The sequence below is a fragment of the Ilumatobacter sp. genome (genome assembly GCF_041688325.1).
Taxonomy (GTDB): Bacteria; Actinomycetota; Acidimicrobiia; order Acidimicrobiales; family Ilumatobacteraceae; genus Ilumatobacter_A.
Map to the genome: position 1 here is coordinate 1 of NZ_JBDNIJ010000098.1, position 51647 is coordinate 51647.

Consider the following 51647-nt stretch of genomic DNA (forward strand, 5'->3'; position numbering starts at 1 on the left):
CGAGGTGCCAGGACATTCAGGAGAAGCCTGGCTTCCGAGGGTTGAGCGCCCACACCCAGATGACTCCTTCGACGGGGGCGGCGCCCGACGTTCTCACCGTGGACTATACGGATGAGCATATGGGTTAGCATATGGTTATGGCTCGACGTGAAGTACTGGTACAGCTCGATGATGATCTCGTCGAACAACTCGATGCGTTGGCAACCGATCTCGGCACGAACCGTTCAGAACTCATGCGTCGAGGTGCTCAAGCGGTCCTCGACGCCGAGGGGCTCGCAACTGCGGATCGCCAGCTCCGTGTCGCGTACCTGCGCAGGCCCGCCGACCCAGCGCTCGTTCAATCAGCACGACGACTTGCTGCCGAGTCCGCTCCGGCGTGGTAGCTCGCAACGATATCTACTGGGCAGACCTTGGTCCTCCGGCGGGCCGGCGGCCGGTCTGTGTGCTGACCCGCGACGCTGCAATCGACGTGCTGGCTTCGGTGACTTGCGCACCCATCACGCGGACGGTTCGCGGCATCCGGTCTGAGGTCGAACTCGGACCCGAGCATGGGCTTCCCGAAGTGTGCGTCATCAGCTGCGACAACGTGATCACGGTCTCCATCGACGACCTGGACGACGAGCCCGTCGGTCATCTCGACGAGGTCGCCAGAGCTCGTCTCGACCAAGCACTGCGGTACTCGCTCGACATCATCTACTGACCGACCGTCGGTCGCGTCAGGCGGCGAGCCGAAGCTCGCCCTCGACCACCCGGAGGCGTACCACGTTCCACGTCGACCTTTTGATCATCGCCGCGTCGATGGCCGATTTGGCCTCCGCTGACAGAGCCGGCTGATTGCGAAGTCGGGCACGGATGATGTCGGTCCGGGTGCGTTGTCCGGTGGGGCGCATGGTGCTGCCGTCGGCGCGTGTTGTTTCGATGTGGTCGGTGGTGATTCGGGTTCGTTGGAGTTTTGTTCGGTGTTTGTGGCGGTTGTGGCTGGAGCATTCGAGCCCGGCGTTGGTGAGTGAGGTGTGGCCGGTTCCGTTGGCGAATTCGTCGAGGTGGTCGACTTGGCAGCGTTCGGCGGGGATATCGCAGCCGGGGTGGGAGCATCGGTGGCCGAGGAGTTTGGCCATGGCTCTGATGGGGCCGGTGAAGAGTCGGCGGGTGCGGCCGTAGCTGATGGGCATGCCGGTGTTGTCGGTGATGACGGATCGGACTCGGCCGTGGATGAGTGAGCGGACGAGTTCGTCGTTGCTGATGGGCGAGCCGGAGGCGGTTTCTTTGCGGCGTTGCGTTAGTGGTGGGGCGGTGAGGCCGGTGGGTGTTGGTGTCAGGCCGGCTGTGGCGAGTGCGAGTTCGGTGTCGTAGCGCGATGCGATGATGTTGACGATTGTCGGGATTGGCCCGACGGTGAGGCCTGCGTCGGTGGCGGCTTGTGCGGCACGGAAAATGTTTTGTAGGGCGTCGCGTCGGCGTTGTTTGTCGGTGCGTTCAAGGAGTGATGTTGGGGCGTTGGGTCCGTAGGTGGCGTCGCGGGTTGCGCAGTCGAGTTGGAATTCGTGGTCGACGAAGGCGTCGAATATGGCGACCATTTCGGCGGTGTTGAGTGCGGTGCCGCCGGTGGCGCGCATGAACAGTTCGCCGCCGGCGTCGATGACGGTGGCGTCGCGGTGCTCGATGTTGTTGGCTGCGCGTTGTTCGGCGCCGTTGGTGTCAGCAAGTGTTTCCCAGCGCAGCCCGACGATCCGGAAGTCTTCGTATTTCAGTTGTTCGGCGGCGTCGAGCAGCGTGGTGGCGGCGTCGGTGGTGGCCGTGAGTTGGTCGCCGACGCGTGGGTTGGCGCGGAGTCGGCCGAGTTCATTGGCTTGGGCGGTGCCGATGTGGCCGTTGAGGAGTGCGTTGCCGGCGCCGGCAACAGTGTCGAGGAGTGCTGCGACTTTGATGGTGCTGGCGGCTTGACTGTTTGACCAGTTGAGGTTGGCCCGCAGGAATGCTTTGACCGATCGGTGTCCATCGTCGTGGAACAGGCCGCGTCGTTCGACTTCACGTGTGATTGCGGCCTGCTCGGCTGCGAGCCGGCGGGCGTCGAGTTCGTTGGTTCGCAACCGTTCGATGAGTGCCGGATCGTCGGTGACGATCAGCTCTTCAACGAGGGAGGAGAACATGAAACAAGTATAGCGAACATATGTTCCATATACTCTTTCTGACCAGGTATTTCTTTCCTCTCAGGACGCTCAGTCTTGCGCTGCGCCGGGCGAGTCGACTCCGAGGGGGAGAGCCAAGTTTCTGGTGCTTCGTCGCAGTAGAAGCGCCTGCTCGTGACTTCGAAAGATTGACCGATGATGGACTCGTTTTCCCACACTCGGAGGAACAAAGACAGTCAGCAACTCTCGATCTCGACGACCGTGCCGTTCGCTCCAACCTCGAAGTACAGGGAGCGGTTCGAGGCGAGATGCGATACCTCGATCCATGCGCACCAACCGAGGTCGGCATGCTGCACGAGCTCTCTTGGCTTCGCTCCCAACACGTCGAACACCGGATCGCTTGAGCCGTCAAACCCCCAGAATGCCATGTCGTCGGGATCGATGACTGCGGTTGTCGCCATCGCGCGAATTCGGGATACCTCGTTATTGACGCTCCGGTGACCGATGACGCCGATAGCGAGCGATGCCAGTAGAGCGGCAGCGCCGAGACCGACGATGATTTGAAGTCTCTTGGATCTGCCCGCAGCGTCGTCTTCGATTTGCTCAAGGTCGCACTGCGATGGCCGCGTGCATGGTGAGCGACATGTTGAAGCGTTGGCGTCGCGCCGCTTCGTGAATCTTGCCGACAAAACGAGACACGTCACCGGCTTCGAGTTGGCCCTTTTCCACGAGGTCTTCGGCGAGACTCGTCATTGAGAAGCACCCGTCGGGTGCCGGTGACTCATCTGGGTTCCACCGAGTCCAGATCTGAGTGTCCGTCGTTTCCATCGTCACCTCACAGCCCGCAGCGGTTGCGAGTGCGGCGAGTCGTCGCCCGATATTGGACGGTCGATTTCGTTCGGCGCGCAGCCCATTGCGAACCATTTTCGTGATTTGCGGGTCGCCGACATCGAGGTGCAACGTCGGCTGGTCGGCCTCGTCGAGCGAACGTGGGTCACCCACCGAGAACCGAACGGCACACGGCACCTCGCTGCTTCGTTGACGTGCGACTTCCAACATGGCAGCGCTCGCGTCGACCCCGACCATTTCTCCCGCGGGACCCAGATCGAATCCGAGGGAGATCGCAGCATCGCCGCACCCGCAACCGACGTCCAGAACTCGTTCCCCATCGACGAGGCCGAGCCGCTGCTGTTCCCACGCCCGCAATCACCAGCGGCCGAGCGCGAAGGTTTCCGGCCAGCGGCTACGGCTGCGTGCCGCGGAGGTACTTGCCGACGATGCCGCGGCGGATTTCTTGGGTGCCGGCACCGATCTCGAGCAGCTTGGCGTCGCGGTAGAGGCGGTTGACTTCCATCTCCCACATGTAGCCGGCGCCGCCATGGATCTGCACTGCCTCGTCGGCGGCTTCGCGCATCATTTTGGTGGCATACAGAATCGCCGCGGCGGAGTGTGCATGGACGGCGCCGCGACCGGCTTCTGACTCGTCAGCTTCGGCACACATGGCGAGCACGCGATAGACGTATGCCTTGGCGATCTGGACGCCGACCCACATGTCGGCAAGCTTGAATTCGATTGCCTGGAAGTCGATAATCGGCTTGTCGAACTGCTTGCGGGTGAGGGCGTAGTCCAAGCTCAATTCGAGGCATCGCTCAGCCATGCCGACGGCGGCCGGTGCGAGGAAGATGCGCTCGACATCGAGCCCGCTCATCACAACGCCGACGCCGCCGTTCAGTTCGCCGACGATGTTCGCGGCAGGTACTCGGCAGTCGTTGAAGACCAACTCCGCGGTCGGGCTCCCGCGGTAGCCCATCTTGCTGAGCTTCTGGGCGACTGCGAATCCGGGGGTCTTGGTTTCCAGGACGAACGCGGTGATGCCGCGATGGCCGGCAGCGAGATTGGTCTTTGCGTAGACGAGGACGATGTCGGCGATGGGGCCGTTGGTGATGTATGTCTTCGAGCCGTTGAGGATGTACTCGTCGCCGTCCTTGACCGCTGTCGTAGCCATCGAGCCGAGGGCGTCGGAGCCGGCGCCGGGCTCGGTCAGGCCGAGCGCACCGATGATCGAGCCGTCGCACATGCCGGGTAGATAGCGCTGCTTAATGTCGTCGTTCGCGTTGCGCAGGATGTTGTTACCGCACAGGTTGTCGTGAGCGCCCCAGGTAAGCATCGCCGACGCGTTGTACTTACCCATCGCCTGGCAGATGAGACCCTGCTCAAACAGGCCGAGGCCCTGGCCCCCGTACTCCTCCGGCATGGTGATCCCGAGGTAGCCATGCTTGGCAAACAATTGAAAGAGATCGTCCGGGCACTCCTCGGTGTTGTCCATCTCTGATGCGAGCGGGAGGAGTTGCTCGCGGCTGAAGCGCTCGGCTTCGTCAAGAATCTGTTGTTGGACATCGTTCAGTTCGAAGGCGCCGGGGGTGAGGGTGGTCATGGTGATCTCCTGATCAGAAGGTGCCAGCTGCGGGGCCATCGGTGGCGCCGCCGGCAAAGGCTTGAGCGATGTTCATCCAGGCGGTCGCAACATCGCCGGTGACTGCAAGGTTGGTGTCGTCGACGTGGCGACGCTGGGTAGTGACGAGACAGAAGTCGACTGCCGCGCCGGTGATCGTGTTGGCTGCGTCGTCGGGGCCGAAGTCCCACGTGGCGCCGGACGGTGAGGTCAGCGACACGTGGACCGGAGCTGACGGCGCCTCGAGTCGGCGATTGATGTAGCTCCACTTGTGTGTGATGAAGCCGAGTTGAGCAATGTGGCGGATGCGGTCGGTGTGTGGACGTTCGGGTGCGTTGATGTCGTTCTGCTGCAATGTGTCGACGATGTCTTGGCCGTGTGCCCACGCCTCCATGAGGCGGGCCGTGAGGAAGGATTTTGATCCCATCGACGGGCCGTACCAGATCACGCGATCCTGCTCGCCGAGCGATGCCGAGGCTGCGGACAGCACGCCACGGTTGGTGCGCCACGCGTGGAGCAACTCGTCTGGAGACATTGCCCGGTAGTCGCCAAGGGTGGCGAGATCCATCGCGTCGTCAGCGGCGTCTGGGCTCATCGTCCCCATCAGCTCGCCGGTGAGTGAAGTGAACTGATCAGGGTCGCTGATGGCCAGCGCCGCGGTCCAGTCGAAGTAGGTGAGGTGGCCGATCTGGTCGGCGATCGACCAACGCGGGCTGGGGGTGGCGAGCGCCCAGGCTTCAGGCTCGAGGTCAGTGATGATCGAGTCGAGTGCGTCCTGTTCGGCGATGAGATCGGCGCGAACTGTTTCGACTGTGGGGGCTGCGTCATTCATGTGGTCAGGTTCTCAGTTCTTGTCGTTGCGAAGCGAGCGGAGCACGATGTCGGTCATCTCAGCGCTCGCCTCGTCGCGGGTCATGTGCATGTCGGAGAGGATGCCGGGTTGGCTGAAGTAGAGGCCGCTACCGGCGAGCATGCCGGCGGCGACAGCGGGGGAGACGTCGCGAAATTCGCCCGCTTCGATTCCCATTTTGATGAGTCCCTCGCTGACCGACATCACGTATCGGAAATGGCGATCGAGAAGGCGGCGGGCCGCAGGGTCGTCATCAAGGTCGTCGGCGAACGCTGCGGTCAGGCGTTGCAGTTCGAGGGCGCCATTGATGTACGAGCGGACCTGGTCGGCGATCGGGGCGTCATGATCAACCGAGTCGAGGGCACTGCGCCCCACTCGGTGCAGGAACCGGTCGAGCACCATGAGCACTAACGCGTCTTTCGAAGGTGCCAGTTCGTAGAGCGTTCGGCGTGAACAGCCGACAGCGCTTGCGAGCGCGGCCACCGTTGCGGCGGAGAAGCCGCGTTCCAGGAACTGTGTCTCGAGTTGATCGAGTATCTCGCGGTGCCGCGCTCCCAAGCGTTCTTCAGCCCGTCGCGGCAGCAACGGTTGCGGTGCGGTACCAAAAGCCATCATCTGGTACCGTAACATCTGTTGGGTCGCCTCGCGAACTGTCGAGTCTCCGGCAACAAGTGCGCAAAGCAGTCGATCAGAACAGGGGAACGCATGGCAATCGGCAGTGTGATCAAGAGCCGTCTGGACACGAAGTCAGACGACTACAAGGCGAACCTCGCAGAGATGCAAAAGCTCTGGGACGTGGTCGCTGCCGAGATGGCGAACGTGCCCGGCATCGGCGGCCAGCGCTACGTCGACCGCCATCGCAAGCGCGGCAAGATGCTCGTGCGTGAGCGCATCGAGAATCTGATCGATCCGAACACACCGTTCCTCGAACTCAGCCCGCTGGCTGCGTGGGGGACCGAAGACCCGATCGGTGTCGGCATCGCATCGGGCATTGGCACGATCGAAGGCGTCGAGTGTCTGATCACCGGTACCGACATGACTGTGCGCGGTGGTTCGGCCAACCCCACCACATGGAAAAAGAGTCAGCGCTTCACCGAGATTGCCAAGGAAAACCGTCTGCCGGTCATCAACCTGAACGAGTCCGCCGGCGCCGACCTGCCCCGCCAAGCCGACCTGTTCATTCAAGGTGGTGCGAGTTTCCGTGACCTCACACAGTTGTCGCAAATGGGCATTCCCACCATCACAATGGCGTTCGGCCCCAACACAGCTGGTGGCGCGTACACGCCGGGCACGAGCGACTACACGGTCTTCGTCAAAGACAGGGCAACCGCTTACCTTGGCGGCCCGCCGCTGGTGCAGATGGCGATCGGCGAAGTGGTTGACGAAGAGTCACTCGGTGGCGCTGATATGCACTCTCGCACATCGGGTCTCTCCGATTTTCTGGCGCAAGACGAAATGGATGCCCTTCGCATCACCCGCCAAATCGTGAAGCATCTGCAGTGGAAGAAGCTCGGTCCGGGTCCGACCGAATCCCCCGACGAACCGATCTACGACCCGGCCGAATTGTTGGGCTGCGCCTCGGCCGATGTACGCATCCCCTTCGAGATACGCGAGGTCTACGCCCGGCTCCTCGACGGCAGTCGCTTCGAAGAGTTCAAGCCGCTGTACGGCGACAAGCTCGTCTGCGGCTGGGCGTCGATTCATGGCTTCCCTGTCGGCGTGCTCGGCAACAACGGCATCCTCTTTTCGGAGGAGGCCAAGAAAGGAGCACAGTTCATCCAGCTGTGCAACAAGACCAACACGCCGCTCGTTTTCTTGCACAACATCACCGGTTTCATGGTCGGCTCGAAAGCCGAGCAGGGCGGCATCATCCGTAACGGAGCCAAGCTCATCAACGCCGTGTCGAACTCGACCGTGCCGCACTTCAACTTGATGGTCGGGGCCAGCTATGGCGCCGGCAACTACGGCATGGGCGGCAAGGCCTACAACCCCCGCTTCATCTTCACGTGGCCCAACCATCGCATTGCCGTGATGGGCCCGAAGCAGCTCGCTGGCGTGATGGACATTGTTGCTCGCAACAGCGCTGCTGGTCGCGGGGTCGACGTCGACGAGGAGGCGCTGCAAGCACAGACTGCAGCACTCGAAGCCCAGATCGAACACGAGTCGACGGCGCTCTATTCAACTGGCCGATTGTGGGACGACGGAATCATCCATCCGGCTGATTCGAGAACTGTTTTGGGCATGGCCCTGTCGGCGGCGCACAGCAACGAAGTTGTTGGGGCCACGAGCTACGGCGTGTGGAGGCACTGAGATGATTGCATCAAACGAATTGACCGGGTCGAGTGACCAGTGGGCTCCACCTGAGGGTTCTGAGCCAGTGCCGCGGCGGCCGATCAACAAATTACTCATTGCCAACCGCGGCGAGATCGCCGTCCGGATAGCGCGCACCGCGCACCGGCTCGGCATGGGGACCGTCGGGGTGTACTCAGAGCCTGATGCCAACGCGCTGCACGTCGACAGTGTTGACGTTGCCGTGGCACTCGGTGGCGAGACCGCGGCCGAGTCGTACTTGCGCGGCGATGCAATCATCGCTGCTGCGAAGGCAACCGGCGCCGATGCGATCCACCCGGGCTATGGCTTTCTCGCGGAGAACGCCGCCTTTGCCCAAGCCGTCGAAGACGCCGGCCTGATCTGGGTCGGGCCAACCCCCGAACAGATCACGCTGCTTGGTGACAAGGTGGCTGCCAAGCGCGCCGCGGTGGATGCAGGCGTGCCAACCACGCCGATCTGGGAAGTCGGCGGCGATGGCGCAGTGCCTGACGGCGTGCCCATGCCGGCACTCGTCAAGGCCGCAGCCGGGGGTGGCGGGCGTGGCATGCGCATCGTCACCGAGCCCGAGCTTCTGGCCGAATCGATTCTCTCTGCGAGTCGCGAAGCCAAGGCTGCGTTCGGCGACGGCGCAGTGTTCATCGAGCCGTACATCGAACGCGGTCGGCACATCGAAGTGCAGATCATGGGCGACCAGCATGGCCACGTCATCCATCTCGGTGAGCGCGAGTGTTCGATTCAGCGCCGCAACCAGAAGGTGATCGAAGAGTCGCCGTCATCTGGGATTTCTGCAGCGACGCGAGCCGCAGTCTGCGAAGGTGCCCTCGCCCTGGCCCGCGCTGTCCGGTACGTCGGTGCAGGCACTGTCGAGTTCCTCGTCGGCGAGTCTGACGACGGTCAGGTCATCAATTTCCTGGAGGTTAATACCAGGCTCCTGGTCGAGCACCCGGTGACCGAAGAAGTGACCGGCTTCGACCTCGTCGAAATGCAATTACGTGTCGCCTCGGGTGAACCACTCGGGGTCTCGCAAGACGACGTCACGATCACCGGCCATGCCATTGAGGTGCGCGTGGTCGCAGAGAATCCAGCGACGAACTGGATGCCGTCGACCGGTGAGATCACTGCGTTCGACGTCAGCGACGATGTCCGTACCGACACCGGCATCCGTGCTGGTGCGGTGATCTCTCCGAACTACGACTCGCTCCTGGCGAAGGTCATTGCATACGCACCGACCCGCCACGATGCGGCTCGCATGCTCGCCCGGGCACTTCGCACATCTCAGGTCAAGGGTGTCGACACAAATATCGACATGCTCGTGGCGACGCTCGGCGAACGCGACTTTCTCGCGGCCAACACGCCGACGGCCTATCTCGGTGAGCATCCCGACGTCCTCACGCCGGCGGGTCCCATCGGAGATGACCGGTTAGCACTTCTGCTGGCTGCGGTGTTCGCCGAAGAGCGACGAACGCGTGCGGACGACAAGCATCACGGTTTCGCACCCTCCGGTTTTCGGACCCTCCGAACCCAAGGCCAACGTCAGACGTGGACCGACGGTGCAACCGACCATCAGGTCGAGTTCGTTGTCGACTCGCGATCGACAGCGTCGGTGTCAATCGGAGCTTGGCCGGCGCCGACCGATGACGGGACGCTGACGACCGATGAGCGCCGTCGAATGGCGGTCCGCCTGCTGGCCCGTACCGACGAGCGCGAAGTCATCGAGGTTGATGGCGTCCGACATGCCGTCGACGTGGCCATCGACGGCGAGACTGTTCGCACCCGAAGTGCAGCGGGCTCGGTTGTCTTCACCCAGTTGCCCCGATTCGTCGAACACGAGCTTGACGACGCCGGTGGCGGCCCGATCTGCCCGCTTCCTGGAACCGTCATTGCTGTCCATGTCGAAGTAGGTCAAACCGTCGGCGAGGGCCATGTCCTGATGGTGGTCGAGGCAATGAAGATGGAACACAAGATCACTGCAACTGCAGCTGCCACCGTCGGCGAAGTCCGCTTCGCTGTCGGCGATCGAGTCGACCAGGGCGATCTACTCGTCGCACTCGAGGCAATCGAATGAACAATTGCGTATGGGGTCAGGCCCCTTTCGCAACTCTGTGCCCCGGGAGCGTTCACGATGACTGACCCGATCCGCATCGCCAACTGCTCAGGCTTCTTCGGCGATCGGCCGAGTGGCGCGCTCGAGATGGTCGAGGGCGGGCCGATCGACGTCCTCACCGGCGACTGGCTTGCCGAGCTGACGATGTTGATCCTCAGCCGTATCCGAGCAAAGCGTCCGGGGCAGGGTTACGCACGAACCTTCGTCGGACAGATGGAACAGGTCATGGGCACCTGCATGGAGAAGGGCATCAAGGTGGTGTCCAACGCCGGCGGCCTCGACCCTGACGGCTGCGCCGAAGCGGTGAAGGACGTTGCCGACAAGCTTGGTCTTTCCCCGACAATCGCCTACGTGAACGGCGACGACCTCCTGCCGCGCATTCACGAACTGGCCGCGAGCGGAGCGCTTGCACCGTTCGACGGAACCTCCGATGTGACGCGATTGGGCAATCTCGATGCCTACGTCAGCGCCAACGCATACCTCGGTTGCTTCGGCATCGTTGACGCGCTGACGCGCGGTGCCGACATCGTCATCACTGGCCGCGTCACAGACGCGGCCGTTGTGTGCGGCCCTGCCGCCTGGCACCACGGGTGGAAACGCACCGACCTCGATCAGCTCGCCGGCGGTGTCGTCGCCGGTCATCTCATCGAATGCAGTGCTCAGGTCACCGGTGGCAACTATTCGTTCTTCACGGAGATCAAGGGACGCGAGGAGATCGGCGGCCGTGCCCGGTTCGGCTTCCCGTGGGCCGAAGTTGCAGCAGACGGATCATCGGTTATCGGCAAGCACGACGGCACTGGCGGCGAGGTCTCGGTCGGCACCGTCACCTCGCAGTTGCTCTACGAGATCGGGAGCCCCGCGTACCTCGGCCCCGACGTCACAGCGCGCTTCGACACCGTCGAACTCGAACAGATCGCGCCCGACCGAGTGAAAGTGTCGGGGACCCGTGGCGAGGCGGCACCGTCCACACTCAAGGTGGCCATGAATGAGCTGGGTGGCTTTCGCAACTCGTTCACCGTCGCGCTCACCGGCCTCGATATCGAGGACAAAGCCAAGCTGGCGAAGGCCGCATTTTGGGACGCCTGCCCGTATCGGCCAGAAGACTTCGAGTCGGTCACCAGCCGTGTGATTCCGACGAATAAGCCTGACCCTGCAACCCAGGAAGAGGCAACAGCAATCTGGCGCCTCACTGTCAAAGATCCCGACGAACGCAAAGTCGGCCGAGCATTCTCGGACGCCATGGTGCACACCGCACTTGCTGCGATCCCAGGTCTCTACGGCCTCGGCGGCGGGCCTGGCGCAGCGTCGCCCTTCGGCGTCTACCGCCCTGCAACAGTTCCGGCTGGCCTTGTCCCGCAGTACGTCACGATTCTTGGCGGCGACACGATCCAGATCGATTCCACTGTGACGCCGAGGTCTGACCTCGGTGTGACAGTCCCGCCAGCCGACACGAGTGTCACGCTCGGCGTAGACCTCGGCGTGACAAAACGCGTTCCGCTGGGCACTGTCTTCGGGACGCGATCGGGTGACAAGGGTGGCAATGCGAACCTCGGCGTGTTCGCCCGTTCGGAGGCTGCGTGGGAGTGGCTCGACAGCGAGCTGACGACAGGGATGCTGCAGGAACTTTTGCCCGAAACCGCAGACCTGCAGGTCGACCGCCACCGCTTGGCGAACGTCCGCTCACTCAACTTCGTGATTCACGACCTCCTCGACGAAGGCGTCGCAGCATCAACGCGACAAGACGCCCAGGCGAAGGCGCTGGGCGAGTGGCTTCGGGCTCGCCACGTCGACCTCCCGACGTCCCTGCTCTGAATCAGACGCGGATCGGGCGAGCGAAGCGGGCATGCACTGGCTGAGCCCATCGCGCGATTGGTTCACCGATTGGCTCTGCCAGGCCGGGGGCGGCCATCGCTGAATCATCGAGTTCGATGAGCGTGACGTCGTGCAACGTCCACGGTTCATGATCAACGGCGTGAAACCAAAGCCGACCGAATGACTTCGCAACTGTTCCCCACCGAGCAGTGAGGAAGACGTCGAGTTCTGTCGGCTCGATTGCCCCACCGATGTCGATGCTCACGTGTGTGCGAGCAGCCGGTGATCGTGGCCAGCGACGACGTCGAGTTGTGTACGTGACTTTCGGGCCGTCGATGGCAAGCGTCATGTCAGCCCAGAAGTACGGAAATCCGATCAACATTTTCGCGAAGGCAACGACTGGGAGTCGTACGCAATCGAGCGACAGGAACCACACTGCGCGGTTTCCGAGCGAATCAACCACGTACGTGCGCACGTTTGTTTCTTCGAAGTCGGAGACGTACGGAAGCTTCCGGAGCCACGTCGGGCCCGCTCTCCGCATCATGAACGGGACAAGCGACACCCAGGCCTTGCCGTCGAACGTGTCGACGGTGAGCCCATCAGGGAGCAGTGCCTGCACGGCAGCGGGTTCGTACGGCCAATGCAGGAACGTGAGATCGTGCCAGTCGTTGCGCAACCAGCCGCGCTCAATCGGATCTGGGCAGATGGCGGAGAGTGGCTTGAAATCCAACGGGTTCCAGTCAGTCGGCGCGGCGGATCGGGCCGTCGACGGGTTTGCCGAACACCTTCCGGCCAGCTGGATCGTCGTCATCGTCGTCGCGTTCGTCCATCCACTGGCGCAATACGGTCCACGCGTAGATGCCAGTCGAGTGGCCATCGGACCAATCGAGGCTGAGGCCCCAGGCCCCAGCGAGCTCGGCGTCGGTGATCGAGATCGGGCCGCCTTCTTCGACCGACTGGCTCACGGGCTCGCCCTTCTGCCGTCGCGAGTTGCATTCGGCGCATGGGCAGGCGAGACGAAGCGGTGCCAGTTCGAAGCGGGCAATGACACCGTCTCCGAACTCGATCTCGACGTGGGACGCCCGGTCGACTTCGATGTTGAGAACGTCGTGGCGAGCCATCAGCGTCAGGCTACGGCGGTCACACTGTGCCTGGCACAGTGTGACCGGTCAGCCTCGAAGACCAGGCCCGAAGATCAGCCCAGGATCAGTTCGGCGTAGTGCGGGAGCATCATTGCGGGGCCGCTGAGCAGCAGTTCGGTGATGCAGCTGTCTTCCCACTTACTCAACTCTTCTTTGATCTTTCCGGCCGGACCGACGAGCGCGACATCTTCGACCATCTCGAGCGGGATAGATGCGGCCGCCTCGGCCTTTTTGCCTTCGAGGTAGAGGTTCTGGACCTTGTCGGCCACGTCGCCGTAGCCCATGCGTTCGAACACTTCGTAGTGGAAATTCGCACCCTTCGCTCCCATACCACCGGCGTACAGCGCAAGGAAGGGCCGAATCATGTCGGCGCACTCCTGCACGTTGTCGCCCGGCACGATCGACACGGTCGCCGTCACCTCGAAGCGATCCTTCTTGGTCGGGTCGCCCGATGCGGCGAAGCCCTCGTCGAGCTGATCGCGGTACCAGCGGTCTTCCTTCGGCGAGAAGAACAGCGGGAGCCAGCCGTCGGCGATCTCGGCCGACAGAGCGACGTTCTTTGGCCCCTCGGCGGCGAGGTAAATCGGGATGTCATTGCGCAGCGGATGCACTGTTGGCTTGAGGGCCTTGCCGAGGTTGGCACCGCCGTCGAACGGCAGTTGGTAGTGCTTGCCGTCAAACTCGACCGGAGCCTCGCGAGCGAACACCTGGCGCACGATGTCGATGTACTCACGTGTCCGTTCGAGTGGGCGCGGATACGGCTGGCCGTACCAACCCTCAACGACCTGCGGGCCAGAAGCACCGAGCCCGAGGATGAAGCGGCCGTTCGAAAGATGGTCCATGGTGATCGCGGCCATGGCCATAGCGGTCGGTGTACGTGCCGCCATCTGAGCGATTGCCGTGCCCAGCTGCAGCGTCTTGGTCTGAGCGCCCCACCAGGCGAGTGGCGTGAGCGCATCGGAGCCGTATGCCTCTGCGGTCCACACTGAGTTGAAACCGAGCTTCTCGGCTTCCTGCACTGCTTCGAGTGCGCCCTTTGGCGGGCCTGCCGACCAGTATCCGGTGTTGTATCCGAGCTTGAGATCTGCCATGCCCAGACCGTAGGTGAGCAGGGCCCGCAGGAATCAGTCCGGCCTGAAGTGCTTCGCACCGGCCATGATGTGCTCATGGGTGGCGAGAACGACGATCGACTGGTGGTGACGAACTCGGTCCGCATCCCGCAGTACGAGTTGCAGGAGACTTTCTCGGCGTCGGGTGGCCCGGGAGGTCAGCATGCGAACAAGGCGGCGACACGCGTCGAGTTGACACTCGACATCACGACATCGTCAGCCTTCAACGAGTCCGAGCGCCAACGCGTGATCGACAAGCTCGGAGCGGTCGTCCGCGTCGTTGCAGATGACGAACGCTCGCAACTTCGCAACCGAACGCTCGCTGCCGAACGGATGGCCGCCAAGCTTCGCGGCGCGCTATACGTACAGCGGCGGCGTCGAGCAACGAAGCCGACGCGTGGTTCGCAACGGCGGCGGCTCCAGGCGAAGTCGGAGCGATCTGAGGTCAAACAGCAGCGCCGTCGACCGAGCCGCGACGAATAGTTGCGAAAGGGGCCTGACCCCATACGTAATTACGGGGTGAAGGTGACCGGGAGCTTGTCCGGGCCGAAGATCGCGGTGCCCGGGGGCTTCCACTGCACGCCGTCGGCCAGCTTCAGGTCAGGCATGCGGCGGGCAAGGATCGGTAGCGCTTCTTGCAGCTCGGCTCGAGCGAGCCACGCACCGAGGCAGTAGTGGATACCTGAGCCGAGCGTGAGGTGCGGTGAACCAGCTGGCTCTTTGCGGATGTCGAAGGTCTCGGCACCTGGGAACGTGCCTTGATCGCGGTTGCCGGTTGCCGTTGACGGGAAAATGAAGGTGCCTGCAGGAAAGAGAATGTCGCGGTAAACGATGTCTTCGCTTGCGAATCGGCCGGTGCCACGGATTGCACCAAAGTGGCGCATTGATTCCTCGACGGCGCGTGGTGCGATATCGGGATCGTCGGCCAGCAACTTCCACTGATCGGGATGCTCAGCAAAGAGCGCGACCGAGCAGCCGAGCTGATTTCGAGTGGTGTCGGTGCCGCCGATGATCACAGCGTTGACCATCATCAGCAGTTCTTCGGCGTCGAGTTTGTCGCCATCTTCTTCGGCAGCGATCAGGTCGGTGAGCAGGTCTTCGCGCGGGTCGTTGCGACGCTCGGAGATCATCTGCATCGTGTATTGGTTGAGTTCTTTGCGAGCGGCTTTGATGATGTCGAGTTCGTCAAGCACGTTGGCGTTGAACACGCGCAGCACGTCTTCGGCCCAGCGGGAGAACAGCTGCCAATCTTCCTTCGGTGCACCGAGTAGTTCGCAGATGATCGGAATCGGATATGGCTCGGTGATGTCGGCGACGATGTCGGCCGTGCCTGATGCGGCGATCGGATCGATTAACCCGTTCATCACCTCGCGCATGAACGGGCGAAGCCGGTCAGCGGAGCGCGGTGAGAATGCCTTGGCGACGAGGCGCCGAAGGCGAGTGTGGACGTCACCTTCGGCGGCGAGGATCGACGGCTTGTCGCGGTTGCCGATCAGCTCGGGGTCGGTGATGCCACGCATCTCGGGGATCTTCGAAGCTGCGTTGTGCCAGCGCTTGTCGCGCAGGACGGCTGTGACGTCGGCATAGCTGAGGATCGAGTAGCCGAAAAGGCTGCGTGCAATCCACGTGTCGTCGGCGAGCTTCGTCATCGCGGCCAACGCATCTTGGTGCGACATCTCGAAGAGGCTCGGATCGACGACCGGGAGGTCCATCTCGGTGACCAGCGTCGGTGATGTGGCAGTGCCCATTTCCCCACACTAGAGAATGAACGATGCCGATGGTGGGGTCCTGCTTAGGCTTCAAATGGGCTGACCGACGTAGCGTCGAGGGCCGCCGCGACGATCTCATTGGTGTACACGCCGTTGACGGTGTTCAGTCCGTGTGCCAGAGCCGGGTTCAGCCGGGCGGCGCCGACGGCCCCGCTGAGTGCAACCTGCAGCTGGAAGGGGAGTGTTGCATTGGTGAGCGCGTAGGTGCTCGTGTGCGGCACAGCACCCGGCATGTTGCCGACGGCGTAGTGCACGACACCATGCAGCTCGAAGACCGGCTCGTCGTGGGTGGTTTCGCGAGTGGTGGCGATGCAGCCGCCCTGGTCGACGGCAACGTCGACGATGACGGCACGCTGCTTCATCTGCCTGACGAGGTCCTCGCTCACGACGATTGGGGCACGGCCACCTGCAACGAGTACGGCACCGATAACGAGATCGGCCTCCATGACGGTCCGCTCGATCGATCCCTGGTTCGACGCGAGCGTCGAGATGCGACCCTTGTGGATTTGGTCGACGTACCGCAGGCGCTCAAGGTTTTTGTCGAGCACGGTGACTTCGGCTTCCATGCCAGCTGCGATCACAGCCGAGCTCCAGCCGACGTTGCCGGCGCCGAGCACGACGACCTTGGCGGGGCTGACGCCGGGAACTCCGCCCATCAGGACGCCGCGTCCGCCCTTGTGTCGCTCGAGGAAGTGCGCACCCATCTGCGGTGCGAGACGGCCAGCGACTTCGCTCATCGGAGCAAGAAGGGGGAGTGACCCGTCGGTCAGCTGCACGGTCTCGTAAGCAACGCTTGTGGTCTTGGCAGCAAGCAGTGCCTCGGCGACGGCAGGGTACGCGGCAAGGTGCAGGTAGGTGAAGAGCGTCAGATCCTCACGCAGGTACTGGAACTCCTCAGCCTTGGGCTCCTTGACCTTGACGACCATTTCCTGTGCCCAGGCATCGGCAGCAGTTGGCACGATCGTGGCGCCAGCAGCGATGTAGTCCTCATCCATAATCGACGCGCCGACGCCGGCTCCGGCTTGGATGAACACCTGGATGCCGCGCGCATCGAGCTCGCGGACGCCGTCGGGCGTGAGGGCCACGCGGTGTTCGGCGGCCTTCACTTCGGTCGGCACGCCAACGGTCTTGATTACTGGTGCAGTCATGGGCTTCATGGTGCGCCAATTGTCACACTCGTTTACGGCGCGTTTATCTGGAATAATGGCCGAATGGACGAGCAAACCTCAGCCCTGGATGCCATCGACACTCGTATCCTTGGCGAGATTCGTCACGACGCACGAATCAGCTGGCGCGAGCTCGGGGATCGCGTGCATCTCGCGCCAACGTCGGTCGCCGATCGGGTCAAGCGACTTGAGCAGCAAGGTGTGATCACGGGCTACGAGGCCCGGATCAACGCAGCCGCGCTCGGTCGCACAGTCCAGGCGATCGTCGACGTCAGCCTGGTTCCCGGTGATGGCGCGGATGCCTTCGAGCAGCGCATCGCCGCTCGTGACGAAGTCGTGTTCGCGGCCTACGTGACCGGCTCGGCCGACTACAAGATCATCGTCGAATGCGCCGGGGCGCCCGGTCTCGACGCGTTCATTCGATGGGTTCGAGCCGATGAAGTGGTGGCGCGCACCGAATCGCAGTTGGTCCTGCGCACGATCCTCGACTGATCGAGCACAACCTTGCGGTTGTCAGTAACCGAGCAGTCCACTTTCGCCGTTATCGTCGCCTTCGGTGGCAAGCAGAACTCACTACGACGTGCTGGGAGTTCACTCCACGGCAGACGCGGCCACGATCCGAACTGCGTATCGCAGCCTTGCCCGTGACCACCATCCCGACCGTACGGCGCACAGTTCGGCTGCTGGTTCGACGAACATGCCGGCGATCAACGAGGCCTACCGAATACTCAACGACTCTGGCCGCCGTGCCATGTACGACCGCTCGCTCAGCGGCGTGCAAGCCGGTACGCCGCGGTCGATGTCGGCTCCCGGCTTCGAGCCGGAGACAGCCGAACGATGGAACATTGGTGGCGACGTCTACGCCCGACCGGCCCGTATCCCGTGGCGATCATTGCTGGTGTTCAGTTTCATTGCCATTGTCGCGATCGTCGTCCTGGCTCAGTTCGGTCAGCCGGCCGGCCCGCGACCGCCCGATGGCATTCTACGCAACGGCGATTGTGTGCAGATCCTGGAAAACGGCGACGCCAGAGAAATTGCGTGCACCGGAATCGAGGACTTGGTCGTGCGTGCGTTCAACCCGACCTTCGACGCATCGTGTCCTGGCCGTACCGTGCGACATCGCGACCGCCTCGGAATGGGCGTTGCGTGTGTGGAACTTCCTGATCCCGTGAGTCAGGGCTGACCGAAACAGGGGTGTTGCAAGCGCCGAGCGCTGCTAGCTTTGTGCCCCGCACGGGCGATTAGCTCAGATGGTAGAGCGCCTCGTTCACACCGAGGAGGTCACAGGATCGATGCCTGTATCGCCCACCCGTGAAAGTCCTGGTCAGAGCGCACGCTCGGATTGGGGCTTTCGTCGTTTTCGGCTCAAGTCAGAACGTTGTTGCGGCAGGTCCGTAGCGAACTGGCTGCATTGCGCTCAACGGACCAGTTTGACACGGAACTTGCGCCGGTCAAGAGAGGATCGTTTCTGAACCAGCTCGCTGGGGCGGACTTGCGTTGGGCGTCGTAGCTATTGGCGCTCAATTGGCTTGACGCCACAGCGTCGCCTTCGGGCCTGTCAACCGAGGATGGGATTGCACGGGCGCCGACGCAACGTCGGAAAGTGAACGAAGACATTATGTAGAACCCTCCAAGGGTGCATGTGCGGCGCTCGTCGGGGTGTCGTTAACGAACGTGTCACCAGGGGCCAAACTGGGCTGAGGTCAGCTCGGAGCCGTTCGTTGGAGTGTCCGGTAGACGGTCGGCCGGGAGATCGAGAAGACCTCGGCGAGATCAGTGATGCTGTGGTCGCCGGCATCGTGCATGCGACGGAGTTCGGCCTGCTGCTTCGTCGAGAGCTTCGGTTGCCGACCCTTCAGTCGGCCCTTCGCTCTTGCGACGGCCATGCCTTCGCGGGTGCGCATGCGGAGGAGGTCGACTTCGAACTCGGCGAAGGTGGCGAGGATGTTGAAGAACATCTTGCCCATCGGGTCGTTCGGGTCGTGTATTTGGCCACCGAGAGATAGCACCACGCCTTGAGCGGCGAGTTCGTCGCCGATCGCCCGGGCGTCAGGGACGGACCGTGCGAGCCGGTCAAGTTTCGGGACCACGAGTGTGTCACCGCTGCGGACGGCGGCGATTGCCTTCTCGAGGCCAGGCCGTTCGCGGTTGGTGCCGGTGAGGCCGTGGTCGAGGTAGATCCGGTCTGGCTTCACGCCGAGCGCTTCAAGTGCGTTGCGCTGGGCAGTGAGGTCCTGCTTGTCGATCGAGCACCTGGCGTATCCGATCAGGGTGCCTGTCATCGCCGAACTGTAACGGATAGCCACCGATCACTGAGAATCTTTGCGTACCAGCTATGTGAGACGGCATCGCCCCTGGTCGAGGACCAGGGGCGACGTGATTGTCGGGTGTCCGTTTGAGGATCCTCTATCGGTCGCGGTCTGGCGTAGGGAACCAGGTCCTACAGGAGGCTGCGGTTGCCGGACGATGAGACTTGAAGCATTGGTCGGTCCGGGTGAGGTCCTTGAAGAGAGGCGCTGGGGGTGTGAGTGCTTGCAGCGTTCGAAGGAGCGATTGGATGTGCGGGTCGCTGTCCGGCCTGTCTGATGGCCGCCGGTCGGTGCTCATCGGATTCCTGTCCTGTCGAGTCTGGTGGTTGTTGGGGTAGCGACGATTGCTGCGACAACGGCCATGGCGGTTCCGACGAGTCCGAGGCCGATGATGAGGGCGATGTCGCTCGCGGGCAGTCGGAGTGTTGCGTCTCCGAAGCGTGCGTAGGCCGTCCCGGCGAGGGTGGTGGCGATTGTGGCCATGGTGAGGCCGACCACGAGGGGTGCTGCGACCCAGAGTGCTTCGGTGAGTCGCAGTATGCGCCCGGGCACGCCGAGCGCGAGGAGTTCTGACGCTGTTCGCCGGCGTTCGATGGTTCGGTCGACGAGTGATACGGCGACTGCAAAGGCGCCGACGATGAGGGCGAAACCGGTTGCAACGGTCACGAGGGTTCGGTATGTCGCTGCGAGCCGGCCTCTCTCGTAGGTGTCGCCGGTGTCGACGTCTGCGGCTGGAGCGGCTGCGATGATCTGGTCGGCGACGGCTGCGGTGTCGGCGTCGATGGGCATGGTGAGGTACCACTCGCGTGGGAGCGGACTGTCGGGGGAAAGCAGTTCAGGGCCGATGCGTAGGTCGCCGACGGCCGATACTGACCCGTCAGCTCGTTGGAGTGTTGCTTCGAGTGGCTGGCCGAGTGTGGTGTCGGGAATCTGGAACTCGACGAAGTTGCCACCAATCGAGAGCGGTTGAGCCGCATTAGCGTCGCAGGTGTCTCCGAAGTTGTTGACGAGCGCTTGGAGTTGTTCGCATGTGGCGACGACTGCGGCGGCGGTATCTCCGTTGGAGGTGGGGATGCGTGTGAGGCCGATGGCGTTGTCGACGGCTCGAACATTGCTCATGGCGCTGGTAGTGAGTGGTGCGTTGTCGACGGTGATGACTTGGGTGTCGATGGCGGCTTCGACGGCGGGGTCGGTGTTGTTAATTGCCCAGTCGAGGACGAGGATGAGGCTTTGGCCGACGCCTGCGACGAGGACGACGACGAGGAGGCCGGTCGCTATTCGGGAGATCGAGTACGGATCGAAGGTCATTCGGCGCGCTGCGAGGGTGGTCCACGGTTGTCGGACAGTTCGTCGCAGCACTGTTCCGGTGATGGTGGCGATGGCGGGCATTGCGACGACGATTCCGATTGCGGTGAGAATGTTGCCGGCTACGAAGACGATGTACCAGATGGTTTGATTGCTCGGGCTGGTCCACGCCACGGCCACCAGAAGCAGGGCGACCCCGGTTCCAAGTGGCAGGAGTCGACGGCGTTGAAGGTTGTTTGGCGGGGCGGGTTGGCGTTCGGCTAGTGGTGAGCTGATGGAACCGCTGATGGAAGTGTGGGCGCTGATGAGCGATCCGGCGACCAAGACGGCAAGGACGGCGGCGGCGACGGTCGGCGTGACGGTGATGTCTCGGGCGAACCATCGCAAGTCCCCGATTCCGACACGTTGCGAAACGCCGCGCAGCGCCGCCCAGGCTGCGGCGCCGGCGAGAGCGCCAACGGTTGTCACCACGGCGATCTCAGTCGTCGCAACAATTCTGGTCTGAGATGTCGAGAGGCCGATCAGGCGGAGAGCTGCGAGCCGGTCTCGGCGGGTGCGAGCGGACAGTCGCGCTGTGGTGGCGAGCAGGAGCAGGGTGGGGAGCAGCACGAAAATCGCTGCTCCTGCTGCGATGAGTCGTACTGCGCTGAAGTTCGGGCCGCTGAGGGTCGCTGCGTCGGGTCCGAATCCGAGTGCTCCAACCACGCCGCGAGTGTTCTCGGGGACGTGTTCAGCAGAGACGCCCACGATGACGTAGAGCTGGTCGGGTGCGATGGTGAAGTTCTCATCGATCTGTTGAATCTGGGTTTGCGGGTACCGGGCCTTGAGCGATGCGTCGCTGCTGATGAGGTCAGCGAATGCTGGAGATACGACCATCTCGCCGTCGGCCGGGTATCGATCGATCCATGCCGGTGGAGCGGCGGTGTCGTCGAGGACGGCGAGAGCAATGCGGGTGAGCGGGCGACCGCCGACGCTTTCGTCGACGAGCGCCGCTCGGAGGGGCGGAGCGCTGGCGGCTTCGTCAACGACGAGTTGTTGCCTTCCGAGTACGTCGCTCTGCGCCTGGTAGACGTTGGGAATGCTCGCGAGCGCGAGAAGGGCAACAGCACCGACGCAAGCGCCTGCCGCCATCAACATCAGCCTCAAGGCACTGTCGCGTCCAGTGCCGAGGAGAACCCTCAGGCCGAGAGCAATGAGCTTCATGGCTGTGAACCGTGTGTGGTGATGCGCCCGTCTCGCATGGTGACGACCACGTCCGCGCGTTCGGCGAGGCGTCGTTCGTGAGTGACGAGGACGAGTGCGACGCCTCGTTGTCTGGTCTCGTCGAGCAGTGTGTCGATTACTCGGTCGGCGTTGTCGGAGTCGAGCGAGCCGGTGGGTTCGTCGGCGAACACGACGGCGGGCTGATGGACGATGGCTCGAGCAACTGCGGCCCGCTGACGTTCGCCACCCGACACTCTGCCCGGATGCCGATCGGCGGTGTGCTCGATTCCGAATGCCTGTAGGAGCGTCAGGGCGGCGCTGTTGGCCGAGCGTCGGGATTCGCCGGTGAGCCACGCAGGCAGCGCAACGTTTTCGAGTATCGAGAGTTCGGGAACGAGTTCACCGAACTGGAAGACGATGCCCATCTTGGCAAGCCGAATTGCGCTGCGCTCGCGATCACTGAGCTGGACGATGTCTTGCCCGTCGAAACTCACCGAGCCGGAGGTAGGCAACCGCAGGCCAGCAAGGCAGTGCAGCAGAGTCGACTTGCCAGATCCGGACGAACCGACAACTGAGACGGACGTTCCCGCTCGCAACAGCAGTGAAGCGTCGTGAAGGACTGGAGCGTCGTCGAACGAGACGCTCAGTGAGTCTGCGTCGAGAACGTTCATCGATGTTGTGTCGGAACTTGGAGCGATCGGCATGCCAGTCCATCTAGAGGGGTCGATTGCGGTCAGTGTCATGTTGTCACCGCGGTCGGCGTGTAGCCGTCGAGCTGTTCGCGGGTCGTGTTGGACCATTGAGCGAATTGACCGATTTCTTGGCCGTGTGTTTCGAGCACGGTGGCACGAATGGGTTCTTGAAGTTCTTCGAGGCGGTCCACGAAGTCGATCTCGGTACTGCACTGGGCGAATGCTCTCGCAACTTCGATCTCGTCTTCGCTTGGCTGGTACACCGAGCGGGGCCGCTCGACGACTTCGATGCCCTCGTATACAGCCACGGTCGAATCCGGTGTCACAGTTGGTCCTTCGGTGATCGCCAGTTGCTCGAGAGCCGACGAGAAGTCGACATCGTCGGCGGGCAGGCCGACCGCCTTCGCGAAGCACGATTCTTGTTCGGCGATGAGGTCTCCAGCATCCACGACTGCGAGACCGAGGAACTCGTCGCGCACAGAGTCGCTGAACTCGGTCCACTCTGCGAAACCGGCGGTGACGTCTTCTCCGATTGCTGTGTTCAGTTGCTCATCGCACGCCTGAATCGTGCGATCGAAGTCGGCGTCGGTGCTGATGACGTCGCCTGGTACGGGTTCTTCGAACGCAGTCACGACGCCGACCAGGCCGTACTGCTCGGCGTAGCTGGTGGTCATCGGACCGGATTCAAGCGGGTTCCAGTAGACCATTCCACGACGGGCGTGTTCTTCGCTCGGACGCATGGCTTGAGCGTGCATCATTTGTGGATAGCCCGACAAACGAACGCAGTCATTGCGGGCGTCGAGCGTTGCGATTCGGAGGTCAACGATTCCGGTTTCGAGGCCGAGAACCGGTTCGGAGCGGTCTTCGTCGGCTTGCCCGCTACATGCGGCGAGCGCGAGAACTGAGACCGCGAGAAGGGAGAACGAGAAGCGATTCATGATGTCGAAATGAGGCAGCGGACGCGGCAGTGCCGGGCGCCGTAGCGCCCGGCACGAGTGCGACGAGTCGGTCAGCAGGAACCCTTCTCGTGGCGGTCGTTTTCGTTGTCGACCGACGACTTGAGGTTCTTCAGCAGACCGTCGTTGGGGACAGTGTCGACGTCGTCGGGGTTGATGCCTCGGTCGTCGACGACCTTGATGTCGCAGCTGCTGTCACGGTTGCGAACCGAGTCGACGTTGTTGCGCACGGCGTATCCGTTGCTGCCGTAGAGGTTCGAGTGGGACTGCGCCCGGGACTGGGTCTCGTAAACCCCTCCGCCTCCGTTGTCGTCCTGGTAGAAGCAGATCTCTCGGTAGTCGCATGCTGCCGACGCCACGCTGGGCGCCACGGCTGCGATTGCGGGAACTGCGGTCAGGCTGAGTGCCGAGGCGAGGATGACCTTGTTGAGTTTCATGATGTACACCTTTCGAGAAGTGCAGCGGGATGCGGCGGCTGATGATTCGATTCCTCGGGATCCGACGGTGTCGTGGGCGGGTGCGCTACGAATCGGTTCAAGGTGTCAGTCGGAAGAGTGTCGTGAGTGACGTCCGACCCCGAGTCTGAGGAATGGTCCTCATGGTTTTTGCTTCTTCACTCGCAGCTGCACTTCTTGTCGAGGTGCTCCTTTCGCTGCGTATAGAGGAGTGTCCTGCTGGCCGCTTTGCGTTACGCGAGTCCCGAAGAAACTCGAGATTCGTTGAAGACTCGATCGGTTAGGTCGTGGAGACCTGTTGGTTGCCGAGTTCAGTCGCTGCCGTCGCTGTTGCTCAGAAGATGGTCGTGTTCCTCTTGGGCTCGGACGCATCCGGGGTGCGGTGCTTCGAGTCGGGCACCGCCTGCGGCTCGGCACTGGCGGTCCTTTCGCCATCCGTTGCACGCTCGCCGCAGCGCCCACTGCGCTCGTTGCGCCGGGGTGCGGTCGTTGGCGGAGGCCCCGGTTTGATGTTCTGAGGTCGATGACATTGTTGTAAACGTTGTTTGCGTACTGGCGAGCTGCATCTCAGGCAATCGCCACCGAGGAGATGACGTTGTTCCAGCCCGATGCCATTGAGTTGGCGGACGCGCCGGCTGAGGTGTTGCCGCTGTACTTGCTGGTGCCGAGGCCGTTGTAGAGACTTGCCGAGCAAGCACCAACGCGGTAGCTACTGGTGCGGTTGTCGAACCCGTAGGCCGACAGCGAGATCACGGATTGGCGTGTCGAGAGGCTGATGACGGCGCCGGTCTTGTTGGTGCCGTCGTAGAGGCGCAGCGATGACGAGCAGTTCGCAGCACGACTTGAGGGGGCGTTCTCGTTCAGGGCGCGGTCCATTGCAGCTTCGCTGCGGTAGCAGGTGGTGGCGCTGTCGGTGACGTGGCATGCGGTCGCTGCGCCCCATCCGTCGGCCATGTTGAAGGTGGCGCCTTCGAAGTTGGCGACGGTGTTCGACGCCGGCTGCGGTTGTGCCTGGTTGGCGTGTGTGGTGGTGGCAAGTCCGAGTGTCGTTGCGGTGAGGACGAGCGCGGTGGTGAGAAACTTGATCATGGCGGTTTCTTTCTGTTCGGTCGGCGGCGGGGTTGCGGCCGAGCAAATGGTCAGCGCTCGCTGGCGCCGATCACGAAGATGCGACGGTTGTCGTTGTCGATGCCCGGAATGGCGCAGGGCGTTGCCGGGTCGAATGGTTCGGGTGCGTCCACGGTCCAGTCGTCGAGGCCGGCCTCGTTGAGTTGTTCTTGGGCTGCCGCGATTGCGGCGTTCTGGTCGAAGCATTCGTTGCCAAACAGGTCGATGAGCGTTTCGTTGATCTCGATGATTGCTTGTTGGTCGTCGGTGAGCCCGGCTTCGAGTTCTGCAAGTCCGAGCCGGTTGCATGCTGCGGCTTCGGCCGGGATCACTGCCGCTGCGCCGGCTTCGTTGACGCATGCGGTGAGCGGGGGCACGTCGCCGGTACCGAGGGTTCCGTCGAGCCAGAGTTGACGACAGGCAGCGACGGGGTCGTCGCTTGCGGCGAGGCCGACCAGGTCGCCGTTGAGGTCGACGGTTTCGTAACACGAGACTGCTGTCGGATCCGAAACCGAGGCGGTCCACACCAGAGCGAACGCTGCTGTCGCGAGCACAACAGCTACGGCGCTGCCGCCGACGATCCACGGGTTCCGTGCCCGCTTCGTCCTACTGGTGCGGGCGTGCTGGTGGACGGCCGCGAGGATGGCGGCGTTGCGGTCGGCCGCATCGTTGGGCGCTGGTGGTTCGAGCTGGTTGAACAGTTCGATGGGGTCGGTGGGCTTCATTGCAGTTCCCCTGCTTCGACGAGGTCGTCGAATCGTTCGTGGACGATCTTTCGTGCCCGGAACAGTTGCTGGCGGATGGTGTTGGCGGGCTTATCGAACAGCTCGCCGATCTCGGTGGGGGTCATTTCGAACCAGCCGGACAGGACCATGAGTTCGCAGTCCGTTTCGTTGAGATCTCGCAGCACGTCCATGAGCGGGGCGATCTCGGTGGGGTCGTAGCCGTTGCGGGTGAGTTCGACTGACACCTCGGGTCGTGCGTGCTCGATCGCGGCTGCGAGGGCGTCGGCGCGGCGTTCGCTGCGCCAGGTGTTGCGGGCGTGATTGCGCACGACGCCGAGCAGCCAGATGCGTTCGGAGCCGTCGGGGATGTCGGCGAAGCGTTCCCAAGCGGTGATGAATGTGCGTTGTACGACGTCATCGACTCGCTCGTCTTTGACGAAGGTCGCGGTGTAGCGGCGCACGTCGTGGACGTGCGCGTTGAAGAACGTGTCGAACTGGTATTCCAGGCTCCGAACTCGTCTCACAACTGCGAGTGTCCACCATCGGCGTCCGCGTTACGCGACATCGAAGATTTCTTTTCGACGCGGCGTGATCTGCTCCGGTCATGTGATGTCCAGTCGGCGTGCCATGTTGAGGCGGACTTCGCCGTAGGGGGCGACGTGGGACCAGAACAGCGGTGTGAGTCCGCGTCGGTCGGCGTCGGTGAGACGCCGTGACCAGCGATCGTCGGCGAGGGTGTCTTGGATGAGGAGCGTGTTGATGTAGACGAGCGAGGTCTGCAGGATCCGTAGGCACAGCACCGAGAGTTCTTGTTCGTCGCGGCGGTTCGAGGCGATGTCGCCGCCTTTGCCGTAGAAGAACACCGAGTTGCCGCGGTTCCAGGATTCGACGACGTGGAGCCCGTCGTTGACGGAGCGCTGCAGTTGACGGTCCCGGAGGTAGCGGGCGACGAACACTGTCTTCTGTGCTCGACCCGTCTCGATCATTGCCTGATACGTCGGGTGCTGCGCGTTGGAACGCATGAACCGGCGCAGGATGGCTTCGGTCGATGCGGTGCCAGTGCGGATCGCGGTGGCGTAGCGGATCATCTGGTCGTACTGCTCAGCGATTTGGCCCCATTGGATTGGCCGGCTCATCGCATCAGCGATGTTGGAGTAGTCGCCGGGCCGTTTCGGGCCGGGCCGGTACAGCTTGACGTGGTTGATTCGCTTGATCCTGGGCAACAGATCGAACCCGAGGAGGCGGGTGATGCCGAACCCGATCTCGGTCTGGCCGTGGGAGTCGACGTAGTTGCCTTCGACGGCCATGTCGGTGCTGTGGCGGATTGCGCCCTCGATCATCGCGGCGACCTCGGAAGCGGAACACGAGATCAGCTGGGAGTGGATGGCCATCGACTTGCGTTCGACGTGCCAGTAGATCAGCACTCCTCGGCCGCCGTAGCGGGCGTGCCACTCGGTGAAGATGTTTTGGTCGAACGCCCGGAAGTGCGTCGAGTCCGAGGCCACCACCGAGGACCCCGCGCCCCACACCTCGGGGTCACGAGCAGCGAAGGTTGCGTTGGCGATCTCGACGGCGATCGCTTGGGCGATGTCGTTGGTCAGATAGCGGCGCCGCACGTAGCGCAAGTCGTTGTCGCTGTGGCCGTGCTCGCCGCCAGCGATCGCTGCGATGCCGGTGTTGGTGCCGTATGCGTAGATCACCAACAACAGCCGCTCCACGAGCGTGTCCGGTGAGATCCCATCGCGGGACGCAGTTGAGGTGATCTGGTCGAGACAACCCGAGCGCAGCACGGCTTCTTTAAGCATGTCGATCATCGGGATCGTGCCCCACCGACGCCCGACGTCGGCCTTGAGGGCCCGCAAACTCGACGGTTCGGTGACTGCGTCGAGTGGGCTCAACTTGATCGGGCCCTGCTTGCCACGATCCGCGATGTCGATCCAGTCGCATCCGGCGATGTCGTCGTTCAACGCCGACAGAGCAGCGTCCATCTCCGCTTTGAGCGTGTCGATGAACTCGGTCGCGTCCAGCGGTTGGCGCAGCGCGGTGTAGTGCTCGACGCGACGTTCGTCGAAGTCAGCCGGGAGATCGTCGTCGGGGTTGCGCCACCGATCCGCACCATGCACCCACACCTCTTTGCAGCGCAACTGTTCGCGCAACGCTTGGAACGTGCAGATCTCATACACAGTGCGCACCACACGCCGCTCGGGCAGATCGTTGTTGAAGACCAGTGACGCCCAGTTCCCCACGATCCCTCGATGAACCGGGACCTCGGCGTCGTCGGGAAAGAACCGGACCCGGCTGTCCTTGAACGTCTTCACCAACTCGAGAGCGTCGATGACCGGGCGGTGCATCGAGTTGTTGCTGTCGAACTCCAACACATCCAACAACTCGATCAGACCGCGCCGGTAGTGGTTCGTGTACGACGCCCGCAACGTCGCACGCACCGTCTGGGCGTACACCGGGCCCTTCGACTTGAACTCGTACACCAACTCGCGCAACGTCACCTCGCCGCCCTTCACCGCCGGGAAGATGACATCGCGCACCGGCTCATCAGGAGCATCAACCGCAGCGGTAGCAATCGCGAATAGCAGGTTTTCCTTGCCGGTCACCCGCTTGAACGCCTCGACCAACTCCTTGGTCACCTTGCGGTCCGCGCGGGCGTTGATCCGGTGCACGGTCGCAATGAACAGATCGACCAAGGTGTCGGTCAACTCTCGCTCACGGGCCTGCAGCAGAGTCCCCAACAATGCGACTCGGGACTCGGCTGTTCGGCGACGAAGGTGCGATGGCGATTCGACCCCCACAGTGCGCCGCCACTCCACCAGCAGAGCCGACGGCACCGAATCCAGCACACCAGCCGGCAAGCCGATCTCCCGGACACGGCGGAGCTTGTCGATCTCAACCAGCATCGTTTCCAAACTCACGTTGCCCGGCGTCGACTTCAGCCAGCCCAACGTTGACAACTCGCCGCTCGAATCGTCAATGTCGTCGTCGACGAGGGCATGCAACCGCTCGGCAACATTGTCAGGAACCAGCCTCGCCACCGTGGCGATAGCTGCATCTTCGGCCTGGCTCAACGCAGACCGCACCATCCGATCGAGTCGACCCGACGCAGGCAACTCGATCCGCTCCGAGCGGCACCGACCAACCAGCGCAGCCTTCACCCGGTCGAACGATCGCTCAGAAGCTGCAACATTGCCGACCAACCACTCGACCAACAAGTCGGCCTCGGCCACCGTGCACTCACGAAACCCCAGAAAGTCCCTGACCTGCGCGCGGTCACGCTTAATCGTGCGGCCATCCCACTCGTAGCTCTCCAACGACATTGCATCCAGCGCCGCCTGACGGGCCACGAAGTCAACGACACCATCTGGCACCTCTTCGAGGTTTGAGGGGAATCTGGCGTGGATCTCGAAGAACTTGAGCAACAGCAATAGACCCAGCCGACGACGCTCGTGCGAACCCGACACGAACTCGACATCGTCGTCGCGCACCGTCCACTCCTTGATCAGATCAAGCGGATCGCTCACCTCACGCATCGCTACTGCCGAACCTCTCCAGGCCGACGCAACACCAACATCAACACGCCCAATACGCGCCAACCTGTTTCGCCGCCTACCGAAGAGTGTCCGGACAGCCTCGACGCGTTACCGAACTATCCGACACAACAGGCGGCTCAGATTTTGGCCCCTGGTGACACGTTCGTTAATGACACCCCTCGTCGACCTCGCTCAGAGCTAATTTTACCGGAAGGTGGCAATTCACTGACGCGATTGCAGAACCTGGTTGCAAAACCCTCAGCGTGAGGCAGCCCGGAGCTATGGTCAATTGGGATGGAACGACTGTGCGAACGCCCCGGGTGTTCCGAGCGTGCATCTGTCGCCTATGGGATGCGCGCCGAAGACTTGGTGTTCTGGCTTGATCGGCTCGACGACGCTGCATCCTCTGACGGCGGCGTGCTCTGCCAGCGTCATGCCGACTCAATGGTTGTGCCGGGCAGCTGGACCCTTGACGATCTGCGCGACCCCGACTTGCACCTGTTCCGACCGCCAGCTCCGGTCGAGCAGCCGCGTTCGCGAGTCCGTCGCTCACATGGCAACGACACCCGGGAAGTCGAACAGCTCGAGCTTGGCGTCGAACTAGCACCCGATCCTCCGACGGAAGGCGAGAAGGAACGCGAGACGGAAGGCGATCTGGTTACCGATGCGCCAGCCGACGTCACCGCTCCGGCGGCCGATCCGGACGTCGCAGACGAGCCCCAGGTGTGGACACCCAACTTTGACACCGCTGACGACCTTGGTGGTCTGCTGTCGGCGAGGAGCCCGTTGCTCGCCCGTGCGTTCCGGGGAGCTGGCCGGCCACGGGAGTCCCCGGGCGACAGTTGATGGAGATTCGTCGCAGCCTCGTCGCGGCATGCACCCCGGACGAGATGTTTTCATGGGTCGAGGACCTCGCGCGTTATCCAGAGTGGATGCGAATGGTGCACGGCGTCACGCCGGACACCAGCGGTGGGTCTGACGAGGCACTGGCCTGGGATGTCGAGCTGCGTGCTCAGGTCGGACCGTTTGCCCGCTCGAAGCGACTCCGGATGGTGCGCACTGAACATGATGTTCCGCATCGCGTCACGTTTGAGCGCTCGGAACTCGACGAGCGATCACACTCGGTCTGGGAGCTGCGCGCCACGATCGATCCGGCGCCGGAGGGCCAGACCGGCCTCACGATGGAGCTGAACTATGGCGGCGGCCTCTGGACCGGAGCGGTGCTCGGCCGAGTGCTCGATGACGAAGTCAGACGGGGGAGCGAAACCCTCAGTCAACTGGTCACTGGCTCGCCCACGCGTTGAACCGACCGTCGTGCCGACGTTCGAGTTCGAGGGAGAGGCCGAAACACTCGCTGAGTGACGCTGCCGTCATCACCACATCGAGTGCCGTGAGTTTTCGCCGGAGCTGATCGGCGAGGTCGGCTGCGGCATATCCGACCCGCTGGCGCAGTACACGAATGTCGACTTGCCCGAGTCGTTCGCCGAGGACGTTCCCATGATGCTCATCACTACCCGCTTGAGATGGTTGCAACCAACACCGCAATGTCAACTACACTTTCGGACAGTATGAGCCCTGCCCGAGCCGTTCGGGCCGTCCGCGCCATTTTGGTTGCTCTGGCGTTGCGTCGCAACGGTGCTGTTCCACCAGTACGTCGACGTCTGGCGGCATGCTTGGGCCTGGCGTTCATCTGCTTTGCATCGTTTGTCCCGATCTCTGCCACGGCCAACGCCGACGAGACCGATGCCGAGCAGGCTGCCCGAGAGATCCAGGCAGCACGTGAGCAGGCCAATGCGGCTGCTGACGCCTATTTCCAGGCTGAGTCCGACCTCGAAGTTCTCGTAGATGAATTGATCGGACTTGAGTTAGAAGGAGAGCGGTTGCAAGCCGCTGTCGATCTGCTGCGTCGCAATGTCGAGTCCGTAGCCGTCGCGCGATTCGTGAACAGTGGTGTCACGGGTATCCCTCTCTTGACCGGCATCCAGGCACCTCAGGATCAGGTTCAGGCTGAGGTCTTTGTCGACGTGCTGACCAATACGGGGAGCGACATCCTCGACCGGTACGACATCGCGCAAAAGGAACTGGTCGCCAACGAAGTCGAACTCGGCGAACACAAACGCGACATCGAAGTGCAGAAGGTCGTGTTTACCCGGCTGCAAAGACAGGCCGAGGACGAAGTCGCCCGACTCCGCACGATCGAAAAAGGACGCCTCGAAGACGAAGCAGTTCAACGCGCCCTCGCCGCGCAGCGCGCAGAAGAACGGGCCGGCCTTGAAGAGCAGGCCCGCCGCGAAGCCGAGGCAGCAGCACGTGCGATTCCTGATCCGGGTGCCGGGCTCCCCGCCCCGACCACGACCATCGAGGCGCCACCGACAACGCTTGGCGAGGCTTCCAATGGGGCCGATGTCGCAGCCGGGCCAGCTATCGACACCACACCGGTTGAAACCGCTCCGCCGACCACGGCTGTGCTCACAAACGAAGGCGCCTCTGGCGGTACGAGCGGTGGCCGAACCGGAACCGGCGGGAGCGGCAGTAATCCGCGTCCGGTCGAAACCGGGGCCGGTTACATCGATGCGATCATCTGCCCGATGCCCGGCTCGGCGTACGGTGACACGTGGGGTGCGCCACGCTCTGGCGGTCGCAAGCACGAGGGCGTCGACATGATCGCGCCGCGTGGCGTTCCGATCTATGCCGTCGCCAGCGGCTTCGCCACTTTCAAATCCAACACTCTCGGCGGCAACGCTGTGTCACTCGTTGGCGACAACGGCACCCGCTACTACTACGGGCACCTCGACAGCTACGACGGCTCGAGTCGACCCGTGTTCCAGGGCGAGATCATCGGCTACAACGGCGACACTGGTAACGCTCGGTTCAGCACGCCGCATCTTCACTTCGAGATCCACCCCGGAGGCGGCCTTGCGGTGAACCCGTACCCTTCGATGCGCATCGCTGGATGCTGATCTGACATTCTCGTCACTATGGCGAGTCCGGAAGTCCAGGCGTTGGCCTCACTCCTCAGCTCCGCACTCGATGGTGCAACTGTCACCGACCTGACTCGGCTCTCGGGAGGAGCATCGCGCGAGACGTGGCGATTTGCTGCCGACGGGGTACCTCGGGTCACGCAACTGCAGCGCACCGGTGATATCCGCGACATGCTTGTCGAAGCAGCGGTGGTCGGCGCAGCGCACACGGGTGGTGTCCCGGTGCCTGAAGTCCACGTGGCACGTCGGCGGTCTGATGGCAGCGCCTTCATGATCGTGGAGGCGATCGACGGTGAGACGATCGCCCGAAAGATTCAACGCGATGACCAGTTTGCTGGTGCCCGAGCACGGTTTGCGGCCGACTGCGGCGGAGCGCTCGCCAGGGTTCATCAGCTTGACCCGTCAGCGGTCGACGGCCTTACCGACACCGATCAAGTCGCGTTCTACACCGAGGTACTCGACGGCCTTGGCCAGCCGCACCCGACCTTCGAACTTGTCCGTAACTGGCTGATCGCGAACCGCCCCGAACGGTCCCGTACGACCATCGTGCACGGCGACTTCCGCCTGGGCAACCTCATTGTCGACGACAACGGGATGCGGGCGGTGATCGACTGGGAGCTCGCACACCTGGGCGACCCGAACGAAGACCTCGGTTGGCTCTGTGTCAAGGCCTGGCGATTCGGTGGCGCCCCACCTGTGGCGGGCATTGGCGCTCGATCTGACCTGTTCGCTGCCTACGAAGCTGTAGGCGGCGGCGCTGTCGATCAGGAGGCCGTGTTTTGGTGGGAAGTCCTCGGCACGTGGAAGTGGGGGATCATGTGCATCCTGCAAGCCAACGCACACCTGTCGGGTGCAGCCAGGAGCCATGAGCTCGCTGCGATCGGACGGCGAGTGTGCGAAAACGAGTTCGACCTCCTCACGATGCTGGAGGGTCGCTGGTGAGTACCACCCCGCATGACGCACCGAGCGCAGCCGAACTGGTTGAGGCAGTTCGAGAGTGGCTCGAGCGAGACGTTCTGACGGCGACCGATGGACGTCTGAAGTTCCACACCCGCGTCGCTGTCAACGTCTTGGCAATGGTCGAACGCGAGCTCAGCCTGGGTGACCAACATGTCGCTGATCACGCGGCTCGACTCATGTTGCTCGGTGTCGAATCTGATGCTGAACTGGCAGCAGCGATTAGGTCCGAAGCCGTTGCTGTTGAGCCGGACGTGCTGCGTGCAGCCCTCCTCGACTCGGTAGTCGACAAGCTGCGGGTGGCGAACCCGAAATACCTCGAGAGCTGAGCAGCTCAGGGCTTGACGGTAATGCGGACCGGCTTGTCGACAACTGGCTGGCCCGCTGCCAACTGACCGCAGGCTGCGTCAATGTCGGTGCCGCGGTTCTGTCGAACCGTTGCGTTGGCGCCGAAGTCTTCGAGTGCATCGCGGAATGCGTAGACCCTTTTGAGCGGAGTCCCCTTTGTGGGGTAGCCAGGTGTCGGGTTCAACGGGATGAGGTTCACGTGAGCGTGCGGCTGCATCCGACGACACAGCGCGGCCAGCTCGCGAGCATCGCTGGTTCGGTCATTGACCCCGTCGATCATTGCCCATTCGAAGCTGACGCGACGGTTCTTCACCTGGAGGTAGTCGTTGCAGGCGCTGATGAGATCGTCGATGGGGTAGCGCTTGTTGATGGGGACCATTTCGGTCCGCAGTTCGTCGTTCGCGGCGTGCAGTGAGACCGCGAGGTTGACTGGCAGGGGAAGATCCTTCAGCGCGCGGATGCCCGGGATCAGCCCAACCGTCGAGATCGTGATGTGGCGAGCTGAGAGGCCGATGTCACCGTGAATACGTTCGACGGACTTCCACACAGGTACGAGGTTGGCCATTGGCTCGCCCATGCCCATGAACACGATGTTGCTCACTCGCCGGTCGACCTGCTTGGCTCGCTGCGCGGCTCGCACGACCTGCTCGACGATCTCGCCAACGGTGAGATGCCGAGTGAACCCGGCCTGACCGGTGGCACAGAATCCGCACGCCATGGCACACCCTGCCTGGCTGCTGACGCAGACGGTAGCCCGGTCTGCGTACAACATCAGTACGGTCTCGACGCGACTGCCGCCGTCGAGTTCCCAGAGAAACTTCACGGTGTCGCCGGTTTCGTCGACCGATTCGGTCACCAGTGTGAGCGCAGTGGGAAGCTCTCGGTCGAGACGCTCGCGTAGCTTCTTGGGCAGGTTTGTGATGTCGACCGGGTCAGCCAGCTGCGTGTAGAGCCCCTCCCACAGTTGGTCGAGGCGGTATCGAGGCTCGCCATCGAGGCGCTCAGCAAGTTCGTCTCGGGTCACGTCGTATCGAGTCGGCGCAGCCACTCCGCCACGCTACCCGCGCACGGTGTCCCGTTCTCTCCGACGGGATCGAACCTCTCGGTCCCGAACAGATGAAATCAGATGACGTCAGCCGATATGTGGAACGGCAAGCCGTTCATAGTCAGCGATACGGGTGCGGACGACGTCGAGACTGGCGGTCCAGAACGCTGCGTCGGTCACGTCGAGGCCGAACGCCTGGCCGAGTTCCTCGGCGGTGTCCATGCCGGCACGCGACAGCAACGTGTCGTACCCGGCGCGGAAGCGCTCGGGATCGTCCTGGTAGCGAGCAAAGAGCCCCAGGCCGAACAGCAGGCCGTACGTGTAGGGCCAGTTGTAGTAGTGCGAGCCGTAGTAGTGCGGCTTGAGGAGCCACATGTAGGGATGCGCCGTCGACTGATCGATGCCGTCTCCGTAGGCCGCAAGCTGCGCTTCGGTCATCATCTCAGAGAGCTCGCCGGGGCTCAGCGTGCGACGCTGGCGACGGGCGAAGACCTCGGTTTCGAAGAGGAAACGCGAATGAATGTCGACCACGACCTGGTTGGTGCCCTGCAGGTCGATGTCGAGAAGCGCGAGCCGTTCGTCTCCGTCGAGGCGTGCGAGCCCGGCTTCGATGACGAGCGTTTCGCAGAAGATGCTCGCTGTCTCAGCCAGTGCCATCGGGAGGCGTCGCTGTAATGCCGTTCGGCCAGCCAGCGTGGTGTTGTGATAGGCGTGCCCGAGTTCGTGGGCCGTGGTCTGGGCGGATTCAGCAGACCCTGACCAGTTCAACATCACGAGTGAGCGATCGCCTCCGAACGGCATACAGAACGCGCCACCCTGTTTGCCATCACGTGGCTCGGCGTCGATCCATTGCTCGTTGACGGCGCGGTCGACAAGGCCCCCGAGGTCGGGGCTGAATTCGCCGAAGGCGTTGCGGACGATGGCGAGGCCTTCGTCCCACGAGATGGCGCCTGCGGCCATTGGGAGCGGTGCGACGAGATCCCACCATGGAAGTCCGCGCTCCGGGGCGTGGCCGTGCAACTGGGCCTTGACCCGCATCCATCGACGGAAGTCGGGGAGCGAGGTTGTCACTGCCGATTGCATGGCTTCGAATGTGGCGGTGCTGACGCTATTCCCGAAGAGTGACGCATCGAGCGGTGACATCCAATTTCGACGGCGATTGACGACGTTTGCCTCGCCCTTGATCGCGTTCATTGCAGCGGCGACGGGGACTTCGACGGTCGGCCATGCAACGAGCTCGGCGTCGTAGGCAGCCTGACGTACTGCGGGATCGGCATCGGTCGCGAGGCCGCGCACAGCAGGCATCGGCAACGTTGTCGGGCCATCCGGCAGAGCGACCTCGGTGGTCAACTGCGACGTGACGTCGCTCTGCAGACGCCCCCACGCACCAGACCCAGTCGTCGACAACTCGGCGTAGAGATGCTCTTCGGTTTCGGACATCTGATGGGTGGCGCGTTCGGCGAAGCGGCTGAGTGGGCCGATGTGGTCGCGTGCCTCGGTGGACACGACAGCGAGTTCGTCGGCGCCAAGCGACTTGACCCACTCGCAAAGCCGAGCAAGCAGCGGACGCATTGACGCACCGACCACGTCGATCTCGCTCATCAATGACTGCGCCTGTGCGTTGCGAGAGTCGGTCGAGACCGTGGCGTACACGTAGGCGTCGAGCAGGTCGAGGTCGTCACTGACGCGATTGAATTCGCTGATCGCCTGATCGGCAGCCGCCCCGTCAGTGTCCGTGAGCGTGCGCTGGTCGGTTGAACGAATGCAAAGTTCGTCGAACAGCGCGATCAGCCGCTCGACGTCAGCGGTCGATCGTTCTTTCGCATCGCTGAACGAGCGGGAGCCGAATGACTCGTGAACATCGGCAACACTCCAACGTGGAAGCGAATCGGCTGGTTCGGTGATCGTCATGGGTGCTTCTCCAGAGGGGCGCGGGGCGAGCCCCACACTGTGTTGTGGGAGCGGGCCTTCAGCAGGCGCCGCGGGTGTCGGGGACGGGTGTCGATGACGGGGCGATGTCGGTGACGAAGGCCGCGTTCGTAGCAGAAACGGTGAAGCCGAGACGTTCGTACATCGCGACAGCTGCAGCGTTGTCGGCATCGACGTAGAGCAGTGCGGTGGTGATGCCCTGACCGGCGAGATGCTCGAGCCCGGTCAGCGTGAGCTGCTTACCCAGGCCGAGCCCGTGGAAGTCGGGGTCGACCGCGATGACGTAGATCTCACCGACTCGTTCACCACCAGGATCGACCGGTTCGTGGACCTTGGTCCAGCAGAACGCGGCCATTCGGCCATCGCGTTCATGAATACGGAAACCGGTTGGATCGAACCAGTCTTCACCCCGTCGCTGACAGAAGGTGTCGAGGGTCCAGCCGCCCTGTTCACCGTGATGAGCGAAGGCTCGGTTGTTGACCGACAACCAGTTGTCATCGTCAGTGCCTGGGCGAAAGTCACGTGTTTCGATGGTGACGTCCAACCCGGTCGGAAGCGGACGACGCATCTGGAAGAGGGTTCGATCGGCGTGCATCCCAGCATCGGCGGCGAGGGTCCGGTGTGCTGCGGTCGGTTCGAAAACCCACCAGTTGACGTGCCCTCCGCCATCGTACGCGACGACGTCGATGGCCGATTCGATCAGCTCGGGGCCGATCGTGGCCATCTCGTAGCGGTGATGCGGATGCACCACGAGTTCGAAGGCGTAGGAGTCGTTGCCGCGGGAGATTTGGGCATACGCGACGGGATGGTCGTGGCCCGGTTCCCACGCGACGAGCGCGGCGAAGCCGTTGTGTCCACCGTTGACGAGGTCGAGATAGAGGTGGTCGGAAAGTGGCCGTCGCCCGTCAGCACGTGTCGCAGCGTCGAGCAGTTCGTTGACCGCAGCAATGTCGTCGCTCTCCATCTGTCGCTTGATCTCGAGACACCGCATACGTCGACGTTATCCCCGCAAGTTCGGGCTGGTCGGGCTGGTCGGGCTGGTCGTGAAAGCGAGGTAGTTTGTCAAGATCTTGCATGGATTGACGACATTCCGCTAATCTGTTACGGCAAAACAGGTTCCCGCCACCTGTTTGCTGCGAGAGTCAGGACCCGCCTCCTGACCTCGCCGTGCGACGGCCCCTCTCGAGGGGTCGTCGCCGCTTTTTCGGCTGATTTGCCATGCCGCTTGGGACGGATCGACTGTGCTCAACGAACAGCGCGAAGCGCTCGACTGAGGCTACGTTCGGCGCTCCGAAGTTGACGCTCGGCTTCGTGGATCGCGACAACCACGTCGTCTCGATCGCCACCACGGAATGGCTCGGCAAGTCCGCCGACGCGCTCTCGAGATCGGGCGACGCTGTCAGCGATCGAAGAGAGTTCGGCAGCAGTGCGTTCGAGGGATTCGGCCACCCGAGCAGGCTACCCACCGGTCACACTGTGCCAGGCACAGTGTGACCGGTCGGTCGGTCGGGTAACACGGCCAAATCGATGCCGAGAGCTGGGCGGTCTCGTCGGTACGATGCACTTGCGTGATTAGCGTTCGTGACGACCTGCGTGCCCTCCAGGGGTACCACTCTGCCCAGGTCGATGTTCGCGTCCGGCTGAACACCAACGAGTCGCCAGAGCCGCCGCCCGCTGCATTCCGTGATGCCGTGGCAGCTGAGGTGTCCAAAATTGAGTGGAATCGCTATCCCGACCGCGCCGCTGTGGCGTTGCGTGAGGCCATCGCCGAGAGCCATGGCGTCGACGTTGCACAGGTGTTCGTTGCCAACGGCTCCAACGAGGTATTGCAAACTGTGCTGCTGGCGTACGCCGGGCCTGGCCGCACCGTGGCAACCTTCGAGCCCACATACCAGATGCATGCACAAATTGCCCGCGTCACTGGCGCCACGGTTGTCGAGGGGGAGCGCGCTGACGACTTCACGCTCGACCCCGCCGAAGTCGAACGCGTGATTACCGAATCGCAGCCGCACGTCGTTTTCGTCACGTCGCCGAACAATCCGACCGGGCTCGTTGAGCCTCTCGAGCGTGTTCGTCAGATGCTCGACATCGCGCCCGGCCTCGTCGTGGTCGATGAGGCGTATGCCCAGTTCTCCGACTGGAGCGCCCTCGAATTGGTCGACGAAGACACGCCGATGGTCGTCACACGTACCTTCTCGAAGACTTGGTCGATGGCAGGCGCTCGCCTCGGTTATCTCATCGGCCCGTCGTGGCTGGTTGCCGAACTCGACAAAGTCGTCCTGCCGTATCACCTTGATGCCGTCAAGCAGATCGCTGGCCGACTTGCTTTGCAATTTGTGAGCGACATGGACGACCGAGTCAGCCAGATCGTTGCTGAACGCACGAGAATTTCGACTGTGCTCACCGATCTTGGCGTCACGGTCTTTCCAAGTGGCGCGAACTTCTTGCTCTTCCGAGTAGACGGTCACGAGGGGCGTGCCGTGTGGCAGGGCCTCGTCGATCGCAGCGTCTTGATCCGTGACTGCTCGGGTTGGCCTCGTCTCGCCAACTGTCTGCGGGTCACCGTCGGCACTCCTGACGAGAACACCGCCTTCCTCGACGCGCTCGGTGAAGTCCTCGCCGATGGGTCCGCCACTCTCGCCACCAGCCCTGACACCAGACAGAACGGAGCCGACCAATGAGTCGCACCGCCACCCGCACCCGCACCACCAAAGAGACGTCGATCGAGATTTCGATCGACCTCGATGGCACTGGCGTCACGGACATCTCGACCGGCATCCCATTTTATGACCACATGCTCGATCAACTCGGTCGCCACGGTGCCTTCGATCTGACGATCAAGGCCACGGGTGACATCGAGATCGACACGCACCACACCGTCGAAGACGTCGCCATCACTCTCGGCGAGTGCTTCGCTGAGGCGCTCGGCGACAAAGCAGGTGTGCGTCGATTTGCCAGCGGCAAGTATCCGCTCGACGAAGCGCTGATCGATGTCGCACTTGACCTATCGGGCCGTCCGCACGTCGAGTGGCACGTCGACATGCCCGAGAGCCTTGCGCTCGGCAACCCAGCATTTGACCCGCAGCTGGCCGAGCATGTCGTGTCGTCGTTCGCGACCTCGGCCGGCATCACGCTGCACGTCGAAATGGTGCGCGGCCGCAACACGCATCACGTGATCGAAGCCACGTTCAAAGGTCTTGCTCGGGCTCTGCGCGACGCAGTGCGTATCGAAGGACCTGCGGGCGTGCCATCGACGAAGGGTGTTCTGTGACCAGACCCATGGTGGCCGTCATCGACTACGGCATTGGCAATTCGCACTCGGCGCAGAAGGCGTTGGAAGTCTGCGGTGCTGACGCTCGACTGACCGCCGACCCCGAACTGATTGCTTCGGCTGACGGTGTGGTCCTGCCAGGGGTCGGGGCGTTCGGCGCATGCATGGCTGCGCTACGCAACGGCGGCCTCGAGCAGCCCGCCCTTGACGCAGCCGCTTCCGGGCGTCCCTTCCTCGGGATCTGCGTCGGCATGCAGATGCTGTTCACCCGCTCCGAGGAGAACCCAGATGCCACCGGGCTCGGGATTATCCCCGGCACCGTTCGCCGGATCCCGACTGAACCCGGTGTCGGACCCAAGATCCCCCAGATGCAGTGGAACCGTCTCGACCTCGTCCAGCCCGACGATCCGATGCTCGTTGGTCTTGGGGCCGACCCGTGGGTGTACTTCGTACACTCGTTACACGGCGTTCCCGACGACCCCAGCGTGGTTGCTGCAACTGTCGAATACGGCACCACGTTGAACGCAGCGTTCCGGCTCGACAACGTGTTCGCTGCCCAGTTCCACCCTGAAAAGTCGAGCGCACCTGGATTGGCGTTGCTGTCGAACTTCGTCGGCGTGTGCTCCCGAGCTGATGCTGGTGCAGCGCTGCCTCTCTCAACGGAAGTCGAACGATGATCGAGTTGTATCCCGCCATTGACCTGTTGGGTGGCCGCGTCGTGCGGCTCCGCCAAGGCGACTACGCCGACGAGACCGTCTACGGCAACGACCCGGTCGCCATGGCCCGCAGCTTCGCCGAGGCCGGTTCGCCGTGGGTGCACGTCGTCGATCTCGATGCTGCCAAGTCTGGCGATCCGATCAATCGGCCGGTCGTTGCGGCGATCGTGCAGGCAGTCTCAGGTATGAGCAAGGTCCAGACCGGCGGTGGCGTCCGCAGCATCGCCGATGCCGAAGAACTGGCGAACGCCGGCGTGGCTCGCGTCGTGATGGGATCGGCCGCAGTCCGCGAACCGTCGCTTGTCGCCGAGGCATCCGAAGTGGTGCCGGTTGCGGTCGGTCTAGATCACCGCAGCGGCGAGATCTCGATTCACGGATGGACGCAGGGCAGCGGATTGATGCTCGACGACGCGTATGAACTGTTTCCGACCGCAGCCGTCTTCGTGATCACTGACATCGGTCGTGACGGCATGCTCGAAGGGCCCGATATCGAGGGGCTGACACGGTCGGCTGCGTCTGCCGGTGCCCCGATCATTGCCTCGGGCGGCGTGTCGAGCATTGCTGACATCGAAGCGTTGGCGAAGATTCCAGGCCTCGGTGGCGTGATCACCGGGAAGGCCGTCTACGAAGGCCGGTTCACGGTCTCTGAGGGCTTGGCCGCACTGGCTGCAGCGCAAGAGTGGCAGTCATGAAGGTCGCTCGAGTTATCCCTTGCCTTGACGTGGCCGAAGGGCGCGTTGTCAAGGGCACCAACTTTGTCGATCTCCGCGATGCCGGTGACCCGATCGAATTGGCCGCCCGGTACGACCTCGAAGGTGCCGATGAACTGGTATTTCTCGACATCACCGCGTCGAGTGACAACCGTGACACCACGATCGACATGGTCCACCGCATCGCCGAGCAGGTCTACATTCCCTTCACCGTTGGCGGTGGCATCCGGACGCTTGAAGACGCACGTCGAATGCTGCGTGCCGGCGCCGACAAGGTCAGCGTGAACACCGCTGCAGTTCAGCGGCCGGAGTTGATTTCTGAGATTGCCGCCGAGTTCGGCGTCCAGTGTGTGGTGTGCGCAATCGATGCTCGGCGTCGCCAGCCTGACGATGGGTGGGAGGTCTATCTTCATGGCGGGCGCACCCCGACGGGCCTCGACGCCGTCGAGTGGGCGATCGAAGCGGTTCGCCGCGGGGCTGGCGAACTCCTGCTCACCTCGATGGATCGGGATGGCACCCGCGAAGGGTTCGACGTCGAATTGACCCGAGCGATCTCCGATGTTGTCAACGTGCCGATCATCGCCAGTGGGGGTGTCGGCACGCTCGAACATCTCGCCGACGGCGTCATCCAGGGTGGCGCCGATGCCGTTCTCGCAGCATCGATCTTTCACTTCCGCGAACACACCGTTGCCGAAGCCAAAGCGGCAATGACCGATGCGGGCATCACCGTCCGCCCCCCACCCCCCGCTCGAGCGCCGTTTTCATGAGCTTGTTGCAGTCACTGACTGCAAGAAGCTCATGAAAACGCGGGGTCGGGGGGGGTGGGGGAATAGGTTGGGTTGATGAGCGATTCTCTGGTCACGACGGAACGGCGCGATGGCGTCCTGATCTGCCACCTCGACGACGGCAAGGCCAATGCGCTGTCGCAGGCGATGATCGCGGCGATCACCGATGCGCTGAGTGAGGCAGAGTCTGACGACAGTGTTCACGCCGTCGTACTGCATGGCCGAGAGGGCAAGTTTTCCGCCGGCTTCGACTTGGGCGTGATGCTCGGCGATGACGTCGCAGCAATGGTCGACCTGGTCGCCAACGGAGGCGAACTTGTTCGGCGGATCTATGCCGCAAATGTGCCCGTAGTTGCTGCGTGCACTGGACATGCGCTTGCCGCTGGTGCCCTGATGCTTCTCGGTTGCGACGTGCGTATCGGGTCCGATCGCCCGTGCAAAATTGGACTGAACGAGGTGGCCATTGGAATGACATTGCCCGATTGGGCCCTGACGATCGCCGCCGATCGGCTGAGTAATCGCCATCTTCAGCGCGCGATTTCGACCGCACGAATCACTGATGGTGCCGGCGCAGTTGATGCTGGCTACCTCGACGAAGTCGTCGCTGACGATGCGGTCCTCGAGGCCGCTGTAGCGCAGGCGATGGAGTTTGCAGCGCTCAATCCCAAGGCGTACGCGGTCACGATTCGCAAGATGCGCGGCAATACCGTTGCGACGATGGCTGAACAGATCGCAGCCGACCGCGCGGGTGGTGTTGGAGCACCACTCTGATAGCGAGTCGGCGCGAGTGGCACGCGTCGTAATCTTCGCGGTTCGAGCCGATTGAGCGGCCAACGGTTGGGTACTGTCCGGACCATGGCAACCCCCAAAGTCAATCCCAACATGGAATACCGCCGCCTCGGCAACACTGGCCTCCAGGTGAGTATCCTGTCGTTCGGCAGCTGGGTCACGTTCAACACCCAGCTCGACAACCAGCTCGCGGGCGAGTGCATCGCTGCTGCTGGCGAAGCGGGCTGCAACTTCTTCGACAACGCCGAGGCCTACGACGGTGGCAAGGCCGAAACGATTATGGGCCAGGCATTTCGCGACCTCGGCTGGGAGCGCTGGTCGTACGTGCTCACCACCAAGGTCTATTGGGGCATCAACGGCGAAGTCCCGAACATGAAGAACACGCTCAATCGCAAATATCTCATGCAAGCGATCGACGGCTCGCTGGAGCGGCTCGAGCACGATTTTGTCGACGTACTCTACTGCCACCGTTCTGATCCGAACACACCGCTCGAAGAGACCGTGTTCGCGATGAGTGACATCGTGTCGTCCGGCAAGGCCACTTACTGGGGTACCAGCGAGTGGAACGCCGAAGAGATCCGTGGCGCCATTGAAATCGCTGAGAAGCATCACCTTCATAAGCCGGTTACCGAGCAGAGCCAGTACAACTTGTTTGAACGCAAGAAGGTTGAGCGCGAGTACAGCCGCCTCTGGGACGACTACCGCTACGGTAACACGATCTGGAGCCCGCTCGCATCGGGTCTGCTGACCGGCAAATACAAAGACGGCATCCCGGATGACTCGCGTGGCGCACTCAAGGGGTACGAGTGGTTGCAGGATCGCTTCACAAACCAGGCGGAGGTCGCCAAGGTCGAGAACCTGCGTCCGATCGCCGACCGCTTCGGCTGCACGCTCGCTCAGCTCGCACTCGCCTGGGCAACGAAGCACCCGATGGTCTCGAGCGTCATCACCGGCGCATCACGCGTCAGCCAGGTCGTTCAGAACTTCGAAGCTCTCGATGTGATCCCGCTGATCACCGAGGAGGTCGACGAGGAGATGCGCGCCATCGTCAAAGCCTGAAGAACGGCTCATCTCAACAGGATGTGAGTGACGAAAGACAGGGTCCGCTTCGCAACGAGTTCGGTGCGGCCATTGAGAAAGTGATCTGCTGAGGCGATCGTCTCGTGAGTGGCCTGTGGCCATTGCGGAGATGATCGCCTCAGCCGCGTCCGGGGCGCAGAACTGGTTGTGGGCTGGCGTGAGGACGAGCGTCGGCACACCCATGCCGCGAATGGGCAGCATCGGTCACGGCCAGGTCGGCCTGCGGTGCAACACCGTCGCCAGTCATCAGTTGCAGGTGTTCGACAGCGGTCTCGGTCATGACCTCCGACGGTACCCTCAGCACATATGACCGGGCCTGACGAGAAGCTACCGATCAAGATGCTGAACGACCGCGTGCTGGTGAGCGTCTCCGACAGAGGCTCCGACCGGAAGTCGTCCGGGGGCATCGTCATTCCGGCCACGGCGCAAGTGCAGAAAAGGCTCGTTTGGGCGACCGTCGTTGCACAAGGCCAGAACGTTCGGAGCTGCGAGATCAGCGACAAAGTGCTGTTCAGCCCTGACGATCGCTACGAGGTCGAAGTGCAGGGCGAGGACTACGTCATGCTTCGCGAACGCGAGCTTCACGCCGTCGCTGCCGAACGTATCGAAGCGTCCACCGGCCTGTACCTCTGATCCGCATCCTTCTCCGCTCGGTGAGCTTGCCTACGTTGGAGCTTCCGATTCGACCAAGGAGATCCCGATGATCAAAGTCAGCGTCATGTACCCGAACGGCGACGATCCCACGTTCGACATGGAGTACTACAAGACGGCCCATATGGAGATCGTCGACCGAACGATGCAGCCCAGTAGGTGGGAGATCGAGTCCGGGATGGACGGGCCGTACATTGCGATCGGCAATCTCTACTTCGAGTCGATGGAGGCCATGCAGGCTGGCATGGGCGGGGCAGGCGAGGCGCTCGCTGACATTCCGAACTTCACCAAGACCGGGTCAGCTGTGCAGGTCTCCCAAATTGTCGAGGCCTGAAACCGAGTAATCGCTCCGGCTGCTCGGTCCGTAGAATGTCGCGATGCCTGAGGGAATCACGATCGACGCAACGGACGAGCAGCTGGCCGGCCTGAAGTACAACAGCGACGGGTTGATCACAGCGATCGCCCAAGACGTCGAGAACGGCGACATCTTGATGCTCGCGTGGATGAACGAAGAGTCACTCAAGATGACGTTTGCCGAAGGCCGGATGGTGTATTGGTCGCGTAGTCGCCAGGAGTTGTGGCGCAAGGGCGACACCAGCGGTGACCGTCAATTCGTCAAAGAGGCGTACTACGACTGCGACGCCGATGCGCTGCTTTTCAAGGTTGAGCAAGAAGGCGCAGGTGCGTGCCACACCGGTGCGCGTAGCTGCTTTTTCGGCAGCTTCGGCGCTGACGCCTGACGATGCAGTTTCAACCTTCGCGCGAGGAGTTCCACGCGCACGCCGCGGATCACACTGTCGTGCCGGTCTGGACCGAGCTGCTGGCCGACCTCGAAACACCGGTTGCGGCATACACGAAGCTCGTTGGGGACAAGCCTGGCTTCCTCCTCGAATCGGTCGAGGGTGCCGAGCGGTGGGCGAGGTTCTCGTTCGTTGGACGTAACCCGTCGGCCACCCTGATCCTGCGCAACGGTCAGGTGGAAATCGATGGCCCAGTGCCTGATGGCATCCCGACTGGCGATGGCATTTTGGCGGCACTCGAAGCGTTGCTTGCCGAATATTCCAGCCCGTCGTTCCCCGACCTGCCCCCGTTGCACGGCGGCATCATGGGGTTTCTCGGCTACGACGTCATTCGCGAGGTCGAGCACCTTCCGAACACGCCGACCGACGACCGCAACTATCCCGATGCGGTGATGTCTGTCATTGGCTCACTCGCAGCCTTCGACCACTGGCGTCAGCGCGTCTACCTCATCGAGAGCGTCGCGACGCTCGGCTTGGGCACCGATCAGCTCGATGTGGCATACGACGCAGCAGTCGAACGCGTCAGCCAGGCCGTGCGCGACCTGGCCCAGCCGCTGCCGTACACACCGGTGGCGCCGCCAACGCTCGACGACGATCTGCCGACGCTCCAATCGACCATGCCTGATGGCATGTATCAGCGGGCGGTCGAAGTGGCCAAGGAATACATCGTGGCGGGCGACATCTTCCAGGTTGTGCTCGCTCAGCGCTACGACATCGAACTCGAAGCTGACCCGTTCGACTTCTACCGTGTCCTACGCCAGGTCAACCCGTCGCCGTACATGTACTACGTCAAGCACGACGAGCTGACGATTGTCGGTTCGTCACCCGAACCAATGGTGCAGTTACTCGATCGCAAGGTCGTCTCGCGTCCGATCGCCGGGACGCGCCGTCGTGGAAAGAACGATGAGCATGATCGCCTCATGGCTGCCGAACTGATCGAACACCCGAAGGAGCGCGCCGAGCACGTCATGCTTGTCGACCTCGCCCGCAACGATGTCGGCCGCGTCGCCAAGTACGGCACCGTGCAGGTCGACGAACTGATGACGCTCGAGCGCTACAGCCACGTCATGCACATGACCTCGCAGGTGTCAGGCGAGCTACGCGACGACCTCGGCCCGATCGACGTCCTGCGCGCCACGCTGCCCGCTGGCACGCTGTCGGGAGCGCCGAAGGTGCGGGCGATGGAGATCATTGACGAACTCGAACCGGTCAAGCGGGGCCCGTACGGAGGAGTGGTCGGCTACATCGACTGGTCGGGCAACCTCGACACGGCGATCGCTATTCGCACCATGTTCATCACTGGCGATGGCAAGATCGCAAGCCTGCAAGCCGGTGCCGGTGTCGTTGCTGACTCGGTGCCCGAAGACGAAGACCTCGAATGCCGCAACAAGGCAGCAGCACTGCTCGCAGCGATCCCTGGGGCGCGCCGTATGACCAAGGCGCGCACCGAAGCCGGCACCCAGGCCTGACCGGTCACACTGTGCCTGGCACAGTGTGACCGTTGGAGCGCGAGGCCCAGCAGGAAACCCCCTACTCCCGTCGGATCACGGCAGACTGGAGTCATGGATAACCCTGCCGACCTGCCGTTCATCGATGACACTGCACGCGACCGCATCACGGTGATCGGCGACGATGCTCTCACCTACCTCCAGTCGCAGATTGCCCAGGAGATCCGAGACATTGCAGTCGGCGAAACCCGCTGGACTTTCGTGCTCGCACCGACCGGCAAGGTCGATGCTTTGGCTCGTATCACGCGCACTGCCGAGACGGCGTTCGTCCTCGACACCGACGCTGGCTTTGGCGAACACCTACTCGCACGCCTCAACCGCTTCAAGATCCGCGTCAAAGCCGATACCGAGCTGGAATTCGCCGAGTGCGACGTGCCTTCAGCAGCTCACGAGACCGCCCGGGTGGCAGCCGGCTGGCCGCGCATGGGCGCCGAGATCGTGCCTGGTGAAACCATCCCGGCGACCACCGGCGTCGTGCTGCTCGCAGTGAACTTCACGAAGGGCTGCTATCCGGGCCAGGAACTGGTCGAGCGGATGGACAGCCGCGGAGCCGATGCACCCAAGACGCTGCGCATCCTTGACGTGGCTGCAGGCACGTTGGTCGGTGATGTGATCGACGATGTCGCCGAGGTCACCAGCATCGATGGGACCACTGCACTGGCATACGTGAAGCGCCGCAGCGACCTCGGCCGCATCCCAGCACACTCGGTCTGAGGCGCCGTTAGGCGGCGGCGAGCGTTCGCCGAATTGCTTGCACGTCAGGATGCTGGCGGAGGCCGATTAACTCGGGTGAACCGTCGATGACGGAAGCCAATCCGCTCGGCGAGGTGCCTGCTTCGGCAGCGGCGCGGAGCCAGCCGATTGCGGTGCCCTGGTCACCGAGCGCACCAGAGGCGCGAGCCACAGCCGAGGCGCTCAACGTATTCGGATTCCGTTTGAAGCTGCCAGCCGCGTAGTGGGCAGCGTCTTCGAACCTGCCGAGTGAGATCAGCACGTTGGCGAGCAGATACTCATTGGTCGGATCGCCGAATGGCGTGGGCTCGGGAAGCAGGTCGACGAGCGATGCGAGGTTGCTGGCAGGAATCGAGAGAGGCGTAGCCACCGCATCGGGCCTGGTGTGGCTGAGGGCAGCGATCAGCAATCGTCGCGCCTTCGTCGGCTTGCCGGCTTCGAGTGCGCTGTGAGCGGCGGTCCACGGAGAGACCGGCTCTTTTGACGATCCGAGCATCTGCAACTGGGTGACCATCAAGAAGGCGATGAAGATGGCGAAGCCCCGGAACTGATCGGAGAAGAACATGAGCACTGCGGCACTGCCGGTCAGAGTGATCGAGAAGAGCAGCATCAACCGCTGGGCCCGGCCGGGCAGCAATCGATCGAGGCCCTGCAACATGATGTTTCCGCCGTCGAGCGGCAGGATCGGGATGAGGTTGAGCATGCCGATTGCCGGGCCGGCCCACCAAATTGCGAACGTCGCTGCCGAGTCGTTGAAGGAGTTCTGATCGAGCGGGTTTGCTCCGAGTACCAGCAGCACAGCGACGCTTGTGGCGATGTGAACACCTGGGCCTGCGAAGGAAATGACCGCATGGCCGGCGCGTGAGATTGGCCGGGTGGGCACATACGAGGCGTACCCGGCGAGGAAACCGAGCGAGATCTCAGCATGCGCACCGTGGCGCCTGGCCGAGACGGCGTGGCCGAGTTCGTGGATCAGCGTGAAGACAGCGATCGCTCCAGCCAGCCACAAACCGAACTCGCTGCCGTAGATCACGATGATGAGCAGCATGAACATCACAAAACCTGGCTGCACATGCACCTTGAAGCCCAACAGGTTGAACATTGAGATCAGCCTAGGGCGACGACGCGTTGGCCGAGCGACAGGTGCCGAGACCGGCCGCCGGTGAGTCTGCGGTCTCACCAAGATGGCAAGGTGGTGATTGATGAGTAACACCAAGACGAATGGCGCAGTACAAGACGGCGGAGTGTTACAACAGGCGGTGGCGATGGCGATCGCCGCCGGTAACACGCGAGAGAGTCGTGCCGCAGCGGTGCGTTCGATCACGGCCGCTGACCTCGATGCGGTGATTCACGCCCAGTTCGACGCTGTCGGCGCGGTCCTCACTTCAGGCATTGGGGCATCTCCCGGGGCGGCCGTCGGCAAGGTCTACTTTTCCTCCGACGACGCGGCAGACGCCGCCGATCGTGGCGAAGCAGTGATTTTGGTTCGCAACGAGACGACACCTGCCGATGTGCACGGAATGATGGTCTCCGCAGGCCTCCTGACGACCAAGGGTGGGCTCGTGAGCCACGCCGCAGTCGTCGCTCGCGGTTGGGGCACGCCTGCAGTCGTCGGTGCCGAAGCAATCAAGATTGCCAACGGTTCGTTCTCGGTGGGCGACGTCACGGTGGCCGAGGGTGACGTCATCTCAATCGACGGGGCCAGCGGTGATGTGGTCGTCGGCGAAGTGTCGACAGCAGCAGCCGGTCCACCCGACGAGTTCTTCACGATCCTGGGATGGGCTGACGCAATTCGTGCCGGCCACATGGCGGTCCGGGCGAACGCCGACAATGGCCCTGATGCCGCCAAGGCCAGAGAGTTGGGCGCTGAAGGCATCGGGCTCTGCCGGACCGAGCACATGTTCTTGGCAGCAGACCGACTGCCAGTCGTGAGGCGCATGATCCTGGCGCGTGACGCCGACGAGGAGAGCGAAGCGCTCGAAGAACTCGGTCGTGTCCAGCAGGTCGACTTCGAAGAGATTCTCCGGGTGATGGACGGCATGCCGGTCACGGTGCGACTCCTTGACCCGCCGCTCCACGAGTTCTTGCCGTCGGTCGCCGAGCTGACGCTGAAGGAGGCGATCGAAGGGCTCACCGATTTCGAGCAGCGTGAACTGCGCGCCGCCGAGTCGTGGGCCGAACACAATCCGATGATCGGCACTCGGGGGGTTCGCCTCGGGGTGCTGAAGCCCGGCCTCTATGCGATGCAGGTCAGAGCGCTCCTTGCTGCGGTCAAGACGATGCGGGCCGAAGGGCTCCACCCGATTGTCGAGGTGATGGTGCCGTTGACGGTGGGTCGCGCCGAGTTGGCGCTCGCTCGGCAGTGGATCGAAGCGGAGATCAAGGCCACGACGTCGGACCACAGCGATATCACCATCGGCACGATGGTCGAGACACCGCGAGCAGCTATTCGCGCTGGCGAGATGGCCAAAGCTGCCGATTTCTTCTCGTTCGGCACCAACGACCTGACGCAGCTCACATTTGGCTTCAGTCGCGACGACGTCGAGGCCCGGATGCTGCCCGCGTACCTCGATTACGGCCTTCTCGCCGCGAATCCATTTGAGACCATCGACCAATTCGGTGTCGGTGAACTGGTGCGGCACGCTGTCGAGCACGGCAGGGCGACGGTGCCCGGGATGAAGATGGGCGTCTGTGGCGAACATGGGGGAGACCCCGAGTCGATCCGCTTCTTTCATGAAGTCGGGCTTGACTACGTGTCGTGCTCGCCCTATCGGGTTCCGATTGCGCGGCTTGCCGCAGCCCACGCGGTGCTTGACGCTCAGCAATCCTGACGGCGCGCGGTTGGAACCCTGACCGGCGCGGCACAATGATTTCGTGCTGATGCAATCGCTCCTCAATCAGTCGTTTGTCGCTGCCGAGCCAAGCGGTCGAGACAAGCTCGTCGACATCGATGTTGCAGCCTGGCAGTGGGGTGCGCTGGTGGCGATCATCACCACCATGCTGCTCATCGACCTACTCGTGGTGCACAAGGAAGCGCACGAAGTCGACACGAAGGAAGCAGCGATCGAATCGGTTGTTTGGATCAGCTGCGGCCTGGCTTTCACCGCGGTGATCTGGTGGTGGTTCGGCGGTGCCGCAAGTGGCGAATACATTTCCGGCTTCCTGATCGAGAAGTCACTCAGCATCGACAACGTCTTCGTCTGGGCGCTGATTCTGGGCTACTTCAAGGTGCCGATGAAGTACCAGCACCGGGTTCTCTTCTGGGGAATTTTCGGTGCGCTCGCCCTTCGAGCGATCTTCATTTTCGCCGGCGTGGCGCTGATCGAACGGTTTGATTGGATTCTCTACCTGTTCGGCGCGTTCCTGCTGTACACCGCGGCCAAGCTGATCTTCACCGACAACGATCATGTCGATCCCGGCGAGTCAAAGTTCCTCAAGGTGATCAATCGGTTCGTCCCATCAACTGACGAGTTCGACGGTCAGAGGCTCTTCACGAAGGCGAACGGCAAGTGGCTCGCCACGCCGCTCTTCGCTGTGCTGATGCTGGTCGAGGCGACCGACGTGATCTTTGCGGTGGACTCGGTCCCAGCCGTACTCGCCGTGTCGAACGAGCAGTTCATCGTGTTCGCATCGAATGCCTTCGCGATCCTCGGGCTCCGTGCCCTGTATTTCTTGCTGGCTGACATGCACAACCGGTTCGCGTTCCTCCAACAGGGCCTGGCAATCATCCTTGCCTTCGTCGGCGTCAAGATGTTGATCGTCGAGTGGTACCACATTCCGACGGTGCTCTCGCTCGCGGTCATCGCCATCGTGTTGACCGCGTCGATTGGCTTCTCGCTGAAGCTGACCCAGACCGATGCCGACGCAGCCCTGGTCGAAGACGCCTTCGAGGATCACTCGGACCGCGAGTCGCCAGGTATCTGAGTCAGGGTGCGCAGCGAGACGGTGTCGACGATGGCACCGCGGATCGCGCTGAGCCGTAGTCTGGGCTGATGGGGATCGAGGACGACGATATTGAGCGGCTTCGAAGCACCGTGTCGATCGTCGAAATCGTTCAACAGTATGTGGCCCTGAAGCGCACGGGCCGCAACTGGGTCGGCCTGTGCCCGTTCCACGCCGAAAAATCTGGCTCTTTCAACGTCACCGAAGAGCGTGGCCGCTACAAGTGCTTTGGCTGCGACAAGGGTGGC

At 62.8% G+C, this 51647-nt stretch carries 55 protein-coding genes and 1 tRNA gene; 29 read left to right on the plus strand and 27 right to left on the minus strand.

The window, feature by feature from the left end; all coding sequences use genetic code 11:
- The first annotated feature begins 137 nt into the window (after window positions 1-137).
- Both ACH2EI_RS06250 and ACH2EI_RS06255 read left to right on the plus strand, forming a co-directional pair.
- Window positions 138-383, plus strand: a complete 246-nt coding sequence (locus ACH2EI_RS06250; protein ID WP_395159479.1) for a ribbon-helix-helix protein, CopG family — start codon at window positions 138-140, stop codon at window positions 381-383.
- Window positions 377-700 carry a type II toxin-antitoxin system PemK/MazF family toxin gene (locus tag ACH2EI_RS06255; RefSeq protein WP_395155430.1) on the plus strand — a complete coding sequence of 108 codons (324 nt, stop codon included), beginning with the start codon at window positions 377-379 and terminating at the stop codon, window positions 698-700. Before ACH2EI_RS06250 ends, ACH2EI_RS06255 begins: the two co-directional genes overlap by 7 nt.
- Window positions 701-716: 16 nt before the next feature.
- Here the strand turns inward: ACH2EI_RS06255 and ACH2EI_RS06260 are convergent, their stop codons facing one another.
- The 6 genes from ACH2EI_RS06260 to ACH2EI_RS06285 all read right to left on the minus strand — a co-directional run bounded on the left by ACH2EI_RS06260 (window position 717) and on the right by ACH2EI_RS06285 (window position 6043).
- Window positions 717-2150: a DUF222 domain-containing protein gene (locus ACH2EI_RS06260; protein ID WP_395155429.1), complete on the minus strand. Its 1434-nt coding sequence runs from the start codon at window positions 2148-2150 to the stop codon at window positions 717-719.
- A 215-nt stretch (window positions 2151-2365) separates the two neighbouring features.
- Window positions 2366-2590, minus strand: a complete 225-nt coding sequence (locus ACH2EI_RS06265) for a hypothetical protein (RefSeq protein ID WP_395155428.1) — start codon at window positions 2588-2590, stop codon at window positions 2366-2368.
- A gap of 142 nt (window positions 2591-2732) precedes the next feature.
- Entirely contained in the window at window positions 2733-3335 is a 603-nt protein-coding gene (locus ACH2EI_RS06270; RefSeq protein ID WP_395155427.1) for a methyltransferase domain-containing protein, read from the minus strand.
- A gap of 37 nt (window positions 3336-3372) precedes the next feature.
- Window positions 3373-4563, minus strand: a complete 1191-nt coding sequence (locus ACH2EI_RS06275; RefSeq protein ID WP_395155426.1) for an acyl-CoA dehydrogenase family protein — start codon at window positions 4561-4563, stop codon at window positions 3373-3375.
- A 13-nt stretch (window positions 4564-4576) separates the two neighbouring features.
- Entirely contained in the window at window positions 4577-5413 is an 837-nt protein-coding gene (locus ACH2EI_RS06280; protein WP_395155425.1) for a TIGR03084 family metal-binding protein, read from the minus strand.
- Window positions 5414-5425: 12 nt separating this feature from the next.
- Window positions 5426-6043 carry a TetR/AcrR family transcriptional regulator gene (locus ACH2EI_RS06285; RefSeq protein ID WP_395155424.1) on the minus strand — a complete coding sequence of 206 codons (618 nt, stop codon included), beginning with the start codon at window positions 6041-6043 and terminating at the stop codon, window positions 5426-5428.
- Window positions 6044-6136: 93 nt separating this feature from the next.
- On the opposite strand from ACH2EI_RS06285, the gene ACH2EI_RS06290 reads away from it, so the two are divergent.
- The 3 genes from ACH2EI_RS06290 to ACH2EI_RS06300 are packed head-to-tail and all read left to right on the plus strand — an operon-like array spanning window position 6137 to window position 11678.
- The gene (locus ACH2EI_RS06290; RefSeq protein ID WP_395155423.1) at window positions 6137-7741 is read left to right on the plus strand and encodes an acyl-CoA carboxylase subunit beta; all 1605 of its coding nucleotides are present in this window, start codon (window positions 6137-6139) and stop codon (window positions 7739-7741) included.
- A 1-nt stretch (window position 7742) separates the two neighbouring features.
- Window positions 7743-9827 carry a biotin carboxylase N-terminal domain-containing protein gene (locus ACH2EI_RS06295; protein ID WP_395159481.1) on the plus strand — a complete coding sequence of 695 codons (2085 nt, stop codon included), beginning with the start codon at window positions 7743-7745 and terminating at the stop codon, window positions 9825-9827.
- Window positions 9828-9884: 57 nt separating this feature from the next.
- Window positions 9885-11678: an acyclic terpene utilization AtuA family protein gene (locus ACH2EI_RS06300; RefSeq protein WP_395159483.1), complete on the plus strand. Its 1794-nt coding sequence runs from the start codon at window positions 9885-9887 to the stop codon at window positions 11676-11678.
- A gap of 1 nt (window position 11679) precedes the next feature.
- Here ACH2EI_RS06300 and ACH2EI_RS06305 read toward each other — a convergent pair whose 3' ends face one another.
- The 3 genes from ACH2EI_RS06305 to ACH2EI_RS06315 all read right to left on the minus strand — a co-directional run bounded on the left by ACH2EI_RS06305 (window position 11680) and on the right by ACH2EI_RS06315 (window position 13911).
- Window positions 11680-12408: a YqjF family protein gene (locus tag ACH2EI_RS06305; protein WP_395155420.1), complete on the minus strand. Its 729-nt coding sequence runs from the start codon at window positions 12406-12408 to the stop codon at window positions 11680-11682.
- A 10-nt stretch (window positions 12409-12418) separates the two neighbouring features.
- Window positions 12419-12799: a DUF971 domain-containing protein gene (locus tag ACH2EI_RS06310; protein WP_395155419.1), complete on the minus strand. Its 381-nt coding sequence runs from the start codon at window positions 12797-12799 to the stop codon at window positions 12419-12421.
- Between the two features lie 74 nt (window positions 12800-12873).
- On the minus strand, window positions 12874-13911 hold the full coding sequence (locus ACH2EI_RS06315) for an LLM class F420-dependent oxidoreductase (RefSeq protein ID WP_395155418.1): 1038 nt from the start codon (window positions 13909-13911) through the stop codon (window positions 12874-12876).
- Window positions 13912-13986: 75 nt separating this feature from the next.
- Here ACH2EI_RS06315 and arfB point away from each other — a divergent pair, with 75 nt between their 5' ends.
- Complete coding sequence (gene arfB, locus ACH2EI_RS06320; RefSeq protein ID WP_395155417.1) at window positions 13987-14412, plus strand: alternative ribosome rescue aminoacyl-tRNA hydrolase ArfB; 426 nt, start codon at window positions 13987-13989, stop codon at window positions 14410-14412.
- Between the two features lie 29 nt (window positions 14413-14441).
- Here the strand turns inward: arfB and ACH2EI_RS06325 are convergent, their stop codons facing one another.
- Entirely contained in the window at window positions 14442-15677 is a 1236-nt protein-coding gene (locus ACH2EI_RS06325; protein ID WP_395155416.1) for a cytochrome P450, read from the minus strand.
- A gap of 44 nt (window positions 15678-15721) precedes the next feature.
- The gene (ald, locus tag ACH2EI_RS06330; protein WP_395155415.1) at window positions 15722-16846 is read right to left on the minus strand and encodes an alanine dehydrogenase; all 1125 of its coding nucleotides are present in this window, start codon (window positions 16844-16846) and stop codon (window positions 15722-15724) included.
- 63 nt (window positions 16847-16909) lie between these two features.
- Here ald and ACH2EI_RS06335 point away from each other — a divergent pair, with 63 nt between their 5' ends.
- The 3 genes from ACH2EI_RS06335 to ACH2EI_RS06345 all read left to right on the plus strand — a co-directional run bounded on the left by ACH2EI_RS06335 (window position 16910) and on the right by ACH2EI_RS06345 (window position 18172).
- A complete protein-coding gene (locus ACH2EI_RS06335; RefSeq protein ID WP_395155414.1) occupies window positions 16910-17356 on the plus strand; it encodes an Lrp/AsnC family transcriptional regulator in 447 nt (148 codons plus the stop codon).
- Window positions 17357-17420: 64 nt separating this feature from the next.
- Complete coding sequence (locus ACH2EI_RS06340; protein WP_395155413.1) at window positions 17421-18047, plus strand: J domain-containing protein; 627 nt, start codon at window positions 17421-17423, stop codon at window positions 18045-18047.
- A 52-nt stretch (window positions 18048-18099) separates the two neighbouring features.
- Window positions 18100-18172 (plus strand) — tRNA-Val (locus ACH2EI_RS06345).
- A 395-nt stretch (window positions 18173-18567) separates the two neighbouring features.
- Here ACH2EI_RS06345 and ACH2EI_RS06350 read toward each other — a convergent pair.
- The 9 genes from ACH2EI_RS06350 to ACH2EI_RS06390 all read right to left on the minus strand — a co-directional run bounded on the left by ACH2EI_RS06350 (window position 18568) and on the right by ACH2EI_RS06390 (window position 29155).
- On the minus strand, window positions 18568-19146 hold the full coding sequence (locus tag ACH2EI_RS06350) for a recombinase family protein (protein ID WP_395155412.1): 579 nt from the start codon (window positions 19144-19146) through the stop codon (window positions 18568-18570).
- A 321-nt stretch (window positions 19147-19467) separates the two neighbouring features.
- The gene (locus ACH2EI_RS06355) at window positions 19468-21681 is read right to left on the minus strand and encodes an FtsX-like permease family protein (RefSeq protein ID WP_395155411.1); all 2214 of its coding nucleotides are present in this window, start codon (window positions 21679-21681) and stop codon (window positions 19468-19470) included.
- Complete coding sequence (locus tag ACH2EI_RS06360) at window positions 21678-22424, minus strand: ATP-binding cassette domain-containing protein (protein WP_395155410.1); 747 nt, start codon at window positions 22422-22424, stop codon at window positions 21678-21680. The genes ACH2EI_RS06355 and ACH2EI_RS06360 overlap by 4 nt, the downstream gene beginning before the upstream one ends.
- Window positions 22421-23311: a hypothetical protein gene (locus tag ACH2EI_RS06365; RefSeq protein ID WP_395159485.1), complete on the minus strand. Its 891-nt coding sequence runs from the start codon at window positions 23309-23311 to the stop codon at window positions 22421-22423. Before ACH2EI_RS06365 ends, ACH2EI_RS06360 begins: the two co-directional genes overlap by 4 nt.
- Window positions 23312-23382: 71 nt before the next feature.
- Window positions 23383-23766 (minus strand): peptidase inhibitor family I36 protein, encoded by a 384-nt coding sequence (locus ACH2EI_RS06370; RefSeq protein ID WP_395155407.1) that lies wholly within the window; start codon window positions 23764-23766, stop codon window positions 23383-23385.
- A 585-nt stretch (window positions 23767-24351) separates the two neighbouring features.
- Complete coding sequence (locus ACH2EI_RS06375; protein WP_395155406.1) at window positions 24352-24873, minus strand: hypothetical protein; 522 nt, start codon at window positions 24871-24873, stop codon at window positions 24352-24354.
- A gap of 50 nt (window positions 24874-24923) precedes the next feature.
- Window positions 24924-25616, minus strand: a complete 693-nt coding sequence (locus ACH2EI_RS06380) for a hypothetical protein (RefSeq protein WP_395155405.1) — start codon at window positions 25614-25616, stop codon at window positions 24924-24926.
- Window positions 25613-26140, minus strand: a complete 528-nt coding sequence (locus tag ACH2EI_RS06385) for an RNA polymerase sigma factor (RefSeq protein WP_395155404.1) — start codon at window positions 26138-26140, stop codon at window positions 25613-25615. Before ACH2EI_RS06385 ends, ACH2EI_RS06380 begins: the two co-directional genes overlap by 4 nt.
- Window positions 26141-26218: 78 nt before the next feature.
- Window positions 26219-29155, minus strand: coding sequence for a Tn3 family transposase (locus ACH2EI_RS06390; protein WP_395155403.1), 2937 nt, complete (start codon window positions 29153-29155; stop codon window positions 26219-26221).
- A gap of 294 nt (window positions 29156-29449) precedes the next feature.
- Here ACH2EI_RS06390 and ACH2EI_RS06395 point away from each other — a divergent pair, with 294 nt between their 5' ends.
- On the plus strand, window positions 29450-30001 hold the full coding sequence (locus tag ACH2EI_RS06395) for a hypothetical protein (protein WP_395155402.1): 552 nt from the start codon (window positions 29450-29452) through the stop codon (window positions 29999-30001).
- The gene (locus tag ACH2EI_RS06400; RefSeq protein WP_395155401.1) at window positions 30001-30459 is read left to right on the plus strand and encodes an SRPBCC family protein; all 459 of its coding nucleotides are present in this window, start codon (window positions 30001-30003) and stop codon (window positions 30457-30459) included. Before ACH2EI_RS06395 ends, ACH2EI_RS06400 begins: the two co-directional genes overlap by 1 nt.
- On the opposite strand, the gene ACH2EI_RS06405 is transcribed toward ACH2EI_RS06400, so the two are convergent.
- On the minus strand, window positions 30437-30688 hold the full coding sequence (locus ACH2EI_RS06405) for a hypothetical protein (protein ID WP_395155400.1): 252 nt from the start codon (window positions 30686-30688) through the stop codon (window positions 30437-30439). The two genes, ACH2EI_RS06400 and ACH2EI_RS06405, sit on opposite strands and share 23 nt — an antisense overlap.
- Window positions 30689-30723: 35 nt before the next feature.
- Between ACH2EI_RS06405 and ACH2EI_RS06410 the strand changes: the two genes are divergently transcribed.
- The 3 genes from ACH2EI_RS06410 to ACH2EI_RS06420 are packed head-to-tail and all read left to right on the plus strand — an operon-like array spanning window position 30724 to window position 33422.
- Window positions 30724-32115: a peptidoglycan DD-metalloendopeptidase family protein gene (locus ACH2EI_RS06410; protein ID WP_395155399.1), complete on the plus strand. Its 1392-nt coding sequence runs from the start codon at window positions 30724-30726 to the stop codon at window positions 32113-32115.
- An 18-nt stretch (window positions 32116-32133) separates the two neighbouring features.
- A complete protein-coding gene (locus tag ACH2EI_RS06415; RefSeq protein ID WP_395155398.1) occupies window positions 32134-33078 on the plus strand; it encodes a phosphotransferase family protein in 945 nt (314 codons plus the stop codon).
- A complete protein-coding gene (locus tag ACH2EI_RS06420) occupies window positions 33075-33422 on the plus strand; it encodes a DUF6285 domain-containing protein (protein ID WP_395155397.1) in 348 nt (115 codons plus the stop codon). The genes ACH2EI_RS06415 and ACH2EI_RS06420 overlap by 4 nt, the downstream gene beginning before the upstream one ends.
- A gap of 5 nt (window positions 33423-33427) precedes the next feature.
- Here ACH2EI_RS06420 and rlmN read toward each other — a convergent pair whose 3' ends face one another.
- From rlmN to ACH2EI_RS06440, 4 genes are all read right to left on the minus strand, one after another.
- Window positions 33428-34489 carry a 23S rRNA (adenine(2503)-C(2))-methyltransferase RlmN gene (gene rlmN / locus ACH2EI_RS06425; protein ID WP_395155396.1) on the minus strand — a complete coding sequence of 354 codons (1062 nt, stop codon included), beginning with the start codon at window positions 34487-34489 and terminating at the stop codon, window positions 33428-33430.
- An 84-nt stretch (window positions 34490-34573) separates the two neighbouring features.
- Window positions 34574-36397 (minus strand): M3 family oligoendopeptidase, encoded by a 1824-nt coding sequence (locus ACH2EI_RS06430; protein ID WP_395155395.1) that lies wholly within the window; start codon window positions 36395-36397, stop codon window positions 34574-34576.
- Between the two features lie 58 nt (window positions 36398-36455).
- The gene (gene mshD / locus ACH2EI_RS06435; RefSeq protein ID WP_395155394.1) at window positions 36456-37406 is read right to left on the minus strand and encodes a mycothiol synthase; all 951 of its coding nucleotides are present in this window, start codon (window positions 37404-37406) and stop codon (window positions 36456-36458) included.
- A 254-nt stretch (window positions 37407-37660) separates the two neighbouring features.
- Window positions 37661-37864 carry a hypothetical protein gene (locus ACH2EI_RS06440; RefSeq protein WP_394931506.1) on the minus strand — a complete coding sequence of 68 codons (204 nt, stop codon included), beginning with the start codon at window positions 37862-37864 and terminating at the stop codon, window positions 37661-37663.
- Between the two features lie 119 nt (window positions 37865-37983).
- Here ACH2EI_RS06440 and hisC point away from each other — a divergent pair, with 119 nt between their 5' ends.
- From hisC to ACH2EI_RS06475, 7 genes are all read left to right on the plus strand, one after another.
- Window positions 37984-39096 carry a histidinol-phosphate transaminase gene (hisC, locus tag ACH2EI_RS06445; RefSeq protein WP_395155393.1) on the plus strand — a complete coding sequence of 371 codons (1113 nt, stop codon included), beginning with the start codon at window positions 37984-37986 and terminating at the stop codon, window positions 39094-39096.
- The gene (gene hisB / locus ACH2EI_RS06450; RefSeq protein WP_395155392.1) at window positions 39093-39686 is read left to right on the plus strand and encodes an imidazoleglycerol-phosphate dehydratase HisB; all 594 of its coding nucleotides are present in this window, start codon (window positions 39093-39095) and stop codon (window positions 39684-39686) included. Before hisC ends, hisB begins: the two co-directional genes overlap by 4 nt.
- Before the next feature lie 8 nt (window positions 39687-39694).
- Entirely contained in the window at window positions 39695-40363 is a 669-nt protein-coding gene (gene hisH / locus ACH2EI_RS06455) for an imidazole glycerol phosphate synthase subunit HisH (protein WP_395155434.1), read from the plus strand.
- A complete protein-coding gene (locus ACH2EI_RS06460; protein WP_395155391.1) occupies window positions 40360-41094 on the plus strand; it encodes a HisA/HisF-related TIM barrel protein in 735 nt (244 codons plus the stop codon). Before hisH ends, ACH2EI_RS06460 begins: the two co-directional genes overlap by 4 nt.
- Window positions 41091-41879, plus strand: a complete 789-nt coding sequence (gene hisF, locus ACH2EI_RS06465) for an imidazole glycerol phosphate synthase subunit HisF (RefSeq protein ID WP_395155390.1) — start codon at window positions 41091-41093, stop codon at window positions 41877-41879. Before ACH2EI_RS06460 ends, hisF begins: the two co-directional genes overlap by 4 nt.
- Before the next feature lie 75 nt (window positions 41880-41954).
- Window positions 41955-42668 (plus strand): crotonase/enoyl-CoA hydratase family protein, encoded by a 714-nt coding sequence (locus ACH2EI_RS06470; protein WP_395155389.1) that lies wholly within the window; start codon window positions 41955-41957, stop codon window positions 42666-42668.
- Window positions 42669-42779: 111 nt separating this feature from the next.
- Entirely contained in the window at window positions 42780-43745 is a 966-nt protein-coding gene (locus ACH2EI_RS06475) for an aldo/keto reductase (protein WP_395155433.1), read from the plus strand.
- A 139-nt stretch (window positions 43746-43884) separates the two neighbouring features.
- Here the strand turns inward: ACH2EI_RS06475 and ACH2EI_RS06480 are convergent, their stop codons facing one another.
- Entirely contained in the window at window positions 43885-44046 is a 162-nt protein-coding gene (locus tag ACH2EI_RS06480; RefSeq protein WP_395155388.1) for a hypothetical protein, read from the minus strand.
- A gap of 26 nt (window positions 44047-44072) precedes the next feature.
- On the opposite strand from ACH2EI_RS06480, the gene ACH2EI_RS06485 reads away from it, so the two are divergent.
- From ACH2EI_RS06485 to ACH2EI_RS06505, 5 genes are all read left to right on the plus strand, one after another.
- The gene (locus tag ACH2EI_RS06485; protein ID WP_395159487.1) at window positions 44073-44399 is read left to right on the plus strand and encodes a GroES family chaperonin; all 327 of its coding nucleotides are present in this window, start codon (window positions 44073-44075) and stop codon (window positions 44397-44399) included.
- A gap of 67 nt (window positions 44400-44466) precedes the next feature.
- Window positions 44467-44751 carry an EthD family reductase gene (locus ACH2EI_RS06490; RefSeq protein ID WP_395155386.1) on the plus strand — a complete coding sequence of 95 codons (285 nt, stop codon included), beginning with the start codon at window positions 44467-44469 and terminating at the stop codon, window positions 44749-44751.
- A 43-nt stretch (window positions 44752-44794) separates the two neighbouring features.
- Complete coding sequence (gene hisI, locus ACH2EI_RS06495; RefSeq protein ID WP_395155385.1) at window positions 44795-45157, plus strand: phosphoribosyl-AMP cyclohydrolase; 363 nt, start codon at window positions 44795-44797, stop codon at window positions 45155-45157.
- A gap of 2 nt (window positions 45158-45159) precedes the next feature.
- Window positions 45160-46686, plus strand: a complete 1527-nt coding sequence (gene trpE / locus ACH2EI_RS06500) for an anthranilate synthase component I (protein ID WP_395155384.1) — start codon at window positions 45160-45162, stop codon at window positions 46684-46686.
- Between the two features lie 93 nt (window positions 46687-46779).
- Window positions 46780-47439 carry a YgfZ/GcvT domain-containing protein gene (locus ACH2EI_RS06505; protein ID WP_395155383.1) on the plus strand — a complete coding sequence of 220 codons (660 nt, stop codon included), beginning with the start codon at window positions 46780-46782 and terminating at the stop codon, window positions 47437-47439.
- Window positions 47440-47446: 7 nt separating this feature from the next.
- Here the strand turns inward: ACH2EI_RS06505 and ACH2EI_RS06510 are convergent, their stop codons facing one another.
- Complete coding sequence (locus ACH2EI_RS06510; protein WP_395155382.1) at window positions 47447-48559, minus strand: metalloprotease; 1113 nt, start codon at window positions 48557-48559, stop codon at window positions 47447-47449.
- A gap of 100 nt (window positions 48560-48659) precedes the next feature.
- Between ACH2EI_RS06510 and ACH2EI_RS06515 the strand changes: the two genes are divergently transcribed.
- The 3 genes from ACH2EI_RS06515 to ACH2EI_RS06525 form a co-directional block, all read left to right on the plus strand.
- Complete coding sequence (locus ACH2EI_RS06515) at window positions 48660-50288, plus strand: putative PEP-binding protein (RefSeq protein ID WP_395159489.1); 1629 nt, start codon at window positions 48660-48662, stop codon at window positions 50286-50288.
- 49 nt (window positions 50289-50337) lie between these two features.
- On the plus strand, window positions 50338-51381 hold the full coding sequence (locus ACH2EI_RS06520) for a TerC family protein (protein ID WP_395155432.1): 1044 nt from the start codon (window positions 50338-50340) through the stop codon (window positions 51379-51381).
- Window positions 51382-51449: 68 nt separating this feature from the next.
- The coding region (locus tag ACH2EI_RS06525) for a CHC2 zinc finger domain-containing protein (protein WP_395159491.1) at window positions 51450-51647 on the plus strand (198 nt) is incomplete at its 3' end.

Bases quoted from the DNA above. Each gene is read 5' to 3' on its own strand.
- ACH2EI_RS06250 (WP_395159479.1), top strand. From the start codon at position 138: ATGGCTCGACGTGAAGTACTGGTACAGCTCGATGATGATCTCGTCGAA.
- ACH2EI_RS06260 (WP_395155429.1), bottom strand. From the start codon at position 2,150: ATGTTCTCCTCCCTCGTTGAAGAGCTGATCGTCACCGACGATCCGGCA.
- ACH2EI_RS06265 (WP_395155428.1), bottom strand. From the start codon at position 2,590: ATGGCGACAACCGCAGTCATCGATCCCGACGACATGGCATTCTGGGGG.
- ACH2EI_RS06275 (WP_395155426.1), bottom strand. From the start codon at position 4,563: ATGACCACCCTCACCCCCGGCGCCTTCGAACTGAACGATGTCCAACAA.
- ACH2EI_RS06280 (WP_395155425.1), bottom strand. From the start codon at position 5,413: ATGAATGACGCAGCCCCCACAGTCGAAACAGTTCGCGCCGATCTCATC.
- ACH2EI_RS06285 (WP_395155424.1), bottom strand. From the start codon at position 6,043: ATGGCTTTTGGTACCGCACCGCAACCGTTGCTGCCGCGACGGGCTGAA.
- ACH2EI_RS06290 (WP_395155423.1), top strand. From the start codon at position 6,137: ATGGCAATCGGCAGTGTGATCAAGAGCCGTCTGGACACGAAGTCAGAC.
- ACH2EI_RS06295 (WP_395159481.1), top strand. From the start codon at position 7,743: ATGATTGCATCAAACGAATTGACCGGGTCGAGTGACCAGTGGGCTCCA.
- ACH2EI_RS06300 (WP_395159483.1), top strand. From the start codon at position 9,885: ATGACTGACCCGATCCGCATCGCCAACTGCTCAGGCTTCTTCGGCGAT.
- ACH2EI_RS06310 (WP_395155419.1), bottom strand. From the start codon at position 12,799: ATGGCTCGCCACGACGTTCTCAACATCGAAGTCGACCGGGCGTCCCAC.
- ACH2EI_RS06315 (WP_395155418.1), bottom strand. From the start codon at position 13,911: ATGGCAGATCTCAAGCTCGGATACAACACCGGATACTGGTCGGCAGGC.
- arfB (WP_395155417.1), top strand. From the start codon at position 13,987: ATGGGTGGCGAGAACGACGATCGACTGGTGGTGACGAACTCGGTCCGC.
- ACH2EI_RS06325 (WP_395155416.1), bottom strand. From the start codon at position 15,677: ATGGGCACTGCCACATCACCGACGCTGGTCACCGAGATGGACCTCCCG.
- ald (WP_395155415.1), bottom strand. From the start codon at position 16,846: ATGACTGCACCAGTAATCAAGACCGTTGGCGTGCCGACCGAAGTGAAG.
- ACH2EI_RS06335 (WP_395155414.1), top strand. From the start codon at position 16,910: ATGGACGAGCAAACCTCAGCCCTGGATGCCATCGACACTCGTATCCTT.
- ACH2EI_RS06350 (WP_395155412.1), bottom strand. From the start codon at position 19,146: ATGACAGGCACCCTGATCGGATACGCCAGGTGCTCGATCGACAAGCAG.
- ACH2EI_RS06355 (WP_395155411.1), bottom strand. From the start codon at position 21,681: ATGAAGCTCATTGCTCTCGGCCTGAGGGTTCTCCTCGGCACTGGACGC.
- ACH2EI_RS06360 (WP_395155410.1), bottom strand. From the start codon at position 22,424: ATGACACTGACCGCAATCGACCCCTCTAGATGGACTGGCATGCCGATC.
- ACH2EI_RS06365 (WP_395159485.1), bottom strand. From the start codon at position 23,311: ATGAATCGCTTCTCGTTCTCCCTTCTCGCGGTCTCAGTTCTCGCGCTC.
- ACH2EI_RS06370 (WP_395155407.1), bottom strand. From the start codon at position 23,766: ATGAAACTCAACAAGGTCATCCTCGCCTCGGCACTCAGCCTGACCGCA.
- ACH2EI_RS06375 (WP_395155406.1), bottom strand. From the start codon at position 24,873: ATGATCAAGTTTCTCACCACCGCGCTCGTCCTCACCGCAACGACACTC.
- ACH2EI_RS06380 (WP_395155405.1), bottom strand. From the start codon at position 25,616: ATGAAGCCCACCGACCCCATCGAACTGTTCAACCAGCTCGAACCACCA.
- ACH2EI_RS06390 (WP_395155403.1), bottom strand. From the start codon at position 29,155: ATGCGTGAGGTGAGCGATCCGCTTGATCTGATCAAGGAGTGGACGGTG.
- ACH2EI_RS06395 (WP_395155402.1), top strand. From the start codon at position 29,450: ATGGAACGACTGTGCGAACGCCCCGGGTGTTCCGAGCGTGCATCTGTC.
- ACH2EI_RS06400 (WP_395155401.1), top strand. From the start codon at position 30,001: ATGGAGATTCGTCGCAGCCTCGTCGCGGCATGCACCCCGGACGAGATG.
- ACH2EI_RS06410 (WP_395155399.1), top strand. From the start codon at position 30,724: ATGAGCCCTGCCCGAGCCGTTCGGGCCGTCCGCGCCATTTTGGTTGCT.
- ACH2EI_RS06415 (WP_395155398.1), top strand. From the start codon at position 32,134: ATGGCGAGTCCGGAAGTCCAGGCGTTGGCCTCACTCCTCAGCTCCGCA.
- ACH2EI_RS06430 (WP_395155395.1), bottom strand. From the start codon at position 36,397: ATGACGATCACCGAACCAGCCGATTCGCTTCCACGTTGGAGTGTTGCC.
- mshD (WP_395155394.1), bottom strand. From the start codon at position 37,406: ATGCGGTGTCTCGAGATCAAGCGACAGATGGAGAGCGACGACATTGCT.
- hisB (WP_395155392.1), top strand. From the start codon at position 39,093: ATGAGTCGCACCGCCACCCGCACCCGCACCACCAAAGAGACGTCGATC.
- hisH (WP_395155434.1), top strand. From the start codon at position 39,695: ATGGTGGCCGTCATCGACTACGGCATTGGCAATTCGCACTCGGCGCAG.
- ACH2EI_RS06460 (WP_395155391.1), top strand. From the start codon at position 40,360: ATGATCGAGTTGTATCCCGCCATTGACCTGTTGGGTGGCCGCGTCGTG.
- hisF (WP_395155390.1), top strand. From the start codon at position 41,091: ATGAAGGTCGCTCGAGTTATCCCTTGCCTTGACGTGGCCGAAGGGCGC.
- ACH2EI_RS06470 (WP_395155389.1), top strand. From the start codon at position 41,955: ATGAGCGATTCTCTGGTCACGACGGAACGGCGCGATGGCGTCCTGATC.
- ACH2EI_RS06475 (WP_395155433.1), top strand. From the start codon at position 42,780: ATGGAATACCGCCGCCTCGGCAACACTGGCCTCCAGGTGAGTATCCTG.
- ACH2EI_RS06480 (WP_395155388.1), bottom strand. From the start codon at position 44,046: ATGACCGAGACCGCTGTCGAACACCTGCAACTGATGACTGGCGACGGT.
- ACH2EI_RS06485 (WP_395159487.1), top strand. From the start codon at position 44,073: ATGACCGGGCCTGACGAGAAGCTACCGATCAAGATGCTGAACGACCGC.
- ACH2EI_RS06490 (WP_395155386.1), top strand. From the start codon at position 44,467: ATGATCAAAGTCAGCGTCATGTACCCGAACGGCGACGATCCCACGTTC.
- hisI (WP_395155385.1), top strand. From the start codon at position 44,795: ATGCCTGAGGGAATCACGATCGACGCAACGGACGAGCAGCTGGCCGGC.
- trpE (WP_395155384.1), top strand. From the start codon at position 45,160: ATGCAGTTTCAACCTTCGCGCGAGGAGTTCCACGCGCACGCCGCGGAT.
- ACH2EI_RS06505 (WP_395155383.1), top strand. From the start codon at position 46,780: ATGGATAACCCTGCCGACCTGCCGTTCATCGATGACACTGCACGCGAC.
- ACH2EI_RS06510 (WP_395155382.1), bottom strand. From the start codon at position 48,559: ATGTTCAACCTGTTGGGCTTCAAGGTGCATGTGCAGCCAGGTTTTGTG.
- ACH2EI_RS06515 (WP_395159489.1), top strand. From the start codon at position 48,660: ATGAGTAACACCAAGACGAATGGCGCAGTACAAGACGGCGGAGTGTTA.
- ACH2EI_RS06520 (WP_395155432.1), top strand. From the start codon at position 50,338: ATGCAATCGCTCCTCAATCAGTCGTTTGTCGCTGCCGAGCCAAGCGGT.